The organism is Bacteroidales bacterium, assembly GCA_012519055.1.
In the GTDB taxonomy this organism is placed as follows: Bacteria; Bacteroidota; Bacteroidia; order Bacteroidales; family Salinivirgaceae; genus JAAYQU01.
The window spans coordinates 1-57671 of the sequence record JAAYQU010000006.1 but is presented as its reverse complement, the minus strand read 5'-3'; the positions used below and the strand labels follow the sequence as shown (position 1 = coordinate 57671).

The 57671-nt window shown below is 36.9% G+C and carries 57 protein-coding genes and 2 pseudogenes (1 of these 59 running past the window's edge); 38 read left to right on the top strand and 21 right to left on the bottom strand.

Going from position 1 to position 57671, the window contains the following annotated elements; all coding sequences use genetic code 11:
* The 3 genes in view from GX311_01415 to GX311_01405 are tightly spaced (at most 31 nt apart) and all read left to right on the top strand, a layout consistent with a single transcriptional unit that may run on beyond the window.
* Positions 1-263, top strand: the 3' end of a protein-coding gene (locus tag GX311_01415) for a patatin-like phospholipase family protein (protein NLK15037.1). 568 nt of this gene lie to the left of the window's left edge; the window shows 263 of its 831 coding nt (coding positions 569-831); its start codon lies off the left edge, out of view; the stop codon is at positions 261-263.
* 31 nt (positions 264-294) lie between these two features.
* Positions 295-2172 carry an ATP-dependent zinc metalloprotease FtsH gene (hflB, locus tag GX311_01410; GenBank protein NLK15036.1) on the top strand — a complete coding sequence of 626 codons (1878 nt, stop codon included), beginning with the start codon at positions 295-297 and terminating at the stop codon, positions 2170-2172.
* A 28-nt stretch (positions 2173-2200) separates the two neighbouring features.
* Positions 2201-2767, top strand: coding sequence for an HdeD family acid-resistance protein (locus GX311_01405; GenBank protein ID NLK15035.1), 567 nt, complete (start codon positions 2201-2203; stop codon positions 2765-2767).
* Positions 2768-2866: 99 nt separating this feature from the next.
* Here the strand turns inward: GX311_01405 and corA are convergent, their stop codons facing one another.
* Positions 2867-3967: a magnesium/cobalt transporter CorA gene (corA, locus tag GX311_01400; GenBank protein ID NLK15034.1), complete on the bottom strand. Its 1101-nt coding sequence runs from the start codon at positions 3965-3967 to the stop codon at positions 2867-2869.
* A gap of 240 nt (positions 3968-4207) precedes the next feature.
* On the opposite strand from corA, the gene GX311_01395 reads away from it, so the two are divergent.
* Together GX311_01395 and GX311_01390 are read left to right on the top strand one after the other, a co-directional pair.
* Positions 4208-4693: a hypothetical protein gene (locus GX311_01395; protein NLK15033.1), complete on the top strand. Its 486-nt coding sequence runs from the start codon at positions 4208-4210 to the stop codon at positions 4691-4693.
* The gene (locus GX311_01390; protein NLK15032.1) at positions 4683-4883 is read left to right on the top strand and encodes a helix-turn-helix transcriptional regulator; all 201 of its coding nucleotides are present in this window, start codon (positions 4683-4685) and stop codon (positions 4881-4883) included. The genes GX311_01395 and GX311_01390 overlap by 11 nt, the downstream gene beginning before the upstream one ends.
* A gap of 77 nt (positions 4884-4960) precedes the next feature.
* Here GX311_01390 and tpx read toward each other — a convergent pair whose 3' ends face one another.
* Positions 4961-5461: a thiol peroxidase gene (gene tpx, locus GX311_01385; GenBank protein NLK15031.1), complete on the bottom strand. Its 501-nt coding sequence runs from the start codon at positions 5459-5461 to the stop codon at positions 4961-4963.
* 203 nt (positions 5462-5664) lie between these two features.
* Between tpx and GX311_01380 the strand changes: the two genes are divergently transcribed.
* The 13 genes from GX311_01380 to GX311_01320 all read left to right on the top strand — a co-directional run bounded on the left by GX311_01380 (position 5665) and on the right by GX311_01320 (position 17655).
* On the top strand, positions 5665-6222 hold the full coding sequence (locus GX311_01380) for a sigma-70 family RNA polymerase sigma factor (protein NLK15030.1): 558 nt from the start codon (positions 5665-5667) through the stop codon (positions 6220-6222).
* A 54-nt stretch (positions 6223-6276) separates the two neighbouring features.
* Complete coding sequence (locus tag GX311_01375; GenBank protein ID NLK15029.1) at positions 6277-6576, top strand: hypothetical protein; 300 nt, start codon at positions 6277-6279, stop codon at positions 6574-6576.
* Positions 6566-7114: a hypothetical protein gene (locus GX311_01370; GenBank protein NLK15028.1), complete on the top strand. Its 549-nt coding sequence runs from the start codon at positions 6566-6568 to the stop codon at positions 7112-7114. The genes GX311_01375 and GX311_01370 overlap by 11 nt, the downstream gene beginning before the upstream one ends.
* 12 nt (positions 7115-7126) lie before the next feature.
* The gene (locus GX311_01365; GenBank protein ID NLK15027.1) at positions 7127-7546 is read left to right on the top strand and encodes a hypothetical protein; all 420 of its coding nucleotides are present in this window, start codon (positions 7127-7129) and stop codon (positions 7544-7546) included.
* Positions 7547-7653: 107 nt separating this feature from the next.
* A complete protein-coding gene (locus GX311_01360) occupies positions 7654-7959 on the top strand; it encodes a hypothetical protein (GenBank protein ID NLK15026.1) in 306 nt (101 codons plus the stop codon).
* 414 nt (positions 7960-8373) lie between these two features.
* Complete coding sequence (locus tag GX311_01355; GenBank protein ID NLK15025.1) at positions 8374-8967, top strand: hypothetical protein; 594 nt, start codon at positions 8374-8376, stop codon at positions 8965-8967.
* A gap of 58 nt (positions 8968-9025) precedes the next feature.
* The gene (locus GX311_01350) at positions 9026-9874 is read left to right on the top strand and encodes a DUF2764 family protein (GenBank protein ID NLK15024.1); all 849 of its coding nucleotides are present in this window, start codon (positions 9026-9028) and stop codon (positions 9872-9874) included.
* 35 nt (positions 9875-9909) lie between these two features.
* A complete protein-coding gene (locus GX311_01345) occupies positions 9910-11670 on the top strand; it encodes a V-type ATP synthase subunit A (GenBank protein ID NLK15023.1) in 1761 nt (586 codons plus the stop codon).
* Positions 11671-11721: 51 nt separating this feature from the next.
* Positions 11722-13041, top strand: coding sequence for a V-type ATP synthase subunit B (locus tag GX311_01340; GenBank protein NLK15022.1), 1320 nt, complete (start codon positions 11722-11724; stop codon positions 13039-13041).
* Positions 13042-13086: 45 nt separating this feature from the next.
* Positions 13087-13707, top strand: coding sequence for a V-type ATP synthase subunit D (locus GX311_01335; protein ID NLK15021.1), 621 nt, complete (start codon positions 13087-13089; stop codon positions 13705-13707).
* The gene (locus tag GX311_01330; GenBank protein NLK15020.1) at positions 13701-15515 is read left to right on the top strand and encodes a V-type ATP synthase subunit I; all 1815 of its coding nucleotides are present in this window, start codon (positions 13701-13703) and stop codon (positions 15513-15515) included. Before GX311_01335 ends, GX311_01330 begins: the two co-directional genes overlap by 7 nt.
* Positions 15516-15556: 41 nt before the next feature.
* The gene (locus GX311_01325; GenBank protein NLK15019.1) at positions 15557-16018 is read left to right on the top strand and encodes a V-type ATP synthase subunit K; all 462 of its coding nucleotides are present in this window, start codon (positions 15557-15559) and stop codon (positions 16016-16018) included.
* 308 nt (positions 16019-16326) lie between these two features.
* Positions 16327-17655 carry a sodium:proton antiporter gene (locus tag GX311_01320; protein ID NLK15018.1) on the top strand — a complete coding sequence of 443 codons (1329 nt, stop codon included), beginning with the start codon at positions 16327-16329 and terminating at the stop codon, positions 17653-17655.
* A 128-nt stretch (positions 17656-17783) separates the two neighbouring features.
* Here GX311_01320 and GX311_01315 read toward each other — a convergent pair whose 3' ends face one another.
* Positions 17784-19346, bottom strand: coding sequence for an acyltransferase (locus GX311_01315; protein ID NLK15017.1), 1563 nt, complete (start codon positions 19344-19346; stop codon positions 17784-17786).
* 242 nt (positions 19347-19588) lie between these two features.
* Between GX311_01315 and GX311_01310 the strand changes: the two genes are divergently transcribed.
* The 10 genes and pseudogenes from GX311_01310 to GX311_01265 all read left to right on the top strand — a co-directional run bounded on the left by GX311_01310 (position 19589) and on the right by GX311_01265 (position 29241).
* Positions 19589-20167: a rubrerythrin family protein gene (locus tag GX311_01310; protein ID NLK15016.1), complete on the top strand. Its 579-nt coding sequence runs from the start codon at positions 19589-19591 to the stop codon at positions 20165-20167.
* A 304-nt stretch (positions 20168-20471) separates the two neighbouring features.
* A pseudogene (locus GX311_01305) lies at positions 20472-21424 on the top strand (WYL domain-containing protein).
* 4 nt (positions 21425-21428) lie between these two features.
* Complete coding sequence (locus GX311_01300; GenBank protein NLK15015.1) at positions 21429-21911, top strand: RNA methyltransferase; 483 nt, start codon at positions 21429-21431, stop codon at positions 21909-21911.
* Positions 21912-21972: 61 nt separating this feature from the next.
* On the top strand, positions 21973-23178 hold the full coding sequence (locus GX311_01295) for a glycosyltransferase family 1 protein (GenBank protein NLK15014.1): 1206 nt from the start codon (positions 21973-21975) through the stop codon (positions 23176-23178).
* A gap of 89 nt (positions 23179-23267) precedes the next feature.
* On the top strand, positions 23268-23963 hold the full coding sequence (locus tag GX311_01290; GenBank protein NLK15013.1) for a hypothetical protein: 696 nt from the start codon (positions 23268-23270) through the stop codon (positions 23961-23963).
* A gap of 102 nt (positions 23964-24065) precedes the next feature.
* Positions 24066-25082, top strand: coding sequence for a hypothetical protein (locus GX311_01285; GenBank protein NLK15012.1), 1017 nt, complete (start codon positions 24066-24068; stop codon positions 25080-25082).
* 27 nt (positions 25083-25109) lie between these two features.
* Positions 25110-26282, top strand: coding sequence for a hypothetical protein (locus GX311_01280; GenBank protein ID NLK15011.1), 1173 nt, complete (start codon positions 25110-25112; stop codon positions 26280-26282).
* Positions 26283-26445: 163 nt separating this feature from the next.
* Positions 26446-27393, top strand: a complete 948-nt coding sequence (locus tag GX311_01275) for a hypothetical protein (GenBank protein NLK15010.1) — start codon at positions 26446-26448, stop codon at positions 27391-27393.
* Positions 27394-27639: 246 nt separating this feature from the next.
* Positions 27640-28329 (top strand): trimeric intracellular cation channel family protein, encoded by a 690-nt coding sequence (locus GX311_01270; GenBank protein NLK15009.1) that lies wholly within the window; start codon positions 27640-27642, stop codon positions 28327-28329.
* A gap of 6 nt (positions 28330-28335) precedes the next feature.
* Positions 28336-29241: an urea transporter gene (locus tag GX311_01265; GenBank protein NLK15008.1), complete on the top strand. Its 906-nt coding sequence runs from the start codon at positions 28336-28338 to the stop codon at positions 29239-29241.
* Between the two features lie 49 nt (positions 29242-29290).
* Here GX311_01265 and GX311_01260 read toward each other — a convergent pair whose 3' ends face one another.
* The 13 genes from GX311_01260 to GX311_01200 form a co-directional block, all read right to left on the bottom strand.
* On the bottom strand, positions 29291-29893 hold the full coding sequence (locus GX311_01260) for a SagB/ThcOx family dehydrogenase (GenBank protein NLK15007.1): 603 nt from the start codon (positions 29891-29893) through the stop codon (positions 29291-29293).
* Positions 29894-30088: 195 nt separating this feature from the next.
* The gene (locus GX311_01255; protein ID NLK15006.1) at positions 30089-31036 is read right to left on the bottom strand and encodes a putative sulfate exporter family transporter; all 948 of its coding nucleotides are present in this window, start codon (positions 31034-31036) and stop codon (positions 30089-30091) included.
* A gap of 125 nt (positions 31037-31161) precedes the next feature.
* On the bottom strand, positions 31162-32043 hold the full coding sequence (locus tag GX311_01250; GenBank protein ID NLK15005.1) for a LysR family transcriptional regulator: 882 nt from the start codon (positions 32041-32043) through the stop codon (positions 31162-31164).
* 64 nt (positions 32044-32107) lie between these two features.
* Positions 32108-32680, bottom strand: coding sequence for a thymidylate synthase (locus GX311_01245; GenBank protein ID NLK15004.1), 573 nt, complete (start codon positions 32678-32680; stop codon positions 32108-32110).
* Positions 32681-32753: 73 nt separating this feature from the next.
* Positions 32754-32918: a hypothetical protein gene (locus GX311_01240; GenBank protein ID NLK15003.1), complete on the bottom strand. Its 165-nt coding sequence runs from the start codon at positions 32916-32918 to the stop codon at positions 32754-32756.
* Positions 32919-32949: 31 nt separating this feature from the next.
* On the bottom strand, positions 32950-33510 hold the full coding sequence (locus tag GX311_01235; protein ID NLK15002.1) for a hypothetical protein: 561 nt from the start codon (positions 33508-33510) through the stop codon (positions 32950-32952).
* Between the two features lie 293 nt (positions 33511-33803).
* On the bottom strand, positions 33804-36080 hold the full coding sequence (locus GX311_01230; protein NLK15001.1) for a S9 family peptidase: 2277 nt from the start codon (positions 36078-36080) through the stop codon (positions 33804-33806).
* Positions 36081-36183: 103 nt separating this feature from the next.
* Positions 36184-36765, bottom strand: a complete 582-nt coding sequence (locus GX311_01225) for a DUF2812 domain-containing protein (protein ID NLK15000.1) — start codon at positions 36763-36765, stop codon at positions 36184-36186.
* A gap of 82 nt (positions 36766-36847) precedes the next feature.
* On the bottom strand, positions 36848-37165 hold the full coding sequence (locus GX311_01220) for a PadR family transcriptional regulator (protein NLK14999.1): 318 nt from the start codon (positions 37163-37165) through the stop codon (positions 36848-36850).
* A 248-nt stretch (positions 37166-37413) separates the two neighbouring features.
* Complete coding sequence (locus tag GX311_01215) at positions 37414-38874, bottom strand: MFS transporter (GenBank protein NLK14998.1); 1461 nt, start codon at positions 38872-38874, stop codon at positions 37414-37416.
* A gap of 103 nt (positions 38875-38977) precedes the next feature.
* A complete protein-coding gene (locus tag GX311_01210) occupies positions 38978-40423 on the bottom strand; it encodes an MFS transporter (GenBank protein NLK14997.1) in 1446 nt (481 codons plus the stop codon).
* 12 nt (positions 40424-40435) lie between these two features.
* On the bottom strand, positions 40436-41212 hold the full coding sequence (locus GX311_01205; GenBank protein ID NLK14996.1) for a hypothetical protein: 777 nt from the start codon (positions 41210-41212) through the stop codon (positions 40436-40438).
* Between the two features lie 312 nt (positions 41213-41524).
* Positions 41525-41890 carry a DMT family protein gene (locus GX311_01200; protein NLK14995.1) on the bottom strand — a complete coding sequence of 122 codons (366 nt, stop codon included), beginning with the start codon at positions 41888-41890 and terminating at the stop codon, positions 41525-41527.
* A gap of 481 nt (positions 41891-42371) precedes the next feature.
* Here GX311_01200 and GX311_01195 point away from each other — a divergent pair, with 481 nt between their 5' ends.
* The 7 genes from GX311_01195 to GX311_01165 all read left to right on the top strand — a co-directional run bounded on the left by GX311_01195 (position 42372) and on the right by GX311_01165 (position 48848).
* Positions 42372-43511, top strand: a complete 1140-nt coding sequence (locus tag GX311_01195) for an acyl-CoA dehydrogenase (GenBank protein NLK14994.1) — start codon at positions 42372-42374, stop codon at positions 43509-43511.
* 18 nt (positions 43512-43529) lie between these two features.
* The gene (locus GX311_01190) at positions 43530-44312 is read left to right on the top strand and encodes an electron transfer flavoprotein subunit beta/FixA family protein (protein ID NLK14993.1); all 783 of its coding nucleotides are present in this window, start codon (positions 43530-43532) and stop codon (positions 44310-44312) included.
* A 30-nt stretch (positions 44313-44342) separates the two neighbouring features.
* On the top strand, positions 44343-45350 hold the full coding sequence (locus GX311_01185) for an electron transfer flavoprotein subunit alpha/FixB family protein (GenBank protein NLK14992.1): 1008 nt from the start codon (positions 44343-44345) through the stop codon (positions 45348-45350).
* A gap of 471 nt (positions 45351-45821) precedes the next feature.
* Positions 45822-45995: a hypothetical protein gene (locus GX311_01180; protein NLK14991.1), complete on the top strand. Its 174-nt coding sequence runs from the start codon at positions 45822-45824 to the stop codon at positions 45993-45995.
* A gap of 150 nt (positions 45996-46145) precedes the next feature.
* The gene (locus GX311_01175; GenBank protein ID NLK14990.1) at positions 46146-46688 is read left to right on the top strand and encodes an HXXEE domain-containing protein; all 543 of its coding nucleotides are present in this window, start codon (positions 46146-46148) and stop codon (positions 46686-46688) included.
* Positions 46689-47023: 335 nt separating this feature from the next.
* Positions 47024-48184 carry an amidohydrolase gene (locus GX311_01170; protein NLK14989.1) on the top strand — a complete coding sequence of 387 codons (1161 nt, stop codon included), beginning with the start codon at positions 47024-47026 and terminating at the stop codon, positions 48182-48184.
* A 148-nt stretch (positions 48185-48332) separates the two neighbouring features.
* Entirely contained in the window at positions 48333-48848 is a 516-nt protein-coding gene (locus GX311_01165) for a cob(I)yrinic acid a,c-diamide adenosyltransferase (protein ID NLK14988.1), read from the top strand.
* Between the two features lie 44 nt (positions 48849-48892).
* Here GX311_01165 and GX311_01160 read toward each other — a convergent pair whose 3' ends face one another.
* The 4 genes from GX311_01160 to GX311_01145 form a co-directional block, all read right to left on the bottom strand.
* Positions 48893-50788, bottom strand: coding sequence for a ComEC family competence protein (locus GX311_01160; GenBank protein NLK14987.1), 1896 nt, complete (start codon positions 50786-50788; stop codon positions 48893-48895).
* A gap of 23 nt (positions 50789-50811) precedes the next feature.
* Positions 50812-52266: an oligosaccharide flippase family protein gene (locus GX311_01155; GenBank protein ID NLK14986.1), complete on the bottom strand. Its 1455-nt coding sequence runs from the start codon at positions 52264-52266 to the stop codon at positions 50812-50814.
* A gap of 205 nt (positions 52267-52471) precedes the next feature.
* Positions 52472-53122: an O-methyltransferase gene (locus tag GX311_01150; protein ID NLK14985.1), complete on the bottom strand. Its 651-nt coding sequence runs from the start codon at positions 53120-53122 to the stop codon at positions 52472-52474.
* A gap of 4 nt (positions 53123-53126) precedes the next feature.
* Positions 53127-54386, bottom strand: a complete 1260-nt coding sequence (locus tag GX311_01145; protein NLK14984.1) for an insulinase family protein — start codon at positions 54384-54386, stop codon at positions 53127-53129.
* A 226-nt stretch (positions 54387-54612) separates the two neighbouring features.
* Between GX311_01145 and GX311_01140 the strand changes: the two genes are divergently transcribed.
* The 3 genes and pseudogenes from GX311_01140 (at position 54613) to miaA (ending at position 56882) form a co-directional block, all read left to right on the top strand.
* Positions 54613-55428, top strand: coding sequence for a hypothetical protein (locus GX311_01140; GenBank protein ID NLK14983.1), 816 nt, complete (start codon positions 54613-54615; stop codon positions 55426-55428).
* Positions 55429-55463: 35 nt separating this feature from the next.
* Positions 55464-55937: pseudogene (locus tag GX311_01135) on the top strand (virulence RhuM family protein).
* 21 nt (positions 55938-55958) lie between these two features.
* Positions 55959-56882 (top strand): tRNA (adenosine(37)-N6)-dimethylallyltransferase MiaA, encoded by a 924-nt coding sequence (gene miaA / locus GX311_01130; protein NLK14982.1) that lies wholly within the window; start codon positions 55959-55961, stop codon positions 56880-56882.
* A 46-nt stretch (positions 56883-56928) separates the two neighbouring features.
* Here the strand turns inward: miaA and GX311_01125 are convergent.
* Positions 56929-57671, bottom strand: a 743-nt coding sequence (locus GX311_01125; protein ID NLK14981.1) for an elongation factor Ts, incomplete at its 5' end; no start/stop codon positions are given.

Genomic DNA, 57671 nt, shown 5'->3' with positions numbered 1-57671 from the left:
TTCCTGAGCCATTGACTATGAGGTCAATAGTTGAACATACTTTCAAAATGATGTCTAACGCTAATGTGCTGGAAGATAGTAAATTGTGCGATATTCTTATTGAAGTTCACGGATTGAAACATACGAAAATGTTTGATTTAGACAACAAGGATAGATTGGTGGAAATAGGTAAAGATGCTGCAACAATAAAATTAAATGAAAAAGATGCAAAAAAAATTCTGTCAAATTGCATAAAATATGACAAACTAATGAGCAATAATTAATAAAACTAAATAACAATTTAATTTAAACAAAATGGACAAAAATAACGTAACCGATAACTCTTCACGAAAGCCCAATATCAACTGGAGAAGCTTCTTATGGACAATGGCATTATTGCTGATACTTAACTCTTTAGTATTTCCTTACCTCTTCAAACCTAAAATTATCCCGACAACATACAGCGCTTTTCTCAACAAAGTTGATTCAGGGTTAGTCAAACAGGTAAACATTGACGGGAACAAAGTCTTTTTTACCACAGCCAACGGCGGAGTTGACAGAAAAGGCGACCCACAAGATATCGTTTTTCAAACAGGCAGAATGAGCGATGACAATTTAGTTGACCGACTTTTGCTGGCAGAGAGTCCTAACGAAAACGGGAAAATAGAATTTAGCGAAACCATTCCTCGCGAAAACTCCCCAATTTTAAACTTCCTGCTTTTCTGGGTATTGCCCGGAGTAATTTTCTACTTTATATGGCGAAACGCAATGAGGTCTATGGGTGGGAAACTCGGCGGAAACTATATGAGCTTTGGACAAAACAAAGAAAAGATTTATGCCGAAGATGAGATAAAAACCACATTCGCCGACGTTGCGGGACAGGAAGAAGCCAAAGAGTCACTGAGCGAAATTGTTGACTTTCTGCATAATCCAAAAAAATACGCTGATATAGGAGCCACACTGCCTAAAGGTGTTTTATTAGTTGGTCCTCCAGGAACAGGTAAAACGCTTATAGCGAGAGCGGTTGCGGGTGAAACAAAAGTACCTTTCTTTGCCCTTTCCGGCTCCGAATTTGTTCAAATGTTCGTTGGAATGGGTGCTGCCAAAGTGCGCGACCTGTTTAGTCAGGCAAACAAAAAAGCTCCCTGTATTATTTTCATTGACGAGATTGACGCCATTGGCAAAAGACGCGATGGAATGACCACCAACGATGAGCGTGAACAAACTCTAAACCAGCTACTTACAGAAATGGACGGTTTCAATGGGCAAAAGGGAGTTGTTATTTTGGCAGCAACCAACCGCCCCGAAAGTTTAGACAAAGCTCTGCTTCGCCCTGGAAGGTTCGACCGCCGAGTACAAATGGAACTTCCCGATTTAGAGGGACGAAAAGCCATATTGCAAGTCCACCTGAAAAAAGTTAAGCACGACGAAATTGATTTGAATTTAATCGCACGAGCAACATCGGGCGCATCGGGCGCCGAAATAGCAAATATTGTGAATGAAGCTGCTCTTAGAGCCGTTAGAAATAATCGTAACAGCTTAACAACAAACGACTTGGAAGAGAGTATCGAAACCGTTATCGCAGGGGCACAACGCAAAGGCAAAGTAATTTCCGACGAAGAGAAACGTATTATAGCTTATCACGAAATAGGACACGCTTTGGTTGCTGCAATGCAGACACACTCAGCGCCTGTGCATAAAATTACAATTATCCCTCGCACATCGGGAGCACTCGGCTATACCATGCAGATTGACGAAAACGAACGTAACCTATACAGCAAAGAGGATTTAGAGAATAGAATAGCCACACTTACCGGAGGACGCGCCGCCGAAGAGGTTGTTTTCAACAAAGTTACAACAGGAGCGTCCAACGATATTGAACAAGCCACAAAACTTGCTCGTGCCATGGTTACTCGCTACGGGATGAGCGAGGAGTTTGATATGGTGGCATTGGAAACTGTAAACAATCCATATTTAAGTAGCGATACGTCATTGAGTTGCTCTCCTGAAACAGCTGCCAGAATTGATGATGTTGTCCTTTCAATTGTGAAAAATGCTCACGAAAAGGCAAAAAATATCATTCGCGAAAATGAGACCAAAATGCATGAACTATCCGAATATCTTCTTAAAAAAGAGACTATTACGGGAGAAGAATTTATGAATATATTAGATGATAAAAACATAACAACATAGTTACAAAACCTTATAAATTTATATACATATGAAACAGACATTTAAGAAAATTGAAAAAGCCATTAAACGATGGTATTTGATGCTCATTGTAGGAGTAGTGTTTATTGTATTAGGAATTTGGACATTTGCTACGCCTGCAGATGCTTATGCTGCCTTGTCCTTTGTGTTTGCTTTTGGATTTCTCATTAACGGAATTACCGAAGTGATTTTTGCCTTTGATAACAGACATCAAAATTGGGGCTGGTCATTGGCGTTAGGTATATTAAGTGCAATAGTGGGTATTCTCTTGTTGCTCAATCCTGCTACAACAATGGTTACTTTACCCTATTACATAGGATTTACCTTACTTTTCCGCTCCATATCGGGCATGGTCACAGCTTACGATATGAAACAATACGGCATTTTAGATTGGGGTACACTAATGGTAACCGCCGTATTGGGCTTAATTTTTTCATTTATTTTACTGTGGAATCCAATGTTTGCAGGTGTAAGCGTAGTTATTTGGACAGCGTTAGCATTTATATTGTTAGGATGTTACAGCATCTATTTCTCCTTTAAATTGCGAAAACTAAACAAAATGATGAAAGAGGAATAATAAACATTTTCGTTTACTTAACAATAAAAACAGTTACTATCTTATTTGGGTGGTAACTGTTTTTTGTTTTCCTTTAATAATAAGGATATTATATCCAACTTAAAACCATTTCTTTCGACGAAAATATATAATCATACCAAAGAAAACACAAATAATAACTAACCATATCCCCAAGTAACCGTACTTCCATTCAAGTTCAGGCATATTTGAAAAATTCATACCATAAATTCCTGCAATAAAGGTTAATGGAATAAATATAGTAGCAACAATTGTAAGAGTTTTCATCACTTGGTTCATTCTATGCCCTTGCACAGAAAAAAACAAATTTGTTTCACTTTCAAGTGATGAGAGAATCATATCGCAGCTATCTATCAGCGTTAAACATAAATCTTTAATTTCAGCAAAATATTTCAAGTGCTTCTCTTCGATAAATTGAGATTCGCCACGTTCAACTATCAAAGTAAACTCTTTTATCGGTAGGATAGACTTTTTGATAAAATGAACTAACTTTTTATGATTTTCGATGACTTCAAGCGCATTTGGTAAGGGGTCTTTTTTAGTATCCGTAAAATTAAAATTTTCAATCTCTTCATCTAACTTTGTGAGAGTTTTAAAGTAGTTATCGAGAATTGACTCAAGCATTGTATAAAGCAGATAATCGGCAGTACTCTCTCTTAAAATACCTTTATTTTCTCTTAACCTAACCCTCAGATGTTCAAAGAAGTCCGCTTTTCGCTCTTGAAAAGAGATTAGATAGTTTGAACTAAAAACAAAACTTATCTGCTCCGCCAATACTTCATTTTCTGACGGAAGTATTGATTTTAAAGTCAGAAACGAAAAGTTCTCATACTCCTGAAATTTAGGTCTTTGACTAACATCAAGAATATCTTGAATTACTAAACTATGAATACCCAACTTTTCACATATTGAGACTAAAGTTTCCGTTTCGCTTAATCCATTAATATTTAACCAGTAGCTGTTTTCGTTTTTTTCAAACGCACTGATGTTTTCAGGTGAAATACTTTTTATTTCATTACACTTCTCCTTTCTATACTCAAATAGCTGAATATCTATTTTATTAACCTTTAAATTCCCGGTAAAAGTAAATTCTTTAGGGTCACTCTTTTTTCGATTAAGAATTGATATAAAGTGCGATAGATTGATAAATTCCTTTGTTTTATTTTGCTTGATTTGTCTCATATTATACAGTCATTTTTTCTACTTTCAACAATCGAAATTACAACTATTCGACTCAGCTTTTATTTACAAATTTACAAAAAATTTATCTACGAGTTTACAAACCTTTTTACCAGTGACTTAGTTTATTAATGTTTCGGTTTAAGAACATATTTGTAAAGTTTTTTTTACAAAATATCAATTTTATTTGTCATATTGTAAAACAAGTATTACATTTGTGGCTCACCAATAAATCATAAATATATGAACACACGAAATTTACTTCCACACAGCTGGCGCAAGGTCGGCTGGATTTTTTTAACAATTGGCTTAGTATTAGGCTTGCTCTTTTTGTTCGAAAGTAGCATTCTAGACGCTATTGATGTGCATTGTAAAATGCCCGCTTTAATGACAGATGACGTTTTCACAGACATTGAATTTTTCACTCTCAGCAAGAAAGACAGCATTCTTGACGAGATTATAGTTGTGCTACTCACTGTTGGGCTTGTTTTAGTTGGCTTCACGCGCGAGCGACACGAAGACGAGTATATTGCTCAATTGCGCTTAGAGTCATTAGTTTGGGCTACCTATGTAAACTTGGCACTGATAGTTTGCTCTACCCTTTTTGTTTACGGTGCGATATACCTTACGGTGATGGTTGTTTTGCTCTATTTTACTCAAATGTCGCTGTTTATCATTAAATTTAGAGTGGCAATGTACCGATTAAATCGCAGTCGAAATGAAGAATAGGATTAGAGTAGAACGTGCCGAACTTGGACTCACGCAAGAGCAAGTTGCAGAGAAAATTGGCGTTAGCAGACAGACGATAAATGCCATAGAAAAGGGCAAGTACGCACCTTCTGTAGTGCTTGCATTGAAGTTAGCACGACTTTTTGGCAAACGAGTTGATGATATTTTTGAATTGGAGGCGGAAGATTAGGCTATTTGCACACAAAAAGCAAGAAGCCCACGAATCACTTCGCAGGCTTCTCATTATTAACACAATTCTTACTAAAACTATACTATCGAATTGATAGCTGAATCGTAATTAGGCTCCTGTGCAATCTCAGGAACTAACTCCGTGTAAATTACTTTTCCTTCAGGATTTACAACTACTATTGCGCGTGCTAATAGCCCTTTGAGTGGACCATCAGTCATCATAACGCCATATTTTTCGGCAAAAGAGTGGTCGCGGAATATTGAAAGCGTAACAACATTATCCAACCCCTCTGTGGAGCAAAAACGCCCCGAAGCGAACGGCAAATCTGCTGAAATACAAAGAACTACGCTATTCTTAATGGTAGATGCTATTTTGTTAAATCTCCTAACAGAGGTAGCGCACACTGCAGTGTCTAAACTCGGAAAGATGTTCAGTATCACATTTTTACCTTTATAATCTGAAAGTCTGGCTTCTGACAAATCACCTTTAACTAATGAAAAATCAGGTGCTTGTGTTCCCACTTTGGGCAAGTTGCCACTAATGCTGGCAGGATTGCCCTTGAATGTAATTTTTGTCATATTCTTTTTGATTTTATTAATTTTTACTTCTATTTTCAATTTTCAAATCTTAAACAATGTAAATGAATAAAAGTTCGTTTTTTATCGATTTTAATAACATATCGTGGTATGATCATTGTCATTTAGATTAAAATGAACTTTTTTATCTAAACGTAGGAAAAATTCCGTTTCCATGTCTAAAATATAAAACCGAATTTAAACTGATGTCCGAAGAACAATTAATAGAAAAGATACTTTCTGGTGATAAAGAGGCGTTTCGCTTGTTGATGGAGAAGTACCAACAGCAGGTGTTTCGCGTGGCAATCGGTTTTGTTCATTCACGGCAAGATGCTGAAGATATTACACAAGAGGTTTTTATTCGGGTGTATCGTTCGTTAAATTCATTTAAAGAGAAGTCGCTTTTTTCCACTTGGCTATATCGCATTACAATAAACACTTCCATTAACTATATCAATAAAAATAAAAGACGAAATTTACTTACCAATGCGGGTAATAACCTAATGAGCTTATTGAACAAAAGTAACGAGGAGAGAGACGCTCATCAGCAACTTGAAGCCACAGAAATAGAAAAAAGCATACAAAAAGCTATTGACGGGCTTCCTGAAAAACAACGTAAAGCCTTTATATTGAGCAAATACGAAGATTTATCGCAACGAGAAATTGCCGAAATAATGCAAACCTCCGAAGGGGCAGTGGAGCAACTTTTAGTGCGCGCAAAAAAAAGTTTGCAAAAAAAATTAGCTTATCTCGTAGGAAAATAAAAAAATAATTGTCTAATGATATAAAAGACGAAAGTTGAAAAAATTAATAAGAAAATGAAAATCGATAATTACATAGATGATTTTATTCGCAAAGAGAAAGAGAAGCAAGTTAACCCATATCTTGCAACACGCGTTTTAGCAAAGTTAGAGAAAAACGATGAAGCCGTAGTTTTTGGAACAGTCGCTCCGATATGGAAAAAATTAGCAGTTGCCGCCAGCTTTGCTTTAGTAATTGCAGTAGGTTTTGGATTGGGAAGTATGGTAAAAGGCGATAAAGAATACATATCTATAAATATTAACGACGCACAACTTGAAAACCTAAACCTTTATACATTGATTGACTATGACGAATAAAAACAAAGTATTAATTAGGATTATCGTCTTACTTGCGATACTAAACTTGACGACAATCATCTCCATCCTACATCATAGATATAAAGATAGGCAGGCTGCTGAAACTGTGATTGTCACAGGAGAAGGACAAAATCCACTTAGCGGAAGGTTCTTTATGCAAGAAGTAGGATTTGACAATGAGCAAATGGAACAGTTCAGACAAATAAACCGAAATTTTAAGCCGAAATCTAATCAAATAATATGGCAGATGGATAGTCTTAAAATGTTGATATTCGAAGAGTTAAACAAACAGAGTGTCGATACAGTAAGGCTACAGCAATTAAACACAAGATTTGGAGAATTGCATGCGGAGTTGAAAGATGAAACCAACATGTATTACTTAAAACTAAAAGAGATTTCAAACGCAGAGCAAACTGAAAAACTAAAGAGTGTTTTTGAACCACTATTTTATCAAAAGGGCAGCACTAGAGGCAGACATGGAATAGGCGGACAAAGGCAACATTATAAAAGGGAAATTCAAAATAAAAATAATAATTAAAAAAAGACAACTATGAAAACAACAGTAATTACAATTGCACTTGCAATGATGACAGTAGTAGCTTTCGGTAAAGAAGAGAAACCAGCAAAAGCTAACGAGAAAGCTCAGACAGAAAAGGTAGTCCAAACAGAGAATAAAGCTCAAACTCAAAGAGGTCCAAACTTCGTTGATAAAAACAACAATGGAATATGTGACAATTTTGAAGATGGAACTCGTCCCGGGCGTGGTCAGGGAAGAAATGCCAAAGGAGGAAATACTAAGGGAAGATTCTTTGTGGATAAAGATAACGACGGCATCTGCGACAACTACCAAAGTGGAAACCGCCAAGGAAGAGGCAAACGATTTGGCAGAAGAGGTCAGGGACAAGGACAAGGTCCGAACTTTATAGATAAAAACAACAACGGTGTCTGTGATCATCGAGAAAACAAGTAACAGCCTTTCAAATAGAGTACATTAGGGGGCATTTCGCCCCCTAATTTTATATAAACAACTTAAAAAAAAGTAAACGCTCTTTCTTAAAAGCAGGTCTAATAACCTTATTGTCAATTAATTCCATTACAGGATTTTCGCAAAACAGCATTAAACTTACTGCTTCTGAAAAAGAGGGAATTCTAATGATGCGCGAGGAAGAGAAACTGGCTTACGATGTATATAGTTTTTTCGCCGAAACTATTTTCGATTTGGTGATAAGCTTATATCCTTTTGACTACTATTCCAATCTGATGGCAGGCTGGACAAAATATTTTTTAGATAAGAAAAGTGAGGCTAAAATCCTGTTTAACACCGTTTTAATAATATCCCCAATCGACAGCTCGGCTAAAGAGGGTTTAAATCTGATAAAGTAGTGGCTTATAGCAAGTTGCATTTTTAAACGCAACTAAATGAAAAATCTCTGATTTCAGCAATGCGCTTGGTCACAGAGCGTAATCGGAGTATCGATTTCGCATTTGATATACTTTTTTATTTTAAAAATCAAAGTTCAGGCAAATTCCCTCTCCAATTTTCTACGCATTAGTAGTTGCAAATACAATATGTTTAAAAACAGTAAAAGTAAAAAACATCAAAATATACCAAAATAAAAACTATTGATGTAACTTACTAACAGTAATTTGCGTTGTACAACGGGCATTACAGATATTTTGTCACTCAAAAAATATTTTATTTTATGACAAAATACATTTTTATTCTTTTCATTTATTTATACATTTGTCAGTATAATGCAATACAGAATATTAATACAAAAAATATAACCCGGTGCTATGCAAAACAAACTTCAAGAAATAACCGACAAAATCTATCGTGAAGGTTTAGAGAAAGGGCAGAGTGAAGCCGATAAAATCGTATCAGATGCCAAAGCGCAAAGTAATCAGATAATTAGCGACGCAAAAAGAGAGGCTGAACATATTATCTCTTCGGCAAAAAAAGAGACCGAGGAGATGAAAAGCAATATCGAGTCGGAACTGAAACTATTTGCTACACAGGCTTCAGAGGCGTTAAAAACCGAAATTGTTAATTTGGTTACGGACAAATTAGCCACATCAAACGTAAAGGCTGCCACCGAAGATAAAGAGTTTATGCAAAAGTTGATTATCGACTTGGTTCAAAACTGGGCTAAAAACGAGGCTCTAACAGTTGGCGTGGCAAATCCCGAAGAGTTAAAAAAGCAGATTACAGCCAATGCTAAACACCTGTTAGACAAAGGGTTAAAAATTGAATCGGTTAACGGATTAAAAACAGGATTTGTTTTGTCGCCCGAAGATGGTTCGTACAAAGTGAAATTTGGAGAGGCTGAATTTATCGAGTATTTCCGTGAATTTTTACGTCCCCAAATCCAAAAGTTACTTTTTGATTGATATTCAATAGAAACTTGCGTTTATCTAAGAACAACCGAGTGTAAAATCTACCGAATATATGCTTTTTAAAAACCAATATTACTATTTCATTGCAGGATTGCCCGATTTCGATTTCGACAGCATGAAACTTCCGTTTACTGTGGAGGAGTTCAAGGTTATGTTAGAAGATGAAATTAAGGCGAAAGATATGCGGTTGCTCGATAAATATTTCTTAAAATACGACAACGACAATCTTCTCTCTTTCTTGAAAAACAAGGAGAGCGAGCAAAATCCAATGGGAAATATCTCCCGAGAGGAGTTGGAGGAGACCCTAAGCCAGATTAAAGAGGATTTACCACTGAAAAACAGCAAGATACCCGCCTATTACGAGGTGTTTATGCGAACGTGGTTAGACGAGGAGGCTCACAACGAGAACAAACAGTGGGAAGACCTGCTTTCGTCTCTCTATATGGATTACGGTATTGAGGTAAAAAACTCGCTAATGTCGCGTTGGTACGAGCTGAATTTGAATATTGGCAACCTTTTATCGGCGATTTTTGCAAGAAAATATAGTTTAGACGTTTCGCAGGTGGTTGTGGGCAATAATCACGTTGCAAAAATCATTCGGGAAAATTCTAATATGCGTGATTTTGGATTAAGTCAGGAGTTAGAAATATATGATACCGTTGTTCGTCTCTCTGAAGAGGAGGAGGTATATGAACGCGAGCGTAAAATAGATAAATTTCGTTGGGATTGGTTAGAGGAGAATACTGTGTTCGATTATTTCAATATCGAATATATTTTCGCCTATTTGTGTAAACTTCAGATTTTGGAACGTTGGGTAAAACTCAATGCCGAAGAGGGCGAACGTATTTTCCGCGAATTAATCGACAATTTAAAGAGCGATGTAACAATCCCCGAAGAGTAATTAATTGATATAAAAACAATTGGCACAATAAATATATTATGACAAAAGGAAAAGTAAAGGGAATTATCTCTAACCTTGTAATCGTGGAAGTTGATGCTCCCGTTGCCCAGAACGAAATAGCTTATATAGACTTAGATGGCGTTAAGCTGATGGCGGAAGTAATCAAAGTTGATGGTAAAAACGTTTACATTCAGGTTTTTGAAAGCACTCGTGGGCTGAAAGTGGGTATGGAGGTAGATTTTCAAGGACATATGCTTGAAGCGATGCTCGGACCTGGACTATTGGAGAAAAAGTTGGACGGACTTTCGCACGACCTCGACAAAATGGACGGTGTTTTCCTAAAACGTGGACAATACACGCCTTCACTCGACGAAAAAAGATTGTGGAAGTTTAAGCCCATAGCCAAAGCTGGCGATAAGGTTTCCGCCGCATCGTGGTTGGGCGAGGTTGACGAGAACTATCAACCGCACAAAATAATGGTGCCATTTACAATGACCGAAGAGTACATCGTTAAAAGTGTTGTTTCTGAGGGAGAATATACTGTTTATCAGACAATTGCCATAATCGTTGATAAAAACGGAAAAGAGTACGAAATAAATATGGTTCAAAAGTGGCCCGTGAAAGTCCCGATGACGTTGTATAAAGAGAAGCCACGCCCATACAGATTGTTAGAAACAGGTGTTCGTTCAATCGACACGTTGAACCCGATTGTTGAGGGCGGAACAGGATTTATCCCTGGTGCTTTCGGAACAGGAAAAACAGTTCTGCAACACGCTATCTCGAAACAGGCTGAGGCTGATATAGTTATTATCGCGGCTTGTGGCGAGCGTGCCAATGAGGTTGTGGAGATTTTTACCGAATTCCCCGAATTGGACGACCCGCACACAGGAAGAAAATTGATGGAGCGTACTATTATTATAGCAAACACCTCGAATATGCCCGTTGCAGCGCGCGAAGCATCTGTTTATACGGCTATGACAATTGGGGAATATTATCGTGCCATGGGATTGAAAGTGCTGTTGATGGCTGACTCGACATCGCGCTGGGCGCAAGCATTACGCGAGATGAGTAACCGTTTGGAAGAACTTCCCGGACCTGACGCTTTCCCGATGGATATTTCGGCAATTATTTCAAACTTCTACGGACGCGCAGGACATGTTAAGTTGAACAACGGACACGAGGGTTCAATTACCTTTATCGGAACTGTTTCGCCTGCGGGAGGTAACCTGAAAGAGCCTGTAACAGAGAACACTAAAAAGGTTGCACGCTGTTTCTACGCCCTCGAACAAGACAGAGCCGACAGAAAACGCTATCCTGCTATCAACCCAATTGAATCTTATTCAAAATACCTTGAATATCCTGAGTTTGAGGAGTTTATATCAAAAGAAATTTCTAATGATTGGACTTCAAAAGTGAACGATATAAAAACCCGTTTGCTACGAGGTAAAGAGATTGCAGAGCAGATCAACATCTTGGGAGATGACGGCGTGTTAACCGAGTATCACGTTACTTTCTGGAAATCAGAATTAATTGATTTCGTGATTTTGCAACAAGATGCTTTTGACGATATCGATGCGGTAACACCAATAGAACGTCAAAAATATATTTTAGATATGGTAATAGATATTTGTCGTACCGATTTTGAATTCGACAATTTCGTTGAGGTTGCTGATTACTTCAAAGAGGTAATAAACATCTGTCGTCAAATGAATTACTCTGAGTTTATGTCGGATAAATTCAATGAATATCGCACTGAATTGGATAAATTAATCAAAACCAAACAACAGGAAAATTAAAAACTTAACCTCGGCTGTCTGCTTTATCAGCTAACAGCCAATAATTAAAAAATTATGGCTAAAGCATTTCAGAAAATATATACTAAAATTACCCAAATCACAAAGGCTACGTGTTCAGTAAAAGCTACGAATGTGGGCTACGACGAGTTGGCAACCGTGCAAGGACGTTTAGCGCAAGTAGTTAAAATTATTGACGATGAGGTTACGTTGCAGATTTTTGAAGGAACCGAAGGTATCCCCACCAATGCTGAGGTGATTTTCCTCGGCAAAGCCCCATCGTTGAAAGTTAGCGACCAACTTGCAGGACGTTTTTTCAACGCTTATGGCGACCCGATTGACGGCGGACCTGTTCCCGAAGGAGAGGAGCGACAAATCGGCGGACCATCAGTAAATCCTGTTCGCAGGAAACAGCCGTCAGAGCTTATTGCCACAGGTATTGCAGGTATCGACCTGAACAACACGTTGGTATCAGGACAAAAAATCCCTTTCTTTGCTGACCCCGACCAACCCTTCAATCAGGTTATGGCAACGGTTGCGTTACGCGCCAAAGCCGATAAGATTATCCTCGGCGGAATGGGAATGACCAACGACGACTACCTCTATTATAAAAACGTGTTTAGTAATGCTGGTGCGCTCGACCGTATCATTATCTTTATGAACACCACCGAAGACCCTGCCGTGGAGCGATTGCTCGTTCCCGATATGGCGTTAACGGCTGCCGAATATTTTGCAGTGGATAAAAATGAAAACGTGTTGGTACTTCTGTCCGATATGACTTCATACTCCGATGCGTTGGCGATTGTTTCAAACCGTATGGATCAAATTCCCTCGAAAGATTCAATGCCCGGTTCGTTATATTCCGATTTGGCGAAAATTTACGAGAAAGCTGCTCAATTCCCAGATGGTGGCTCGATTACCATTATCGCAGTAACAACGCTTTCGGGTGGAGATATTACACACGCAGTGCCCGACAACACGGGCTATATCACTGAGGGACAGCTATTCTTGCGACAAGATACCACAATCGGCAAAGTGATTGTTGACCCATTCCGTTCGCTATCGCGTTTGAAACAGTTGGTTCAAGGTAAGAAAACGCGTGAAGACCACCCACAAGTGATGAACGCAGCTGTCCGCCTATATGCCGATGCTGCAAATGCGCGAACAAAACTAGAAAACGGTTTCGACCTTACCGACTATGACCAAAGAGCGTTGGATTTTGCGAAAGATTATTCGGAATATCTTCTTGCAATTGACGTAAACTTAGATACAGTAGAGATGTTAGACACAACATGGGGACTATTCTCTAAGCATTTCAGACCGCAGGAGGTTAACATGAGAATGGAACTGGTAGAACGATACTGGAAAAAGTAAAACTATTTTGATAACCAACAGTAAATCAATTTACTGACAAGATATATGGCGATAAAATTTCAATATAATAAAACTTCACGTCAGCAGTTGGAAAAACAGCTGAAGATACGTGAGCGTGCGCTTCCCACGCTACAAAGCAAAGAAACGGCGTTGCGTGTTGAAGTTAAAAAAGCGCGAAACGAAATAGAGGTGTTGGACAAAGAGTTAGAGAAACAGATTCAATCATACGACAAAATGATGGGAATGTGGGTAGAGTTCGACCCCACCTTGCTTCGCGTAAAAGACGTGCAACTTTCAAAAAAGAAAATCGCCGGAGTAGTAATCCCAATGCTTGACAGAGTTGATTTTGAACTGAAACCTTTTAGCGTGTTCAATCAACCAAAATGGTATTTAGATGGTGTAAAAACCCTTGAGACTCTTGCCGAAGCAGGAATAAGAAGAGATTTCCATGCCTTGAAAGTGGAGCGACTCGACTATGCGAGAAAAAAAACTACTCAAAAAGTTAACCTTTTCGAGAAAGTGCAAATCCCTGGTTATAAGGATGCTATATTGAAAATTAAGCGATACTTAGAAGATGAGGAGAACCTCTCTAAAGCTTCGCAAAAAATTATGCGTGCCAGATTAGAGAAAAAGAGAGAAAAAGAAGAGGAGGAGAGTGTATGTTAGCAAAAATGAAAAAGTTCACTTTTCTCGCCTATCACAAAGATTATGAGGTGTTTCTTCAAGATTTGCGTGAACTTGGATTAATTCACGTTGACGGAGCCGACAAGGTGATTGAAGACGATGAATTAAATCAATACTTCTTGACATTAAAGCAGTTACGCGAATCAAAAAAGATACTTCAAAAGCAGTTAGATAAAAAAGAGGAGATAGCTTACAATGTAGCCGACTTGGAATTGGGAAAAACTATTCCCGAAAAGATTGACGCTATCCAAACACAAATATCAACTTACACTCAACAACTGCAAGTAAGCACTAAAGAGCGTGACGCTCTAAAACCTTGGGGTAATTTTGAGCCTGAAGGTGTAGATCGGTTGGAAAAAGCTGGATATAATATTAGTTTCTTTATTGTTCCTGATAATCAATACAATCCTAAATGGGAAACGCTGTATGACGCTATCATAATTAATAGAGAAACTTCAAGAACCTATTTTATAACGGTTACTAGAGAGAGCAATATTGCCTGCAAAATAAATTTAGAGACAATCAAAATGCCCGACGTTTCGCTAACTAAGCTCAATCAGCTAATCCAAGAGCTTCGTGGAAAAGTTGAGGAGCAAGGCGCAAAACTAAAGGAGTTGGCGAAAGATATCCCATCGTTAGACGCTGTAGTAGCCGATTTGGAGCAAAAGATAAAATATACCAAAGTTAAACGCACAACCACTTCATTAGCAGATGATAAGCTAATGATGTTGCAGGGTTGGGCACCTGAAGATAATGAGAAAGAGATAACCGATTATTTAGAATCAAAAGCGGTATACTACCAAGTTTCCAAGCCGTTGCCAGAAGACGATGTCCCCATTAAGTTCAAAAACAACAAGTTCGCACGGCTTTTCGAGCCGATAGCCGAGCTGTATATGCTACCAAAATATACCGAAATAGATTTAACACCATATTTTGCACCGTTTTATATGCTCTTCTTCGGATTGTCGTTGGGCGATATAGGATACGGGCTATTTCTTGTGATAGTTGCAGGTTTGGCTAAAATTTTTATGAAAGACAAGTTAAGTATGTCTCTGAAAGGTATTTTGTCTTTGGTGCAAGTTTTAGGAGCCTCTACCATGGTAGCAGGTATGTTAACCGGAGGGTTTTTCGGTTTCTCAATATATGAACTCGATTGGTCTATTGCGCAGACATTAAGAGATAAAGTTTTTTTCAACAATAACCAAATGTTTATTCTCTCGCTTGTGTTAGGGGTAATTCAAATTCTCTTTGGTATGGTTATGAAAGTTGCCAATCGTATTAAGCAACAAGGATTTGTGTACTCGCTTTCCACAATTGGTTGGCTTGTCTTTTTGTTAAGTTGCATTTTTGGTGCACTTTATCCAGACGTAATGCCATTGTTTGGCTTGGTTCATATTATAATTATTATCCCCGCTCTTGTACTTATTTTCTTCTTTAATTCTCCGGGTAAAAATCCGTTCTTGAATTTGGGGCTTGGATTGTGGGATACTTATAATATGGCAACCGGTTTGTTGGGCGATGTACTGTCGTATGTTCGCTTGTTTGCGCTCGGTCTTTCTGGAGGAATCCTTGCAAGTGTCTTTAACAGCTTGGCGGCTGGAATGAGCCCCGATAATGCGATACTAAAACCCATTGTTTATGTTTTGATATTCCTTATTGGACACGCTATCAATATATTTATGAACGTATTGGGAGCAATTGTGCACCCTGTTCGTCTAACATTTGTTGAGTTTTATAATAACGCAGAGTTTCAAGGAGGAGGGAAAAAATATAACCCGTTTAGAAATTAATTAAATGAAAATCAATAACACTATAATTTTAAGAACAATTTATGGAAACTAATTTATTTATTGCCTATATTGGCATTGCAATTATGCTGGCACTCACGGGAATTGGAAGTGCTTACGGGGTTACGATTGTAGGGAATGCGGCTATTGGTGCTGCAAAGAAAGTGGAAGGAAAGTTTGGTAACTTTTTGGTTCTAACTGCACTTCCTGGTACTCAAGGATTGTACGGTTTTGCTGGATACTTTATGTTCCAAAACATTTTTAACGTGCTTACACCTGAAATCACTTTCTTTCAAGCGATGGCTACTCTCGCAGCTGGTTTAACATTAGGATTTATCGGTTTGCTATCAGCTATCCGTCAAGGACAAGTGTGTGCTAATGGTGTTGTCTCTATCGGACAAGGACACGACGCTTTCGGTAATACTCTTATCTTGGCGGTATTCCCCGAGCTTTACGCTATCGTGGCACTTGCAGCTACTTTCCTAATCGGAAGTGCTATTGCTTAATTGTAACAACGCATTTTATCATAAAAGGCTGTTCTTCTTTTCAGAAAAGAAGGATAGCCTTTTATGTTGTCTGTAAAAATGCTTTTAAACACAGATATAATACCGATTGGACAGCTACTATAGTCCAAACTTCACTATCGTTCGTTTGAACTATGTATCTGTAACATCGGCATTTACAATTGTAAAATTTTAAAAAAACAGGACTATTTTAAAATTACAATTGGTATAAAATGTTAATGTTTTGCTTTTAAATACTGTAATTTAAAAAACATAACTATTTTTGTGATTATTTTAATTCCAAATTGATTATGTTATTATCAGCAACAACTAATGATGTAGTAAATATGCCTCTTTGGGCTATTATTCCCTTTGTGTTAATGTTACTGTGCATTGCACTAGGTCCTCTATTCTTTGAACACTGGTGGGAGAAAAACAAAAACAAATTGATTGTCTCTTTAATACTGGGCATTCCCGTTGCAGGATATCTGATAGCGCAAAAGTTACCAGGACTTTTAGCGCATCAAATATTATTTGACTATATTCCATTTATAATTTTATTAGGTGCTTTATTTGTAATAACCGGCGGCATCCACTTAAAAGGTGATATTGAAGCAAAACCATGGATAAACACAACTTTTTTGGGAATTGGTGCCATTTTAGCCTCTTTTATGGGGACAACAGGTGCTGCAATGCTTTTAATTCGTCCGGTAATTAAAACAAACAGTCAAAGAAAATTTAAAGTTCACACAATTTTATTTTTTATAGCAATTGTTGCAAATGCCGGCGGACTACTTACTCCACTTGGCGATCCACCACTTTTCTTGTTATATCTAAGGGGTGCTGAATTTTCCTGGTTTTTCCATATGGTACCGGAATGGGCTTTTGTAAATGCCTTGCTACTGTTGATTTACTTTATTGCTGATTCATATTATTACAAAAAAGAACCTATAGAAAACATCAAATTCGACAGAGCCAATATTGTACCCTTAAGTTTACAGGGAAATATTAACTTTCTTTTCTTAGCAGGTGTTGTTGCATCTGTTGCATTTCTAAACGAGCAATATTTGCCTGTTATGAAAGAAAATGCCTGGGCAGGATTTATTAGAGAGGGAGCTATTGTTGCTATGGTTATTTTGTCTTTACTGTTCACAAAAAAACCAATACGAGAAGCAAACAAATTTTCGTGGGGACCAATTTTAGAAGTAGCTTTCTTATTCTTAGGGATTTTCATTACAATGATACCCGCTTTGCAATATTTAAAAGCACATGCTCATGACTTAGGAATAAGTTCAAACGCTCAATATTTTTACGCAACAGGAAGTTTAAGTGCTTTCTTAGACAATGCACCTACTGCTGTCTCTTTTTATAACTTAGCTATCGGAATGAATGATGGAGGAGTAGCTATTCCTGGTCCCGGCTATGTTGCAGGTATTGGTGAGATGGTTTTAACTGCAATTTGTCTGGGTGCGGTACTTTTTGGCGCCATGACTTATATTGGAAACGGTCCGAACTTTATGGTTAAAGCTATTGCCGAAGAGAATAAAATTGAAATGCCAAGTTTCTTTGGCTATATGATTAAATTCTCTTTAATAGTTTTACTACCTATTTTTATTCTTGTTCAACTTATTTTCTTATAGAACAGGAAACTTATATAAAAAAGAGGCTGTCTTTTATTTTGAGACAGCCTCTTTTTATTCAATATAATGGAATCTTTAAAGAAAAAAATTGAAATTACGGATTAGGGAGTTGAATTATAAGAATGTCGTTAATTTGTGGTTACAAAAGAAACATTTACATTTTTATATTCCCCTGAGGTTTTGTTTCTTGGCCAGAAAAAAGCTTTTACTTCTTTATTATTAATGCGTAAGAAAAAGGGCTTGTAGTAGGTATGAGTAAACTCATGGTGGGTAAATTCATTTTCTTTAACTTGAGATAGGTGGAAGTTTTTCCATAAAGCATTAGATATGTCATACACAACACTTGGAATTTCCCCCTCGTTGTGTTTGTAGTCGAACGAGATTTTTACAGTAATACCATGGGGATTATTGGTAAAAGTATGTATAGCCAAATTTTTATATGTATCTTCATATGTTATAATGTTCCCGGGTGTTATGTGCGAAGAGGTTATTTGTTGTTTGTTTTTAGGTATAAGGTAAATAACAATATATATAGACAAAAGTACTAGCATTGTTTGTACAATACGTTCTACAGGTTTAAAAAAGGCAGATTTTTCAGGCGAGGGTATTTTATTGAAAAGATAGCCAATGCCTGAATGTACAGGTTTTAAGGCTATAGCCAATATAATTATAAAAACGAAAAACAGAATTGCTAGAACGAGATGCCCCACAGCTCCCAAATTATTTTTTCCATAAGTTGAAATTATAGGGTCGCGTATTACAGCATTTATAACAAAAAGTATCATTGAGAGTTTACCGAGAAACAAAAAGAAAGTTTGCAGCAGTCGAGGTTTTTTGCCAGCCAACTGTTTTATTTTTGGATAACAAAAGATAAAAATAAGGCAAACGCTGAGAAACGTTAATGGGAAAAAGCTTTGAAAAAAGTTTCCAAGACTAAAAACAATAATTGCCAATACCAAAAAAACGGGCGAAATCTCTCGGTTTTTGTTGTGAGCAAACCAAATACCAAGACAAAATTCAGCTACATGTCCTGGAGAATTTGCTAAAAGATACAGATGTTGTCGGTATATACCGAATTCGTATTGCGAAATGTAAATCCATATATACGAAAGCAAACAAATTATAAGAAAACCTTTGATGTTGAATTTTTTTATTAAATAATTAAGAAGAGGAAATAGTAAATAGAGTTGAAAAATAAGTCCAAAAAACCACCATGGACCCGATACATTTAAACATTCATAAGGAGTAATAGTGTGAATAAACAGGAATTTATATCCAATAGCCCTCCATGTTTCAATTGAAAGAAATTTGTTGTAAACAACTAATGTAGTTAGAAATAGAACAAGTGTACCGATAATTAGAAGTGGATATAGTTTTTTTAGTCGTTCTATCATAAAAGTAAGCCAGGAACGATCGCGATTGATAAAAGAAACAGCAAGTCCGTAGCCACTAATAAATATGAAAAGCTGAACTCCAAAATGCCCGAAGTAACTAAAAAGAATATTGATTATCTCTCCGGTATAATCTTTAAGAGTATTGAACAAATTATATACATACGAAGGGTTGAATTCAAATTCATTTTCGCCAGTGAAAGGAGAAAGGTGGTGAAAAAAATTATGAAAAACTATTCCAAAAATAGCTAACCCTTTAATTAAGGTAGTGTCATTTTTGCTTAAGGAATAAACCTTCATCTGTTTTCGTTATTTTTTTGTAAATATAACATGTTTCTTAAAACTTTAAGAAAAGTTGAAGAGAATGCTTAGCTTATATAATATTATAATTTTCAACTAATTGATTATTATTTGCAATTTGCAAATCACTTTCTTTTATAAAGAACGAATTCAAATTACTAAACGAGCTTATTTTATGTCTCTAAATATATATCTTTACAGCCAAATCCATTATTAATCACAATTATAAAAAACATTGACGTATGAAAAGTATAAAAGGAACTCAAACAGAAAAAAATCTGATGAAATCGTTTGCCGGAGAGTCTCAGGCAAGAATGCGCTATACCTATTTTGCAAGAGAGGCTGATAAAGAGGGCTTCAAACAAATTGCAGCTATTTTTATGGAAACCGCCGAGCAAGAAAAAGAACACGCAAAACGCATGTTTAAATATTTAGAAGGCGGAATGCTTGAAATTACATCAACTTTCCCGGCAGGAGTTATCGGAACAACAGCCGAAAACTTAAAAGCTGCTGCTGAAGGAGAAAATGAAGAGTGGACAGAACTATATCCTCATTTTGCAGATGTTGCTGAAGAAGAAGGATTTAAAGAGATAGCCACAATGTACCGAATGATAGCTAAAGCCGAAGCTATTCACGAAGAACGCTACTTGAAACTATTGCAACGTGTAAAAGACGGTACTGTTTTCTCACGCGACGAAGAGATTGAGTGGCAATGCAGCAACTGCGGATATGTTCACAAAGGTAAAAAAGCCCTTCAAACTTGCCCCGCATGCTTACACTCACAAGCATACTTCGAGCCTAAAAACGACAAGTACTATTAGTCGAAAGTAGAGACAGCGCATGAGCTGTCTGTTCAGAAAGTTAAAAATATTTATACGGTCGCTGAGTTCATCGAAGCGACCGTTTTGTTATTATACTATACAAGGTAAAAGTTTCCGTGCCTTAAAAGGCATTGCTATTAATATAAACTGATATTCAATTAATTACCACCTTGTGCTTGACTGTACACAACACGCACTTTCTACTTTCACCTTTTAACTTTTACCTACTTTGCTTTCGCTTGTGCTTCAATTTGGCATACCATTGTTGTATATTTGCAATATCATAAATTAAAATAACAAAATTATGTCAAGTAAAAAAAGCAATAAAGTCGCCACACTGCTTAAGCGTTATATTTGGTTAGTAGAAACTATCCAACAAGCAGGAAAAATTACGTATGAAGAGATTAATATAAAGTGGACTAACTCAGATGATCTAAACGAACTAAAAGAAGATATCCCACTGCGCACTTTTCATAATCACAGAATTGCAATTGAGGAGTTGTTCAATATCAATATAGAGTGCGACAGACAAAATGGTTATCGCTATTACATTGAAAAAGATGAAGATGAAGATAAAAACAAAAATAGTAAAAATGGTGCACTCACTTGGATGTTAAATGCCTTTGCAATCAGTAATTTGCTTAACGAAAGCAAGGGCATTCGAGATAGGATTTTGTTTGAAAATATTCCATCGGGGCACCAATATCTCACTAAGTTTATAGGAGCCATTAAAGAGAATTTAAAGGTTGAGATGACCTATCAAAGTTTTGAAAGGAAAGAGCCAAACACTTATGAGATAGAGCCTTACTGTCTGAAAGTCTTTAGACAACGATGGTATGTTTTGGCTCGAAGTCCATATTACGACCAGCTACGAATTTACTCTTTAGACCGAATACAGGAGTTGAAGATTACAAATTCGAGGTTCGATTATCCTGCCGATTTCTCACCCGAGGGCTTTTTTACTACAGTTTTGGAATTATAGCCAGTTCTAATCAAGACCTCGAAACCGTAAAAGTGAAAGTATATAACAATCAGCGGAAATATTTTGAAACACTTCCATTGCACCATTCGCAAACGTTGATTGAGGAAAACAGCGAATACGCAATGTTTCAATATACCATTTGCCCAACATACGATTTCGTTCAAGAGCTGTTTATGCACGCCGAAAACGTAGAGGTAATAAAACCCGAATGGCTAAGAAAAGAATTTGCAAACAAAGTGCAACAGATGAGTGAAATATATAATCGTAAAATCTGATATTATGTCAAAAGAGTATCCAAATATAATTGTTCCTAAAGAGGTTAGAGGATATTGCGGAATTGGCGTAGAGGCAATTTGTAGCAGACGAAATCTCGGCACCTTGTGGCGTTCTGCGCAGATATTGAAAGCCGATTTTATTTTCTTGATAAATATTAGATACGATACAATGAGAACAGATACAATGAAATCGTGGAAACATATCCCGTTGTTTGAGTTTTCCGATTTTGACCACTTCTACGATGCTTTACCAAAAGCCTCTTCGCTTGTCGGTGTAGAGTTAGATAAGCGAAGCGTTCCGTTGATGTCTTATAAACATCCACAAAGAGCGGTTTATCTGTTGGGTGCCGAAGATAAAGGACTTTCAGATAAAGCACTATCAAAATGCGATGAAATTATTCAAATCCCCGGCGAGTTTTCGCTAAATGTTTCGGTAGCTGGCACAATAGTTCTGTATGATAGGCTTACGAAGAATGGGGCATTATAATGTATTGATATTTAACAAATAACAAATAAAATCTAACAACGATCTAACAAAAGAGTAGGTTATGAAAAAGATTGCCATGTTTACAATGGGTACAAGAGGTGATATTCAGCCATATATATTTTTATCCAAAGAACTTATTCTAAACGGATATGATGTAACACTCGGCTCGCATCCCTGTTGGAGAAACTTAGTAGAGGATTCCGATATTCGCTTTGAGCCGATTGGTCCGGATATCAACATAGAAAAAGAGGCAGCAATTATTAGGGGGAAAAATTCAAATCCTGCATTAAGTATGCTTAGGATGATGAGTTTTGTTTTTAAAATTATTCAAAAATCAACACATGAGATTTTTGAAATATGTAAGGGCAAAGATTTAATTATTGTAAGCCATAGTCAAATGGGTGCAACAGAGGCTGAAGCGTTAGGAATTCCTACGGTTAACGTGACATTGCAGAAAGAGATGATTGCCGAAAAACTAAAGCCTCAGACCTTTTGGAATAAACTGATTGGTAATATTATAGGAAAACAGGTTGCAAAACCATATAACAAAATTAGAAAAGTATATGGATTAAAACCGATTAAATCTTCTGACGAGATTATTTCTCGTAAGTTGAATTTAATACCAATTAGTAAACATGTATTAGAGAGAAATCCATATTGGGAAGATCAGCATATTTTGACCGGTTATTGGTATGATAAAGAGGAAAATTATATACCTGACGAAAAGTTGGCTAATTTTCTTGCAAGTGGAGAAAAACCAATAATTCTTTCTCTCGGAGCAATGTCATTCGAAGAAAAATCTGAAAAAGAAAAATTGGATATGTTTGTAAGTGCTTTTAGCAAATCGGGGTATCGAGCTATTATCCAAGGATTTCAGAAGACACTTCAGAATTATGAACTGCCAAAAACAATGATTTCATGCGGTAGTATTCCGCATAGCTTTCTTTTTAAGCAATGTTTATTTGCTATTCATCACTGTGGATTTGGAACTTCAGCAGCCACAATGATTTATGGTATTCCATCTATTCCGGTACCACATGTTTTAGATCAAATGGGATTTGCAATGCAACTGTACAATATTAATGTTGCAACAAAGCCTCTAAAGTCTAAGAACTTGAGTGAAAATTCAATATACGAAGCAATATTAGATATGAAAAGCACCTACGAGGAAAAGAAAAAGAACGTAGAGTTACTTTCCGCCAAGATCAAAGAGGAAAGGGGTTTAGAGGAGGCTGTGAGATTAATTGAAAAGGTGATGAATGTATAAATTACGTTTTGTTCTCGGCATCGCCTTAGACTGTGGCACAGTAGGACAAAGAAAACGGAGAAAACGAAAATATATAATTTGTATCAATTATGAGAAACATAGAAGAATTACAACAAGATTATCAGAAATATTTGACGTATCTACACTGTGGCAGATACGGTTTTACTTACGATGAGTTAGATCAACACTCTGTAGAAGAGTTGGAAACAATGGCAAATTTTGGCTGGAGCGACGATATTAGCGAAGAGCTGTACGAAATTTTTATGTTACGCCGAAAAAGGAAGCTTAATCAACAGTTTGTTTTCAATCAGGAAACTATACAAGAAATTGTTGAACTTGATAAAAAACTCACAAACTATTGTCGTGAACTAAAAAAGGAAACCGAAGAGTTGTATAACCAAATGCAAGAACAGAATAGATATTACTTCACTATCAACGGAGAAGTAGTGGTGCAGGGCTGTAGCCCATTTATTGATTGTGCTCTTACATCTATAAATGAAAATTTGTTGTCATTTAGTATCTCCTCTCTCGACGGAATAGAGCATTTAAACCTAATTTCTATTTTCAATTTTGAAAGAAATTATGCCGACAAAATTTTATCCTACAACACGCAAAAAGCTGTCAAAATATTTGACGAGGCAAGAATTTGTCATATTGGTTATCCGTTTTTTCTACTTTACCGTAAAAGCAGCTTAAGCTTGTATGATATTTTGGAAATTTGTGGCTTGCAGAAGGAGATAAATATTCGTTATTGTAGTGATTTTAAAAGAATTGAAAATAAATAGATTTCGAAATAATAAAACAGTTTGGTATCTTTGATAAATAAACAAAATATACGGGGAAACTGAAAACCGAATATAATATGTAGAATTTTAAATAAAGAATTTATGAAACCTAATATTTTTAAACTTGCAACTAAAGAACTGTCCCAAGACGGCTTTTTTACATGGCTTATACAATGGGCAGACAATACTTACATTCAGCATAACCAACAATTAAACGAAACTGCAAAAGACTTTGTAAGATTGCTACTTGATGAAACATCAGACTATCAAATTAAAAAGGTTGAAGCAGGCAGACAGTGGAATAACATTGACATATGGGCAGAAGTCAATGACGAGTACGCTATTATAATAGAAGACAAAACCAATACCGGCGAACATTCAGAACAATTAGAACGTTACAAACAAATTGCAAAAAACCACTATAAAAACAAAAAACATAAACTTGCTTTCGTGTATATCAAGACAGGAAATGAAAGTTCTTCAACACTTCAAGAGGTTAAAAAAAAGGGTTACTCAACAATTGATAGAAAAGCCATTTTAAATGTTTTTAATAAAAGAGAGGTTAGTAATGACATTTATAATGATTTCAAAGAATATATGACTGCTATTGAGGAACAAACAAATTCGTACACAAAATTTGAAAACATAATTTCTGATTGGAAAGCAGGAGAAGGTTTTTTTATGAAATTGCAAGAGCTAATATCTGAATCAACAGATTGGGGATATGTTTCAAACCCAACAGGCGGATTTTTAGGATTTTGGTATCATTGGAATGGAATAGAGGAATGTAGCATTTATATACAGATTGAAAACTCATTTGATTACGGAATAAAATTAATGTTAAAAGTAAGCGATTGGGAGCCAAGTACCGATTTACTCTATGAAATTTTAGAAGAAATAGAGCCTTTCGCAAAGAAAAACGGAATTTCAATAACAAAGCCTGACAGGTATAGAGCGGGGGCGACATCAACTTTGGCAATTGTTGAAAATGCTTTTACAGTTGACAATGAAGGAAATTTAGAACTTGAAAAATTTATTAGGACATTAAAAGCACTTGAAAAAACTGTTGATGAATATTGTGACGAAATAAATACATCACGTAACAAAAGTAGTATGTAAAATTACTAGCATTTTAAAAAATAAAACATGGAAAACATTCGAAAAACACTAAGTGAAATAGAAGTAATTCGTGTTCGTAACGAAGCTATACTCGATGCTACAGGCGGTCGATTTAATATGTTTCGTGTTGTAGGAGTTAATCATTACGAGAACACTCATTCAGGAATTATAGCGGAGTTCTTAAATCCAAATGGCTCACATGGACTTAAGGATAAGTTTCTTCGCGAATTTATTAACCAAACTATTCCTAAAGATTTCTCTTTCGACTGCAATAAAGCTCTCGTTAATACAGAACTGACATTAAATGATTTAGGCAGAGCAGATATTGTTATTGAGCAAAAGGATAAGCAGAAAGCAATAATCATAGAAAACAAAATATACGCAGGCGACCAAAGTGAACAGCTAAAAAGGTATGATAAATATGCTTACGGCAAATATGGGAAAGGAAATTATTTAATACTTTACTTAACACTCGATGGAGTAAATGCTTCCGATGATAGCGGCTCTGGTGTTGATTATACAAATATTTCTTACGCAAGTGACATGGTAAAATGGTTGGAGGAGTGCACAAAAATTAGCTTACACTTTCCAATGGTTAGAGAAACTATCAATCAGTATATAAATCATTTAAAACAATTAACAAATCAAGATATGGATGCAAAAAGCCAAAAAGAAATAGTAGATATTCTTTCTAAAAAAGAAAATATTCCAAATGTTGCTAAAATATTAGAAAATCAAGAGGCTTGGAAACAAGAAATTATCATTAAATATTTAAAACCATCGTTAGAAAAACTTGCAAACGACAGAAATTTAAAATTTGATGGTAGCGACCTAGATAAACTATCTGAAAAAAATAAGTATTTTTCATTTTATCGCGAAGAGTGGGGTAGATTTAGAATTTATTTTGCTTCTGAAACAACTGGGTATACAAACTTTTTTGTAGGAATAAGTCACTCAGAAGGAGATGCAACAAAAAATGTACAAAAACAATTTAATTGTTTTAAGCATGAGTCAAATGCGTGGTGGCCCTATGGTCATATTTATTTAGACAATCGTTTTTGGAATAACGACACTTTTGTTGATATATCCAAAGGAGATGATAGCGAACTTATCAAGGAAATAGCATCTTTGTTAGACGCAATTCTTAGTGAGATTAAAGAAAAAGAAATTGATTTTAAAGATTGTGATAAAACTGAATAAAACTCTTGAATAAAGTAACTCTATTGTTTTAAGCAGGATTGATTGAAAATCAGCCCTGCTTTTTTAAATTAAAAATTTGTTTTCTGTGTGCAAGCCTTTGGCACAGCTCGCCCATATCTTTGTAATATATTCAAAATAAGTTCAATTTAATATATTACAAATCATGAAAGTAAAAACATTTAACTCAGACAAATTCAAGGTTGTCCGTAAAGATGACAAACTGAATGTATTCTTAGATGACCACCTGGTTTCCGCCCAGGCTCTGTCAGACCTTTCTAACCATTACAAAGTACCAAGTACTACACTTTACAATTTCCAGGAACGTTCCCCTGTCACGTTTTTAGAGCCTGTTTTAAGAACTCTTCCATCAATTACTGCAGTTTTAAGCGACGACGAAACTAACGTCGAAGCTATCGTCCATCCCAAAAAAAAGTTTGTAACAGACGAGCAGTTACAACAAGCTACCGACATCTTGTCAAGGATTGATACTGAGGAGTTTCAAATTCTCGGTATAGACCACTGGCGATATAAAGCCAATGTTGAACGTCCCTTGCAAGGAGGTCTAATTCTCAATGTAGGTCTTCTCAGATTAGCTTGCATGAACGGAGCCACTGTTTCACACTCAGATTATAAGAAATCATTCAACGCAATGCCTGCAATTGCTGAAATACAGTCATTCAGACCAATATCGCCTTATGAGTTTCTAAACAAAGTTTTTGACCATGACCGTCTCGCCTCAGTTGCAGATTTAGAGGCAATGGCTAAAGCATCAGAAGTTACTAATCCATCAGATTTTTTTCCTATTGAAAAAGTCTATAAGCACTATTTGCAAACTGGCAATCTCAATTTGAAAAAAACCTCAAAAGGTCTCAAAAAATACCTCTCATCGGGTCTGTTATATTTCGACTGTTTCAACATTCTTAGCTATGTAACAACCCACTTTGCAAAACCCAGTTTCGAACTTAATCGCAATGTTGGTTCATTCTTGTCAGTCTCCTCTCTCAGAGAGAATGAGATTAGGAAGCTTTCACAATCACAAATCACAGCACCGGTATTTGATTCTGATACTTTAGAAATTCTCAGAGGAGACAAAGTTGCTGAAACATTGTGACTTAATCCTAAACCCTAATTTTTAGGTAATAGATATTTGAAATTAAAAGGCAAAAGGAGCAAGGTACAAGGTAAAAGTGTGGAACCGCTCCATAGGCTTGCGCCTATGGTTAACCATATATCGTCCTACGGAAATAAAGTCTATAACCCTCTATGGAATAAAATATTGGATTTTATAAAATAGCAATTGTTAAAACTTGCTCTCTTTTTCCTATTTTTGCAAAGTTGATAATAAAATCACAGGTGTATGTTTGAAATGCTAATTGGAATATCGCTAATAGATTATATTAAAGCGAATTATGTCTTACTGTTAGACCACGCAGGTACATTTGCATTTGCTTTAAGTGGAATTCGACTGGCGGGCGAAAAAAAATTCGATTGGTTTGGAGCCTATGTTGTGGGATTAGTTACTGCAATTGGAGGTGGAACTACTCGCGACCTGTTGTTAGGTGTAACTCCATTTTGGATGTTAAATAGCTCATATTTAATTGTTACGGCGGTAGCTCTGCTCTCATTTGTTTCTCTTAAAAGATTTATTTTCAGATTAAATAAAGCTCTGTTCTTGTTTGACACCATCGGTCTCGGACTATTTACAGTGGTTGGAATAGAAAAAACCTTAGCAGCAGGTTACCCATTTTGGGTTGCCATTATTATGGGTATGATTACAGGCTCGGTTGGAGGTTTAATCAGAGATGTTTTAATTAACGAAGTACCTCTTATATTGCGTAGAGATATATACGCAATGGCTTGTATTGTCGGAGGTCTCGTTTTTGCATTGTGTTACTGGCTCGAAGTGGAACGCGCTTTAATAAACCTTATTGCAGCATTTACCGTGATACTGATAAGATTTATTGCTGTTAAGTATAAAATTCAACTTCCAACAGTAAAACAGGGTGATATAAAGGTTAATAAGAAAATGTTCAGATTAAAAAAATAGGACAAGATGAGTTCGAAACTCAACTTCAAAAACAGTCTGCTTAGCAAATCCGCAACTGTTATCTCCATGATACTCAAAGGACTCGGGCAGATAATGCTTCAAGAAAACAGCATTACAGGCTTGCTATTCCTTGTCGGTATTTTCTATGGCTCGCTAACAATGGGCTTTGCTGCGCTTTTGGCAACCGTGTGTGGAACGGCTACCGCTTATCTGCTTAAATACGACAAAACGGAAATCAATAAAGGGCTTTACGGATTTAGTGCCGCATTGGTCGGCGTGGCGGTAATGCTATTTTTAAAACCTACGCTTTGGGCTTGGGCTATTGTGGTTGTTGGCTCGGCACTGGCGGCAATGTTGCAGCACTTTTTTATAAAACGGAAAATCCCTGCATTCACGTTTCCGTTTGTTTTGGTTACTTGGATAATACTCTTTATCAGCAACAACTTTTTCAGCGATTTATTGGCAACACCTATACCTGCTATTGCTCATTTAAGCGACTCACTGTCAGACGGTTTCAAGAGTTTCGGGCAAGTGATTTTTCAAAACAAATTAGTTTCGGGATTGCTCTTTTTTGTTGCTGTATTTATCAGCTCGCCCATCGCGGCTCTCTACGGACTTGCAGGGGCAATTGTATCCGCTATTATTGCTTTCGAGTTTTCGGCACCAATAGACGATATCAACCTTGGGCTTTACGGTTTTAACGCTGTTTTGTGTGCGATAGTTTTTGCCGGAAATCAAGTCAGAGATGGCATTTGGGTTTTGCTCTCGGTAGTGCTCTCCCTTGGCGTTAGCCTGTTGATGATAAAGTTCGGTTTTGTACAGCTTACATTTCCGTTTGTCTCGGCAACCTGGATTACCCTGTTTTTGAAAAGCAGACTGCAAAAAACAACAAAGCCAACCGATTCACAATAAATCAGTTGACTTTGTTTTGTTTGTTAGTATAACTTAAACTCCGTAATCACTATTTCGCGAAACCTACAGTTTGCGCTAACAGAACCTCTTGAGATTTAGACAGTTGCAACAGTTCGTGAACCTCTTCATTTTTGAAAGCTCCTCGTGCAACCGTTGCCAATCCCTCTGAAGCGCAATAGAGATATATGTTTTGCGAAATATACCCACAGTTTGTGTATGAGTATTGTTGACTTGCCGCTTTGTTCGTATCGCTAACAATCAGAATATTTAGCGGTGCATCATATACATAATCTTGTATCCCTGCGCTTTTTCTGTAATCGCCGGCTTTTACTAACGTAAGTTTATGCTCCTTCGCATTGTAAGAATAGACACCCTTTTTTGATATCACATAAAGCTCTAACTCCTGACGATTCATAGCCGTGGGAGCTGTTCGTTTGTCTTCTCTATTGAAGCCGTTGGCAGCCCACAGTAAATTAGATAATTGCTGATCAGAGAGATCTTTTTCTGAAAACGAGCGTGTTGATTTTCGTTCATTTAATGATTTCATCAAAGGTTGTCCGCCACTCCTGTCGGGGGCTGGTAATTTAATTTCTTGTGCGTTCATACCGTATCCTAAACAGATTAATAAAATGGTTAATAATGTTGTTCTCATATTAGTTGAGTTAAAAGTTAGTTAAGGTAGAGACAGGGCACGCCCTGTCTCTACAGAAAAATAGATAGCATATAATATGAACTAAATATAAGAATTTTATTTGAGAAATAAAAATGGTGTTAAAAGCAATGGCATTATAAAACTGAGTAACAGATGATTATATTATTAATTTTAAAAAACTTCGAAATATGAAACCTATCTCGTCAAGAAAAACAGCGAACCCACAGAAATTATTATCCACAGCGCGATACCGAGTATGAAACTACGCGGTCCCGATTTTTTGATTTCAGCAATGGTTATATTTGAGCCTATAAGGAAAAGTGCTACCACCATACCTCGGCGACCAAGCCAGCTGAAATGCTCGTAACTGCTTTGCATATCGGGAAATAGATAGGCAAAAATAATGGCTGCCACAAAAAACAGAATAAACCACGGAAAATTGATTGATTTTTTGCCACCAGACTTGTTCGCAAAAGCTATTATGAGCGACAACGGGACTATCCACAGGGCGCGGATTAATTTTACTGTTGTAGCTACTTGCAGGGCTTTATCGCCGTAAATGGCTCCTGCTCCCACCACCGAACTGGTGTCGTGAATGGCTATGGCAGCCCAATTACCAAATGCCTCTTGACTCAATCCTAATTGACTTCCTATTAATGGAAAAATAAAAAGTGCAACAGCGTTCAACACAAAAACGACAATCAGAGCGAATGAGGTTTGATAACTCTTACTCTTGATAATAGGCGCAACGGCAGCAATGGCACTTCCCCCGCATATTGCTGTACCAGAGGCAATAAGCAACGAGGTGTTTTTCTCTACCTTCAGGAGTTTCCCAAGTGCTATACCTAAAAACATCACTACGGTTACGGAGATTATGGTCTCAACAAATCCTGTTTTTGATGATGCAATAACATCGCTTAGGCTCATGCCAAATCCCATAAAAACAATTGATGCTTGCAGAGTTAATGATGTGTATTTATGCAGACTATCGTGCCTAATACCGATTAAAGAAAATACCAAACCGATAAATAGTGCAACGGCAGGCGAAATAAACGGCATAAAACATAGTGCAATTACTATGTAATAGAGCCACTGGCTATTTTTTAGAGTGTTCCAAATATTGAGGGAATTTGTATTTTTCATTCTGTACTTTTTTATTTTACAAAAGTACAGCCGCTCTATAATATAAGCAAATACAGAATTATTATTGCTAATAACTATATGTTATAGCGATTGAACATAGGCATTAACCATTATAAAAATTGGTATTAATACTGAAATAGAAAATTTTCAAATAGTTCCACTTGTCGGCTTTTGTGTCCATGCTTATAAGCAATACGGAACTTTCTGGAGATAGAAAACCCCGACACGTTAAGCCTTACGAGCGTTTTCATATAAAGTTCATTGCGGACGGCTTTCTCTGAGACGATAGCTAATCCGTCAAAATCTTGAAGAAAGTTTTTAATTGCCTCTGTGCTACCTAAATGGATATGTGTGTTTATATTTTCAAAGCCGATTTTTTGTCGTGCAAGCATCTCTTTTATAACTTCTAATGTGCCGGAGCCTTGCTCTCGTAGTACAATTGGAGTTTGTAGCAAATCCTCTTTCGAGATATTTTCGCGTTTGGCGTAAACGCTGTTTTTGCCTGTGACGACAATAAGCTCATCGTCCATAAAATCCTTGTAGCGAATGCCCGATTGAGAGGAGTGATTCTCGACCAAAGCCATATCTATTTTGTTGTCTAATAGCATCCTTTCCATCTCGAACGAGTTGCCGTTTATCAGATAGATTTTTATTTTTGGATACCGCTTATGAAACGATGCAATTACCTGTGGAATAACGTATTGCGAAATGGTTGAGCTTGCTCCAATAATAAATTCTCCCGAAACGCTGTTGTGCAGCTGCCCGATTTCAAAATCGAGATTGCGGTAGAGTTGGGCTATCTCTTTGTATGCGTTATAGACTTTTTTGCCCACTTCTGTAAGATAAACCTTATTCCCTTTCCGCTCGAAAAGATTGGTTTTATAACGCTCCTCTAACTCCTTAATATGCCGAGTAACAGCAGGTTGACTAATATTAAACTGATTTGCCGCCTTAGAAAAGCTAAGGTTCTCGGCTACCGACATAAAAACTTTATCTCTGTAATCCATAAAATAAAAAAGTAACAGTTTACTACAAATGTACTTAGCTAACAAGTATTTAGTTTCTCAAAATCTAATAATCCAACAATCTCCCATAATCACTCCAATTGCCGTACATCTTACCTTGCCTCGTTTTCTCGATAAAGTTTTTCAGCATCCTTTCGTAAGAAGTTGGATAATGTTGTTTATAGAATGCGAGATTTGACGCTCGTATTCTTTGATATAAAGGATGAAACGATTTGAACTTCGACCATACTCGTTCCTTTTTCAAAACAGTTTCCACATCTTTGTCAATTCTGAAACTTCGTACATCCATTTCCGGAAGTACTGCCCGACCGCTGTCCGTCATCAATCCCAACTTTTCAAGTCTTCGTACACGCTCTTTATTTAATTCTGTCCAATTACTATTCTTGCTTCTCGGCGAAAAACGTTGCATCTTTTTTCCATTAATTAATCTAATCGTGCTATCTATCCATCCGAAACACAAAGCCTCTTCAACTGCATCCAAATACCAAAAACGTGCATCATCAACAGTACGTCCTCTTTTAACAGAAACATAGCATTCACTTTCTGAAGATGAATTTTTCTCCAACCATTCTCTAAAATCTTGTTTGGTTGTAATTGTCAAGATGTTTTTATGTTTCATGAAATTGGTTTATGCGTACAAAGTCTTTAGCCGTTGACCTGTTTCCATTTTGGAAATAATCGGGCTTTCACTATTATTTCCTAAACTTCCTTTCCGCCAATTGACCAATATAGTAAAACACCAAAATAGGTATAAACATAAATTTTGCAGATTTTTCTAATAAGCCAAATTGATTAAGTGCTAGTAATAAAACAGCGATTACTAATATCACAATAATGTCAAATGTTCTTTTTTTCATATTTCTTGTTTTTATTATAAATACGTGTAATTCATTGTTGTTTCTCAATCTTTTTCATCAACTGTTCAGCCTTCTTTCTTGTTGCGTTTCTCTCCGATTTGGTCGCATTTTCTATAAACGTCATAACTGATTTGTTATTTTTTATGTCAGCAACAAACGGTTTGACTGCTTCCAAAACCTTCCCTGTCGCAATATTTTTACACTCATCAGTTTCAAAATTGTCTTTTGTGATTGATATTAATTCTTCAAGAATTTTTTCTCTAAAGTTGGGTTTGTTTTGGTAAATTAGTCCAAGAGCAAAAATAGAGTGATTGCAAGTGATAAGTATGCCTCCGTGAAGATGTTTAAGCAAGTCTGGGATTAAACTGTCTATTCTGTTGTCTTTATCTACTGCCGAAAGGTGTCCAATCAGATCAATTGCTGTCCATTTTAAAATATTGTTATCACTTGTCATCAGTTCAGCCCAATAATCAAGGTGTTCATAGAGGTGTTCGGGGTTTTTTGAACCGATTTTTATTAATTCTTTTGCAAATCCATATTTTATTTTTGGGTCTTTTGAATTTAGCTTGTCAAGGTCTGCTTTTGTGATCATTTTTACCTACTCTAATATTAATTTTGACTCTTTGGGTTTATTCACAATAGTAAAAGTACTACTTTTTTCTATAATACCGATTGGCATCTACTATAGTTCAAACTTCGCTACCGCTCTTTTGGACTATGTATCTGTAGCATCGGTATTTACAATTGTAAAATTTAAAAAAAATTGGACTATTTTTAAATTACAATTGGTATAAAATATTCAAATAAAAACCGAGAGTATCAATTCAATTGACACCCCCGGTTCTTGTTAACTTACTTTGTCTGAAGTAACTCTTCCGACTTTTACTACTTCAAATACTTTGCTAAAAATCCCATCATGGCTTTGTAGAAATCAATGCTATTTTCTTCGTGTGCAAAGCCGTGACCTTCGTTATATTTTACCATATAAGGAACATCTACACCTTTGGCACGAAGTTTCTCCACTATTTGGTCACTTTCGTTGATATTTACGCGTGGGTCATTGGCTCCTTGCACCACAAAGAGCGGCGATTTGATTTTATCAATCTGATACACAGGCGAAGCTTCTCTTGCAATGGCAGCTTCTTCTTCATTATCAACATCGTACCAGATTTCTTTTAGCATATCCAAATAGGGTTTCCAATATTCCGGGATGGATTTCAAAAAGGTAAAGATATTTGAAACGCCTACATAATCTACACCACAAGCATATAGGTCAGGAGTTTTCACTAATCCCATCAGTGTAGCATATCCACCGTGGCTGCCGCCGTAGATAGCAATTTTGTCCTTATCTACCCAGCCCTGTTCAATCACGTAGTTTACACCATCTTCCACATCATCCATAACTTTTCTTCCCACTTGCTTGAAGCCTGCCTTTAGGAACTCTTTACCATAACCGCCTGATATACGGAAGTTTACTTGAAGCGTTGCATATCCACGACTTGCAAAAAGCTGTGTTTCAGGATTGAAGCCCCAACTATCACGAATTCCTTGTGGACCTCCATGCGGATTTACTACCAACGGCACTTTCTTACCGTCCAATGCTTCTTTGGGTAAAGTAATGTAACCATGAATAGTCAGTCCATCGCGACTTGTGAACTTAATCGGACGCATCTCTGCCATATCAGCTTCTTTTAACTGTGGCATTAAGTCATAAAGCAGTGAGAATTTTTTGGTTTTATTATCGTATTGATAGTATGTGCCGTACAGTTTATCGCTTTGAACAACTATCAGGAACGTGTTTTCATCGTCATCCGAATCAACAACATAAAACTCTTTTCCGGCAAACTCCTTCTCCATTTGTTTTGTGAAACTTTTGAAGAATTTGCTGACAGGCGTGATAACATACTTTTCTCCATTGTATGCAAAATAGTCAATTTCATAATTACGTTTACGACTGCGGCTCATACCTGACACATCATAATCAGGATTAGAGAAAATTTCCTTTACAATGGCATTTTTCTTGAAATCATACAGAACAATACGAGCTTTGTCCGAATCAAGATTGGTAACCACATAAGCTTCATCTGGGTTTTTGCCGGCATAGTTAAAGCCTACAATACCAAAAGAGTCATACCATTTCATCTGTTTTACAAGTTTAAACTCTCCAGATGCCAAATCTTTGTACCACTGTTCAGACTCCACACCATTTACCAAGCGAGTATAACCGCGAAGGTTGCCATCCTTGTCAAAGTCGTAGCCTTGAATCGGGTTAGCAATGTCCTTATTTTCATAAAGTTGCTCAATCTCTCCAGTAATGATATTCAATTTGTAAGGTTCAAAAACTTGCTTGTTATTCTTGTTCATCATAACAATAACGTAATCTTTTTGATCTTTTAAAATGCTGATAATACCGGCTTGAACTCCTTCATAGGGTGTTAAATCAACGTTGTTTGAACCATCGACATTAACCGCATGAATGTGATATTGTTCGTTTCCGCCTTGATCCATCATATAAAGAAGACGTTCGTTGTTTTTCCAAAAATAACCGCGTATCAACTCCTCTTTTTCTTCCAAAATACGAGTGATTTTTCCGGTGGAAACCTCCTTAACATATACGTGCTGTTTAGTGCTTCCATCTTCCTTCTCACGGTAAGACATATATTTACCATCGGGTGAGAGTTGGAATGAACTTGCTTTCGGACGCGAAAAATAGTCTTCCACTTTGTACTTGTAATTACCTGCGTCATAAGCTACAAGTTTCTGCAATTCCTCTTCAGATGACACCAATTCGGGATTTCCGGGCAGTTTGCTTTCAAACTTATTCAAAGTCAACGGAAACTCTTGTCCCATCTGCTTGAAGGTTCCTTCAATGCTTTTGGCATTCATAGTTCCTTCATACGTAGCTTGCAAGGCTGCCATATTAAGGATTAATTTGCTACCATCTACTTCAGTTTTTTCAACCGGAATTCCTACTGCACCTTGCATCGGAATATCCAATGTTGTAGCATAAGTGCCATTATCTTCCGTAATATGGAAGATAAATTCTAATTCCATTCCTTGAACAGAAATAGCTCCTTTCCAATCACCAGCAAACTGCTGTGCATTTACCATCATAGTTGCTGAAATTAATGTGGCTAACAAGCCGATTCTCTTGATTTTCATGTTCTTAATTAATAAATAGTTTTACAATATGTTTAGTTATTTATATTTATCTTGGATTTAACGACATGTTTATTTATAACCACTTATCTTTATTAATTGTATTTTATACCCCTTCAATTATATATAATTCACGAATGTGTTTTTTTATTTTTTTAAAATTATTTCGCATAATTGGCATTAAGATTAAAGAAAGAACAGCAGCCGAAGCACCAATTCCTGTGAAAAAACCATTAAAAAAACTCACTATAGCAGATTCTGGTAGGTGACCGGTAATCAAAGATCCTATAAACGCAATTGACAGTAACAAGATAATTGTATTTCTGCTTGTGTGATAAATTTCTTCTACACGCAAAGAATGATTGATGTGACTTAAAGTTTTGTTGTCTGACGAAAATCCACCGTCAGCCGTTTTCTTTCGCAAAAAAATCCAATTTTTGCATTTCCCTACATTTTCAATATTAGCTTCTTTTAGGAAGTCAATGTAGTTTTTACTTTTGGGAGAATCGGGCTCTTCTTCAAGCAATTCTAATTTATAATCATATTCATTAGGCTCTCCCTTTTCAAAAAGATACTTGAAAGAACTACCTTTTATCAGCTGCCAGCCCTTTGCGGACATCTTATTCAGCCATTTTTCTTCTTTTTCATATTCCCAAACGAAGAATATTTTGTAAACTTTCTTTTTCATGTTTTTAATTTTTTAAGAACACATGAAACTTGCCATCAATTTGCAATTGAGAATTATCTCTAAATGGCTGTTTCATGAATAATTATTGTTTAATAATACTATTACCATTTCTTACTAATTCTTCCAAACGAGTAAGCTCTATCTTTGCCACTTCTTTGCCAAGCGAGGTAATCTCATATTCTTTTCTGCGACTACCCTCTTCTATAGGCAATTCGACAATCCATTTTTTTTCAAGTAAAGATGACAAAGCACCGTAAAGAGTTCCTGCGGAAAGTTTTAACCTACCTTCACTCATAATTTCAGTTTCCTGCATAATCCCATAACCATGCAGAGGTTTGTGCAGGACGAGCAGAATATAAAATACTGCTTCAGTTAATACAATATTTGTTTCATTTGTCATTATCGTTATGCGTTATATTGTTATTCGTTATATCGGTTAACGATACAAAGATAAACGATATATTTTAAAAAACAATAGTTTTAATGTAAAAAAATTAATTTTTATTATTTTTTAATTACAATTAGTATATTATAAGGCATGTAATTGTCAGGTTTTAAGCATTTTTTGTGTTTAATGTTGCTTATTAAAAAAAAGTGCCTTGACAGTATTTCACCACCAAGGCACGCAATTATTTATTTTATGATTTATTATTTATCTTTCTTAAGTTTTCCTCCGGATTTAGGAATAGTAATCATAATACTTACAATTGCCATTATAATCATCATCAAGTTTACACCTAATGCAATGGTTGCAGCTTGACGGATTGCCACGTTATCTTGTCTGCCAACAAAAGTAAGCACACCGTCCATCCAAGTGATATTATCTCCCACGTTTAGTGTTGCAAAGACCCCGGCTGAAATAGCTACACCAAATGCCGCTCCAAGCGATGATGCCATTTTATAAATTCCCGAGCCTGAACCAGCTTGTGATTCTGGCAAGTTAGAGAGTGCCGCATCTGTTGAAGGTGTTGCGTAAAATGCTAATCCTATACCGAAAAGTGTATAAGATATAATAGCTAAAATCTTGTACGTATCAGTCATCACGTTGGTAAACATCAACAGAATAATGGCAACGCCCACTATAAGCGACCCCCAAATCATCGGTTTGCGAGCTCCAAAACGTTGCAACAACTTTTCTCCCACGCGGATAAAGAGCACAATAGAGATTGCATAACCGAGAGTAAGAAGTCCTGCTGTTTTTGCCGTAAGATTTCCTCCCACTTGTAACAATGCAAGCGAAACAATTAACATTCCCGCAGTTCCGTTAAGCATAAAGTTAGATATTGTAGCACCTGTGAAAGTTAAGTTGTTAAAGAGCTTGAAGTCGATAAACGCACCATCTTTCCCTTTTTCAATTTTGAAGAACAGAAGCGCAAACACCACCGTTACCACGATAAGAGTCAGTCCTAATGGACTTGTCCAGCCAAACTCCGAACCTTTGCTTATCAGAAGTTGCAAGCCAATCATCGATAACATAAAGGTAATAATTCCACCAAAGTCGGTTTTTTTATTGTCTGTTACTTCTGCTTTGCTTTCGGGTGTATCTTTTATCATCAACAATCCTATAAGCGATATAGCTGCCGCAGCAAAGAAAATATAGCGCCATCCTATACCTACCATCAATCCACCGAAAAGTGCAGCGAAACCCGAACCTCCCCACGAACCCATTGACCAGAGACTAATTGCACGTTGGCGTTCAGCTCCCTCCCAATAGGCTTTTACGAGAGCCAAACTTGCAGGCATAATTGCTGCTCCGGAGAGTCCTTGAAAAATACGTCCTAATATCAATACTGCACTTGCAGCACCGCCTACAGGCGTAAATCCAACCAACAGCGATCCGATAATGCTAAAGTAAAATCCGTACTTTACCATCTTTACGCGACCGATTTTATCAGCCAAGCCACCAAACACCACAATAAAAATTCCCGAAAACAGCGATGTTATCGACACTGCAATATTCATCATCGATGATTCCATGCCTAGGTCTTTCGCCATATCCACATTGATATTGAGCGTTGTTTGGGCAAAAAGCCAGAAGGCTAACACTCCCAAAATAATACCAAACAAAAGTTTATCATTCCCTTTGTATTGAACCGATTTTGTTGTCATAATATGTAAAAATTATTTTGCCTAACCCTCTTGAAATCAAGGGGATTAGGCAAGGTTAATAAATTAAACTGTTTTTAGCGAACAAAAAGCTTTATTTCACACTTTATGCCTTCTTCTTGTCAGGTATGGTTGCAACAACCGATACAATTACCAAAATTGCCAAAAGCAGACAGAAAGCTAATCCTAACATTGCTCCTTGTCGAACAAGCACGTTATCTTGTCTGCCTATAAAATTAATGATTTTGCCCAACCAAGCAATTGGTTCAGTTCTGGAGACCACTGCCGTATAAATTCCTGCTGCTATAGCAACTCCAAAGCTTGTTCCAAGCGATGAGGCCATTTTGAAAATACCAGCTCCACTACCTGCCTGACTATCGGGCAAATTAGACAGAGCGGCATCAGTGGCAGGAGTTGCAAAGAAAGCTAAGCCCAATCCGAAAAGTGAATAGGCTATAACTGCCAATACAACGTATTGTCCAGTCATTATCTGTGTTTGCATAAGCAATATAATGGCTGCACAAATTATTAATGCACCCCAGATAATTGGTTTTTTTGCACCAAACTTTTGAAGAAGTTTTTCACCCACACGGATAAATAAAATTACGGTAATAGCAAAACCTAATGTTAGCAATCCCGCTTCCATAGCCGAGAATTGTGCCCCACGCTGCATCAATGTGAGAGAAACAATAAGCATACCTGAAGTTCCATTAATAAAAAAGTTTGCCAACGTAGCCCCAGTAAATATTTTATTTTTGAACAATCCAAAGTCAACAAAAGCATATGGTGATTTTTTTTCAACATAAACAAACAAGTAGCCAAATACTATTGTAATAGCAATTAAAACAATGGTTATCCAGTTAGTCCATCCAAGTTTGTTTCCGTTGGTTATGAAAATCTGCAACGCAATCATGGCAATCATAAATATTATGATTCCACCCCAATCAATTTTATATTTGCCAGCTCCTTCGCGCTTGTTTTCTGGCAGTTCTTTGGTCAAATATAGAGCAATAACAGCTACTATCACAGCGAAAAAGAAAATCCATCGCCAGCCAAGGCTTGAGGCAATAATTCCTCCTGTAAGTGAACTTAATCCCGAGCCACCAAATGTACCAATAGACCAAAGACTTATAGCACGTTGACGCTCTTTGCCTTCCCAGAAAATTTTAATCATACCTAAACTTGTTGGCATTACGAAAGCAGCGGAGAGTCCTTGCAAAGCACGTCCTATTAGAAGCATTGGTACGGCGAGGTCTCCTTTGGGAGATAATCCCACTAAGAGTGAACCTGCAATAGCCAAATATAACCCGACTTTAAAAGTTTTTACACGACCGATACTATCAGCTAATCCACCTATCACAACAATGAAAATCCCTGAAAACAGGGCAGCGAGTGATACGGCGATGTTCATTGTATTCGCATCCATGCCGAGCATTTCGGTCATCACGGGCGATACGTTCATCATTGAGTTGGCAAAAAGCCAAAATGTTAGAACAGCAAGAATAAAGCCTATAAGTACTTTATCTGTTCCTTTGTAAGTTGTTGTTTGCATTGTTTCAAGGTTTTATTTGAATGAATATGGAATTATTATGCTTGCACCAGCCTGAAATAGGAATACGTTAACAAGCGGATTGTAAGTGAATTTTGCAAATACGGGTAACGAAACTGGCTCGTAAAGTTTAAAGTCGTACTGTAACTTAAGTTCTAAGTTGTTAATGCCGGGTTTGGGTTCTTTACCATCTTTCATTACGGCCATTGTGTACAACCCTTTCGCGGGTGTCATACTTACACATCCCCAAATACTGAAAGCATTCCAACGATGCACGTAGGAAACTTCCCCGTATGAGGTGAAGTTTCTTTTTCCGTCAGCATTAGCATCCTTACCGGCTACAATTGTCGCCCACTTAAAAGTGAGAGGGAACCAAGGAAGCTGATAAGAGATTACCGCATCAACAAAGTGCTTTGATGTGGCAAGAGAGTAATCAAATGGATTGTGTGTCCACATAACCTTTCCGGGTGAATAGATGTCCCAAACGCCAACCCATAAGCCTTTTACTGGTGAGAACGATACCCACGGTATCACAGCCTTATAAACGTCATCAAAAGAGGCGGCAGTAAAGACACCCATGTTCCAGTTCTTATTAACAAACGCAACTGTTGGTTCAAAAGCAGGTGCACCGCCGAACAACCCCCCCTTGCCAATTCCACGCCAATGGTGTTGGGTAACGTATTGAGCGTTGCCTATCATTTTCCATGTTGAAGGCTTGACAGTATCTTCATCTGTTTGGGCAAAAGCCGTTGTACAAATAAGAGTAAAAAAGAGTAAAACATTTCTTTTCATATGTTCACGATTTTTAGTTTAATGTGATATGAAACTTACGCGCAATAATCACTTTATTTTGTATCAAGGTTTAATTGGCATATTCGTTTCATAGATGTAGTTGTCGATATGAATGAATATTTGTAATACTTTTCACAATATAGCTCTCTGTTTTTATTGTGAAAGTAGTTTTATTTTAACTGTTCTTGAATTTGTTTTTCAACACGAACATTTTCGCAATAAATGTATAGTTTTTTTCTTTAAGATGTGATTCTCGAAGCAATTTTTTTAACTTTAATTTATTGTTTGAACTTATATTTTCTTTAAATAACTCTATCCTTTAAAGATAAAATAGACCGCCAACACCAACAGCACAAAGCCTATGATGTGGTTGGGTTTTATTTGCGACTGAAAAGCCACATAAGAAAAAACCATAAACACTACAAGTGTAATAACTTCTTGTAACACCTTTAGTTGTACCAAAGAGAACGGTCCGCCATTATTAACAAAACCAATTCTGTTTGCCGGAACCTGAAAGCAGTACTCGAAAAAAGCAATGCCCCAGCTAAAAACAATAATTCCAAACAACGACAATTTGCTAAACCACGAATATTCAGAGAGTTTCAAATGTCCGTACCATGCAAAAGTCATAAAAATATTAGAGCAAATAAGCAATCCAATAGTAAGAAAAGCTTTCATACAGTTTTTAGTTAAAAGTTTGTGATTAAAAACAGACACAAAAGTAGTAAGTTTATGAAACCAGACAAGCTGGAATCATTCTGTTTACTATCTTTAATATGTGTTGTTTTACCTATAGAACATATAAATTATAACAACTAAGTAAATATCAGCATCTTCAAAAAAAAGAATTTTAAGTTTTTAGTTATAATGACTGATGTTGGTTATTAATTTTATTTATTTTGGTTTTGCCGTTTCTCATTATTTTCATGGTTTTCATGATTTAAAATTGTAATTTTGAAGTCAACTTTTGGCATGGAGATTGGTTATTACCTAATCTGATTTTCGTCAGAAAATGTTGCACAATGTCACTTCGCATATTTACTATTGAAGTGCGCTATTTTTTTGTGCAATCGCCAAACACTCAAATGTCTAAACGACTGAAAAAGAGACACTTAAAAACAATGATAGTTTTATATATTTATAAATTACAATTTACGCTATGGACTTTAATTTAACAAAAACAGAAGAACTTTTTCTGAAAATGATTCATGAGTTTTCAGAAAAAGAAGTTAAGCCATTAGCCGCCGAAATTGATGAGCAGGAAAGATTTCCCGCGGAGACGGCAAAAAAAATGGCGGACATAGGTTTAATGGGCATTACCGTGCCAAAAGAGTATGGCGGTTCGGGCGGTTCAAATGTAATCTATTCAATGGCTGTTGAAGAGATTTCACGCGCCTGTGCAACAACGGGAGTGCTACTTTCGGCTCATATTTCACTGTGCGTTGCACCAATTTTTGAGAACGGCACCGAAGAGCAAAAACAAAAATATTTGCCAAAGCTATGTAATGGCGAATGGATTGGAGCTTTTGGATTAACCGAGCCAAATGCCGGTACAGATGCATCAGCACAACAAACAACAGCTGTTGAAGATGGCGACGAGTATGTGTTAAATGGAAGCAAAATCTTCATAACCAATGCAGGACATGCTCACGTTTTTGTCATTTTTGCGATGACCGACAAATCACAAGGAACGAGAGGCATTTCAGCTTTTATTGTTGAGGCTGGAACAGAGGGCTTTACAGTTGGTCGCGAGGAACACAAATTGGGTATTAGAGGTTCTTCAACTTGTGAACTTATATTTGATAATTGCAGAATTCCAAAAAGCAATCTGTTAGGCAAGTTAAACAGAGGTTTTAGTATTGCAATGAAAACGTTAGACGGCGGACGAATTGGTATTGCCTCACAAGCTCTTGGCATTGCTCAAGGTGCTATTGATGAGACAGTTAAATACACAAAAGAGAGAAAGCAGTTTGGACGTAGCATCTCTGCTTTCCAAAACACTCAGTTTCAAATGGCTGACCTTTATACAAAAGTTCAGGCATCAAGATTACTTGTTCGTTCTGCTGCGTTTAAGAAAGATACCAAAGTGCCATACACTGTTGATGCTGCAATGGCTAAGCTCTTTGCTGCCGAAACAGCAATGGAAGTTACTACCAAAGCCGTGCAATTCCACGGTGGATATGGATATACACGCGAATATCCTGTTGAGAGAATGATGCGTGATGCGAAGATTACCGAGATTTACGAAGGAACATCAGAGGTTCAACGTATGGTTATCGCTGCTAACCTTTTTAAATAATTTTTATACTTTGTTACCATGAATATAGTTGTTTGCATAAAACAGGTGCCTAACACCAACGAAATCAAGATAAATCCTGAAACAGGGACACTTATCAGAGAGGGTGTTCCAAGTATTATGAACCCCGACGACAAAAGCGGTTTGGAGCTTGCACTACAGTTGAAAGACAGACACGGTGCTCACGTAACCGTTATCACAATGGGACCTCCCCAAGCCGATGTTATGTTGCGCGAAGCCCTTGCAATGGGTGCAGACCGTGCTATCTTGCTAACGGACAGAAAATTTGCCGGAGCTGATACTTTAGCAACATCAAACGCATTGGCTGGCGCACTTAGAAAATTGAAATTTGACCTTGTAGTCGCTGGTCGTCAGGCAATTGACGGCGATACAGCACAAGTTGGTCCGCAGATTGCCGAACATTTAGATTTGCCACAAGTATCGTATGTTGCAAGTTGTACACTCAACAACGACCGCTCGGTTAATATTAAAAAAGAGAATGAAACAGGTTATCAAATCCTAAAAGCACAACTGCCTTGCTTGCTTACGGTGCTTGCCACAGGATTTAAACCACGATACATGAGCGTAAGCCGAATAATGGAGGCATACGACAGGGAAGTTGAAATTTGGACTGCCGACCAAATTGACGTTGACGTAGAGAAACTCGGACTAAAAGGCTCGCCCACAAAGGTTGCAAAATCGTTTGCAAAAGGCGTTAAACAGGCTGGCGAACAGTTCGAAGTTGATGCTGAACAAGCAGTGGCAATCATCATTAGCCGACTGAAAGAGAAGTTTATTATTTAATCATCGGAGCACTTTTAAAATAATTGAAAAATGAATAATCAAGATAATCAAAATGTTTTTGTTTTTATAGAACAGCGAGGTGGGGAAATCTCGAAAGTTGCACTTGAGTTGCTTGGTAAAGCCACTCAACTTGCTGGCGCACTGAAACAAAAGGTTGTTGCTATGCTTGCAGGGCACAACGTAAAAAACAGTGCACAAAAATTGATTGAATATGGCGCAGATATCGTTCTAATTGCTGATCACCCTAACCTCGAACACTATCTAACTGAACAGTATACACAAGCAATAGGGCAAATGATTACCAAATACAAGCCCAACATTGTGTTGTTTGGCGCAACAACCATAGGTCGCGACCTTGCACCACGCCTGTCTGCACGCTTAGCGACTGGTCTTACAGCCGACTGTACAAAACTTGAGATTGACGAAGAGGGTAAATTTCTTATGACACGTCCTGCCTTTGGCGGAAACCTTATGGCAACGATTATTTGTCCCGACCATCATCCGCAGATGTCAACCGTTCGCCCTGGCGTAATGCAGAAAAATGTTGCCGACAAGTCACGCAAAGGCGAAGTAGTTGATTTTAAGGTTGAGTTCGACAACTCAAAATTTAAAGTTGAGATTGTTGAGAACGTTACCGAAACCAAAAATAAGATTGATATTGCAGACGCAAAAATTCTTGTCTCTGGTGGACGTGGTGTTGGTTGCCACGAGGGATACGAGAAACTCTACGAACTTGCAAAACTGTTGAAAGCCGAGAGGTCGGCATCTCGCGCCCTTGTTGACGCAGGTGTTGCAACCCAAGATCGACAAGTTGGTCAAACAGGTAAAACGGTTAGACCTGACCTCTACTTTGCTATCGGTATTTCCGGAGCAATTCAGCACCTTGCAGGAATGGAAGAGTCCGATTATATTATAGCTATCAACAAAGATAAGTTTGCACCAATTTTCGGCGTTGCCGATTTGGGTATTGTTGGCGACTTGTGCAAAATAGTTCCACTATTAACACAACGTCTTGCAGACGAATTGGCTGATAGATAATATTTAAGCTAGATAAAAATAAAAAGCCAACTAACTTAGAATAAGTCGGTTGGCTTTTTTGTTTGTCACCAAAACAAGCGGACTCGCAATTTGTTTGCAAACAAATATTTATGCATCCGTGTCGCCTATTTCACGCATGTTCAATCATTTCATTAAAAATTGTTGAGTATAAAACGTCTATAGTTGCAAGCAAGCCACTTCCCAATCCTTTTTGGGCAATATAAATTTCATCATCGTTTAATTTTCTGCTATTTTTTCCATTGCCTCAAATTGCACATCATCAACAGTAATAAAAAGGAGAATTTTGTTTGAATGTTCTGTATCCATTTGATTATAATTTTAACATTTGCGAATACGCTCTATGTTTCTGTAAAGTTAACAAAAATTAATCTACGTAAAAAACATCCTTACCCCTTGACAACTTTATGAAAAATTTGTAACTTGGTTATCTCATTATAAAAAACATTTTCCATGAAGAAACTAATTTTATCAATCACGACCATTTCGTTAATTTTTGCAAGTTGCAAGAAAAACAACGAACCAACACTGCAGTACGGTTGCGATTTTATAAACTTTAAATACTATGGCGGAACACAACACTATTTAGGCGAAATGCAAGAACAAACAAAAACTAATAACAATTAGGACTAACTTCTTTAAGCAAACTATTGTGCTGTTTTTAATGAACAGTTGTCAACAACAAACTTTGTGCAATATATTGTTAGAAACTCAGAAGCACTGAAACCAGTAAAGTGAAAGCATCAAAAATTACAAGAAAATAAAACAATAAAAGAGATGAATGAAACAAAGTTATTAATGGCACTTTTACCTGTGATTTTTATATTCCACGACTTTGAAGAAATCATAATGTTCAAACCATGGCTTGCAAAAAACAAATCAGAAATTGAAAAACGTTTTCCTAAACTGAATGACTTATTGAACAAAAAACAAATATACTCGCTTTCAACCTCTGCTTTTGCTGTTGCAGTGTTACATGAATTTATACTGATTTCTATTGTTGCATATTTGTCACTTTGGTATGGTGCATACTACTTGTGGTTTGCCGCTTTTTCGGCTTACTTCATACACCTTTTAGTCCATATTGGGCAATGGATAATATGGCGTAAATATGTTCCCGTAATTATTTCATCTATAATTGCATTACCTTATTGTATTTATACACTCTACCTTTTTATTAAAAATGGACAAACGAGTTTTGAAGCCTTGCTATTATGGGCATTGATTGGTGTTATAATCACTTTGTTAAGTTTCCCTTCTGCTTTTTATTTCGCTTTGAAGTTTAACAAATGGAAAAGCAATTACTGTAATGACAAATGAAGCTAATTTTGTAAGAAGTGGTTTTTCATAAATAATATTAAGTTCTAAAACCCTTAAAGCATAATATCACAACACCTTAAATTATAATAAACTTTTAAAGGGTTCTTTAATGACCAAAAGTTTATAAAAAACAACCCCCTTATCTTGATATTTTATAAGAATAATTATACCTTTACGACAGAAAGTTATCTTGAGGTAACCGTGATAGATCTGTCAACTTGAGAAAAGCAGAGTGATTTTGTAAGAGAGCAAGAAAGTTACTATAACACATATAAAAATCACTGTTTACAAGCAATTGTGCAAATAAAATAACAAACCCATAAAATTTCAATATTATGAACAAAAAATTATTATCTGAAGTTGCAAAGCTTCAACCCGAAATGAAAGAGTGGATGGACTATATGCACCAAAATCCTGAACTAAACATGGATACTCCTAAAACAGCCAAATACATAGCCGATAAACTAAAATCGTGGGGCTACGATGTTGTTGAAGGCATTGGCGGAACAGGTGTTGTAGCATCTATGACCGTAGGTAACGGGAAAAAATCTATTGGTATGCGTGCCGATTTCGATGCACTACCCATTTTAGAAGATAACAATTTGCCGTACAAGAGCAAAGTAGAAGGCTGGTCGCACCTTTGCGGACACGACTCACACGCTACGATGTTACTCGGCGCGGGAAAATACTTGGCAACAACCAAAAACTTTAACGGAACCGTCCGTTTAATCTTCCAACCCGGCGAAGAGACCATGGAAGGAGCTCCAGCAATGGTTGCAGACGGTCTGTTCAAACGTTTCCCTGTTGACGCTGTTTATGGAATGCACAATATGCCCGGTTTACCTTTAGGAAAATTCCATTTCCGCGAGGGCGAAACAATGGCTGCCGTTGATAACTGGGAGATTGAGCTTACAGGTAAAGGCTCACACGGCTCAATGCCTGAGCTAAGTATCGACCCATTGGTATGCGGAGCTTCTCTTGTAATGGCACTACAAACTATCGTAAGCCGCAACGTATCGCCATGGAAAAACTCGGTGGTAAACGTGGGAGCATTTCAGTCAGGTATAGCAGGTAATGCTGTTCCACAGAAAGCTATCTTGCGTTTGAGTATCCGTAATATGGAGCCTGACCTTCGCATTATGGTTCTTGATAAAATCCGCAAAATTACAAAAGCGCAAGCCGAAGCGTTTAACTGTCAATATGAAATCCGCGAGGGCGTTGCAGGAGCAGTATTAATCAACACTCCCGAAAACACCAAGTGGGCAGCAAACGTAGCAAAAGCTACCTTTGGCGAAGATCAAGTTGTGGAAAACATGCACCCCTATATGGGTAGCGAGGACTTTGCCTTTATGCTAAAAGAAAAAGCCGGAACATACTGCATGATTGGCAACGGCGACACCTTTATGGTGCATCACCCCAAATATGTTTTCAACCAAGATATGCTTAGCCGCGGCGCAACCTACTGGGTAGCTCTGACGGAAGATTATTTGAAATAAAAAGTTTACGGGGGATTTTTTCATCCCCCGTTTTTGTTTAATTTGTTAAGCTTCATCAACTTCAAATTAATCGACTAATTTTCCATTATAGTGTTATAGCTACATCCATACATTTTCAACAATATCACATTGTATAAAACTCATTATTATGAAGGGATATATACATATTTATACCGGCAACGGCAAAGGAAAAACAACCGCAGCATTAGGATTATCATTAAGAGCAGTTGGCGCAGAGAAAAAGGTTTTTTTCGCTCAATTTGTGAAAGGTGAAGCCTATTCGGAAGTTAAAGCGATACAAAAATATTTACCCGACATCACAATAAAGCAGTATGGGCTAAAATGTTTTATCTACGAAAAGCCCTCACAAGCTGATATAGATACAGCTCGCGAGGGACTTAAAGAGGTTTCCGAAATAATTTTATTAGGCAAGTACGATGTGATTGTATTAGATGAGGCAAACATCGCTATCTACTACAACCTCTTTACTGACGACGAGCTTATAAATATTATTAAGCAGAAACCCGACGAGACTGAAATTATTATTACAGGTCGCTATGCAACAGACAAGCTAATTGAATTTGCCGATTTAGTTACCGAGATGAAAGAGATTAAGCATTACTATAATCAAGGTGTACTGGCAAGGAAAGGCATAGAGAGCTAAAAAGATTCAATGTAAAGTATTATTCATTAAGCAATTAACAGATTCTAATTTTTAAACTTCCTAACAGGCTTACTTCTCACAACAACATCAACCTTTTCAAAAATCGTAGTATCAATACTTGAAAGGATATTCTCGGGAGCAATCAGAATCTTCCCAGCAGGATGCTCCCAAACCGAAACCCGACCCTGAACCTCGTTGTAACTTGCGTGATTTAGTCTTGCACCATAAAAGTTAGAGAGTTGCGCTATATGACGCTCAACCGGCACTGTCGAATCTGCAACAATTGAGTGTACGTTTTTGGATTCCACAATATAAATCGGGCTGTTTGCTGTTTTAAAGACGTGTATTTCGTTACTGTTACCTAGAATATGGCTTTTTGTTGCCGAATATATCAAAAGTGAACATAATAGCGTCGATAATCCGACTAAAGTTCTGGGACTGTGCGACTTAAAATAAGAGTGCGCTATCAGGAAAAGTGCGTAAAGGGCAATAACCATAACCACATCAATATAAATTCCTGTAATCTGGCTATAGGGAAGCTTTGCAATCAACTCGGTAGTTCCTGTCATAAACTTTAGCATTAGGTTAACGCACCACGCAACTATTTTAGCCAAAGGCGCATAAAAACTAAGTGCCATAAATAAAATTGCCCCTTGAATAATAACTCCCACCAACGGAACAATTACAATATTCCCCAACAGAAAATATAACGGAAACTGATTGAAATAGAGTAAACTTATGGGCGTTGTAGCAAGTTGAGCTGATATCGACAATGCGCTAAGACTCCATATTTTATCAAGCAGTTTGTTTTTAAAACAGAAAAGGTTATATATGGGTTTATGAAATTGAAAAATACCGAATACCGCTAAATACGACAACTGGAACCCTAATTCGAATATTATGTTTGGATTAAAAATCATAAGAAAAAATGCCGAAGCAAACAGCGAATTTTGTCCTGAATACTTTCTGCCGGAAGCCTCGCCTACAACTAAAAACGAAAACATTAACACAGCTCGTTTTACAGATGGAGCCATTCCTGTAAAAAAGGCATACAGCCAAAGTGCAGTAATTACTATAACGATTCTTAAAATCCTACCTTGACGGAAAAATGTTAGCGGTTTAACTATCCAGCTAAGAACCAAATAGATAATACCCACGTGCAACCCACTGACAGCTAGCACATGCATTAATCCAGCCGTTGTAAATGCACTTTTCAATTCGGGGTCAAGACTTGCCTTGTCACCTGTCGTTAGGGCTATAAGCACGGCATTTTGATTGCCGGTAATTCCAAACTTTGTAAAACATTGCTCAATCCAAATCCTAATGCTTGAAATCCACTGTTTGATTTGTGTTGGCTCGTCATAGCCTACAATTGTACATTTGCCTTTGGGAACGAACGAACTGTAATAAATCTGCTTGCGGTTTGCCCATGTTTTGTAATCAAATTCGCCGGGATCACCGCGGTTTTCTATTTTTTGAAGTCTTCCGATACAAAAAACAATATCCCCCTCTTTTATTTCGGTTTCAGTCGTATCGGCAAGTAGTCTTACTTTTACTGTTTTATCGAGAAATTTATGATTATCAGTAAAGTACAATCGTCCAAGATATCTATTCCTATTGTTTATCCTGCCCTCGTTTTGTTCAATTATAATGGTAAATCCGCTATTGCTTTCAAAGTCAGGCAAATCGTTAAGAGGCTTTGCATTTTGCGCCAATATAAAACCGACTAAAAAACAGAGAGCGTTAAATCCAAATCCCCAAAAAATATCAATTTTTATGTTTTTTATTAATCCGTAAACAACAAGCAAAACAGTCCAAAACACAAGAGCTACAGACAATAACCATGTACTTTCAATTTCGAAGTATTGAGCCGTAATAATCCCCGAAATCGTAAATAAAAAAAGACGAAAGAAAGGCGACTGCTTGATAAATAGTGCCATTATGTGAATGATACGTTAAATTTTTAGGTATTGTATCTGATAATCTCGTATAGTCCTTTAAACGAAAACAGTTTGAGCAATACCGACAACAATAATCCAACAGATATATATATTGCTAAATAATAGTACCAACTGAATGAAAAATGTTGTCGTAAAACAGTAACAAGGAAACCTAACATCACAATCGCAACTAAAAAAAGAAAAAACTTAACCGCATATTGCTGTCGCACTTTAAATCCAAAAACTTTTACCGCAATAAAAACTTGAGCAGAAGCGGCAAATGTTTGTGTAACAAGACTTGAAATAGCTGCGCCAGTTGCCTGATAACGAGGAACTAAAATCAGGTTAAGAATAATATTTAAAGCCATTGAAATTGATGCCATTGTATTTAGTTGTTTCATCGACCCGTTTGCTGTGAGCAGAGTGCCGAAAATATAGGTTGTTGCAATGGGCACAAAGCCAAGAATAAGTATTCCAAACACATTTACACCATATGCATTTCTGTGATGGTAAAGCAACTGTATAATATCGTATCTAAAGAAAAGACACCCAAAGGCTAATAACAGAGCGGGAACAATTAACAACATTAGTGCAAGTTTTACAATTTGTGCCACATCTTCCTTGTTTTTAATCATATACGAAAATATTGGAAGTAAAAGCCCCGCAAACAGATATCCAATCATTGTTGCTGCATCTAACACTCTAAAACCTTGAGCATAAATACCAGCATCTGCTGCACCTTCGGGCAATAACCGCTCAATCATTACAGAATCAATTCTGTTGTAAAACGCCATAAGCAATATAAGCAAGGCATACGGGAAACTCTGTTTTAGCATTACGCGGTTAAAAGCTAAATCGAAATGGATTTTAAATTTATCAACTTTACTGATTACGATAAGGAGTGCAATTAAAGCGGTAATTGAGTATGATAAGGTTTGTGCATAAATAAACCATTCGATTTTAAACGGTGTTCCTGTGGCTCTTCCCCAAAGCAAATAGGAACATATAATAATCATAAGCGTTCGGTCAACAACAGACATTACGCTGTCTGTCTTGAACAACTGCAATGCCGAGATGTTACTACGCAGATATAGAATAAAAGAGGACAAAAACTGATTAAACATCAGCAATAAAAGCATATTAAGCTGATAACCACGATATCCGACAATAAGGGCGGCTGATAACGTTATCACGGCATAAAAAATTGCCAGCAAGCCCTTGAGTGCCACGAGGTTAGAAAAGTGCTTTGAAAGCAAAAACTGATGTTGTGCAATATTGCGATTGTTGTAATTTGTTATACCAACATCCAACAAAATATTTAGAAGCAGCGAAAAATTAAAAAGGGCAAAGTACATTCCGTAAGCACTTTCCCCAACGGCAAGTTGTACACTTCTATCTATTCCAAACACCCAAAAAGGCTTAACCAAAAGGTTAAGGAAAATTAAAAGGATAAGGCTGGAGACAAAAGTTCGTTTCAAGTTGGCTGTTTTTTATTAATACGCAAATATAAATATCATAAAGCAATTAGCAATTAACAATTTTGTTTTACTAATTTCTTTCAACTTTTAACACCATTGCTTTTGAACCATTAAGAAATTAAGGAATATTAAGAGGAGACGGAGCATGCTCCGTCTCTACATTTCCCTGACACTCAATTAATTGCTCATTGTTAATTGCACATCACTAATTGCCGATGGTGTATTCGGCTATCATCAATCCATCGCGCAACGGTAAAATGATATTCTGAAAATGTTTGTCGCTGTTTATCATTGCATTAAATTCAGCCAACGCCTTGGTCGAAGGGTCGTTATGGGCAGACAAATCTAGAACCTTTTCGTACCACAACACGTTGTCGGCAACGATAAATGCATTTTTGTTTAGTAAAGGAATTATCAATTGCAAATATTGAGGGTATTCAGTTTTATCGGCATCTATAAAGACCAAATCGAATTTTCCGTCCAATTGGGGCAGTATTTCTAAAGCCTCTCCTATCATCAGCTTTAAAGCCTCTGGACGGCTATATTTTGCAAAATTGTTTAAAATTAGCTCTTCTAATTCGTCGTTACTCTCGATGGTTATTAGCTCGCCATCATCGGCAAGCCCCTCGGCTAAGCAGAGTGCCGAATAGCCTGTAAATGTACCTAATTCGAGTATCCGTTTAGGCTTTTTCATTCTGCTTAACATTGACAGGAAACGACCTTGAACGTGCCCCGAAATCATGTGTGGTTGTAAGACTTTCAAATGTGTTTGTCGGTTTACCTCTTGTAACAACTGCGACTCTGGCGATGTGTGAGCCGAAATATACTCGTGCAGTTCGGTTTTGGACGCTGGCATAACTTTAATAAAATAAGAGTGTTGATAATTGGCGATTTTCAAACAGACGATTTGCCGTCTCTAACAACAGGGAGTCTGTCACAGAATCAACGTCTGACAGAATCTCTTCGATAGTCCAAATTTTGTCAAACATAAGTACCGATTTTGCTGTCGATAACATTAAGCTTGAGTGATTTTCAGAGCCAAGTATTATTTGTCCTTTGACTTGACGTTTTGCATTGTGTAACTGCATGGTTCCCAACTTGCAATCCGCAAGTTTAGATATCTCTTTATAAACCAACTCTTTACATCTGTCAACACTGTTGGAATCGGTGCCAAAATAGACTCCAAAATTTCCACTATCAGAAAACGGATAGTAGTAGGCATCAACCTGATAGACCAATCCATATTTCTCGCGTAAAGAGAGGTTTAGGCGTGAATTCATTCCCGGTCCGCCGAGTAAGTTTGTAAGAATTTTAAGAGGAACACGATATTTGCTTTTAACGTCAAAAGCCGACGTTCCCATAATACAGTGGGCTTGATGTGTGTTTTTCTTTACAGATTTTGCAAATATCGGAGCGGTTTCAGGCTTTTCCCGCTTTACAGGAGACGATATATTTTTGAAATCGCAAAAGCTCTTCTCAACCAACGCAACCACCTTTTTAAAAGGGATGTCGCCAGCCGAACAAACAATTGTGTTTAGGGGAATAACCTGTCTTGCCCAGAAATTTTTAAGGCTCGTTTCGTCGAATTTACTTATTGATTCCGGCGTGCCGAGAATATTTTTACCCATTGGATGATCGCCATATAGCAGGCTATCAAAAACATCATATATGAACTCAGACGGAGAGTCTTTATACATATTAATTTCCTCGAACACAACCTCTTTCTCTTTCTGAATCTCCTTTGCGGGGAAAGTCGAGTTGAACGTAATATCTGAAACCAACTCAACGGCACGACTAAAATATTGTTTGGGAAAACTCGATGCGATGACAATCATCTCTTTAGTTGTGTAGGCATCTATCTCTCCGCCAACGTCTTCCATACGACTAAGAATATGATAAGGCTTACGATTTGTCGTACCTTTAAAAAGCATATGTTCTATAAAATGGGCTATGCCATGTTCCTTTGGCAACTCGTCACGCGAGCCTGTACCAAAAACAACACCAAAATGTGCAACCATACTTTTATCGGAAACATGAACCAAACGCAAACCCGAAGGGAAAGTATATTGTTGAAAATCAATCATATCAGAAATATCTCTTTTTCTATGAATTGATTGCAAAGATAGTTTTTATTGCGCTTGCGACAAGGTGAATTTTTAGGGTATTTTTCAATCATTACTAAATTATTTAAAAGATTTTGCTAAGTTTGAAAACAAATGTTTTATAATATTATTGCAAATAAATTCGATTCAAAATACAATTCAAAACAGTTTTCAAAATCAAATCCCAATATTTGTTCATGCATGCTGTAGATGTAAATTAAACGCATATTTTTAAAACAAAGTAATGAGCATAGTTCACAATATAATCACAAAATCTCATTTTAATTTTAACGATTTGAATAGAGTCCTTTTATCTCATTCAGAAATCAAATTTGAAAATAGAGGAGAAAACATATTTTACTATTGGATAAATAAAAAATCTACTCGAGGGGTAAATTTATCAATTAATGAGGACTCAATTGAAATTAAAAATACCGTTTTGTCTAATAAACACGATTATCAATTAACAAACTTGTTGGTATCCAAAATACTGCCACTAACAAACGGAACCCTTATTAATGAAAATGAAGAACAAATATTAAGTTTTCCTCTTTTTAACGACGATAAAATTGCTGAAATAGAGATACAAGATTGTAAAATGATTTATTATTTTACAAAAGACAACAATATTACTATTTATGGACCAATTAGAAAAGTCCATTTTGGCAAACGATTACACGAACAGTTTAAAAAACTAAATGAAGAGCAATTAAAAAATAAAATGCTTGACTTAATAATTGAAGTGAACTATCGCATCCCGGATTATGACTATGGGGATATTATGAAAATGAAAAAATCAAAGAAAGACACAATGATTCTCAAACTCTTGACAAACAGAGTAAACTGCATAATTGACAGCTATGATTTCATTTTACTAAACACATCAAAAGAAGAGCCAATTGTGATAACAAATGATATTTTAAATGCTATTTTGCCATCTAAATGGGAGTTGATTGATGAGTATACAATAGTCGCTCCAATTCTCGAACAAAGAGAATGGGCTGAGTTATTAGATAATGCAAAAAAACATGACATGTTCAACGATTTTATGAGCAGTTAAGCATTAGTAACACAAAGCTTTATATAAAAACGGCTATGGAAGAAAATAATCAAATGCTCATTTATCAATCAGAGGACGGCAATATCAAAGTTGATGTGCTACTGACCGATGAAACAGTGTGGCTTACTCAAGCACAGATATGCACTTTATTCGGTAAAGCGAAATCAACTGTTAGCGAGCATATTGCCAACATTTTTGAAGAGGGTGAATTACAGGAAGAACTGGTTGTTCGGAAATTCCGAACAACCACTCAACATGGTGCAATAGCAGACAAAACACAAAGCCACGAAGTAAATTTCTACAACCTTGATGTCATTATCTCAGTTGGCTATAGAGTAAAATCGCTACAGGGCACACAATTTCGTATTTGGGCAACTCAACGACTTCGCGACTACATAATCAAGGGCTTCGCTCTGAACGATGAACGTTTCAAGTCTGGGTCATCGATGAACTATTTTAAAGAACTTCTTGAAAGAATCCGCAAGATACGATTGTCGGAACGTGTTTTTTTATCAACATAATCTTAGAGAATGAATTACGACCTAATTATAGTAACCGGTCCCACAGCCACAGGGAAAACAAAATTTGCAATCGATTTGGCAGACAGGCTTAACGCTGAAATAATCAGTGCCGACTCGCGACAGGTGTTTCGTGGAATGGATTTGGGAACAGGAAAAGATATTTCTGAATATTCCTCAAACGGGAAAGTTGTTCCCTACCACCTGATAGATATTTTAGATGCCGGACAAAAATATAGCGTTTACCAATTTCAAAAAGATTTCTTCGTAGCCTACAACAGCATAAAGAAACGAGGCAAAAACGTTGTCTTATGCGGTGGTACAGGGCTTTACGTCGAGTCGATAGTAAAAAACTATCAAATGCCTGATGTGCCAGAGAATCCAGAGCTAAGGAAATCTCTCGAAAACAAATCGTTAGAGGAGTTGGGAACTATTCTTTCGGAGATAAAAACAATGCACAACTCAACCGACATTGATACACGCAACCGCGCAATCAGAGCCATTGAAATAGCTACGTATGAAAAAGACAATCTGGGGAAATCTGATTATCCGAAACTTAACACTCTCATTTTCGGGGTACATTTCGAAAGAGCAGAAATACGCAAACGAATTACCGAACGGCTCAAGCAACGTATTGACGAAGGCATGATTGACGAAACACGAAAGCTAATAGAGTCGGGGGTCAGCCCCGATGTGCTTATATCTTATGGGTTGGAATACAAGTATATAACATGGCTATTGCAAGAAAAAATCAGCTACCAGCAGTTTTTCAGCGAGCTAAACACAGCCATTCATCAGTTTGCAAAACGCCAGATGACGTGGTTTCGCAGAATGGAGCGTAATAATATTAAAATTCACTGGATTGATGGCAGGCTACCTGCGGAGGAGAAAGTCGCAAAAGCTTTGGAAATTATTGACTTACAAGAAAAGTCATAAAAAAACGCCTGTCAAATATTTGACAGGCGTTTTCTTATTGTGTTTATCAGTCATTCAAACTGAAACGTTTCATACCTTTTACTTTTGCTGCAGGAGCGTTTTTGGCTAAATACTCACGAACAGTAATTTTGCCTTCTTTCACAAACTCTTGATTTAAAAGAGTGCTCTCTTGGAAGAATTTTTGCAAACGTCCTTGTGCAATTTTGTCAAGCATATTTTCAGGTCTTCCTTCTGCTTTAGCTTTTTCGCGTGCTATTTCAAGCTCTTTTTCAACAACATCAGCGGGAACATCATCTTTATCTATTCCAACTGGAGCCATTGCTGCTGTTTGCATTGCAACATCTTTAGCAGCTTCGTCACTTATTTCGCCTGTAAATGATAATAACGAAGCAAGTTTATTACCCGGGTGGATATATGCCACACAGCTATCTCCTTCGACAAATTGGAAGTACGATAAATCAATTTTCTCGCCTATAACACCAATTTGCTCAGTGATAACCTCTTTAATTGGTCGTCCATCGAGTTTTAATCCTTTTAATGCTTCTAAGTCAGAGGGTTTATTTGCTAATGCAATATCAAGTATTGATTGTGCAAATTGTACGAAATCGGCATTTTTAGCCACGAAATCGGTTTCACAGTTAAGGGTTACAATTGCACCATACTTTTTATTATCTGTAACTTTTGCCAAAACAACACCTTCGGTTGCGTCTCTGTCGGCACGTTTTGCAGCAACAAGTTTACCTTTTTCTCGGATAATTTCTACTGCACGTTCAAAGTCTCCATTAGCTT

Coding starts and splice junctions, on each gene's coding strand:
- GX311_01180 (NLK14991.1), top strand. CDS start 45,822: ATGAAGAAACTAATTTTATCAATCACGACCATTTCGTTAATTTTTGCA.
- GX311_01280 (NLK15011.1), top strand. CDS start 25,110: ATGGAAAACATTCGAAAAACACTAAGTGAAATAGAAGTAATTCGTGTT.
- GX311_01230 (NLK15001.1), bottom strand. CDS start 36,080: ATGAAAATCAAGAGAATCGGCTTGTTAGCCACATTAATTTCAGCAACT.
- GX311_01350 (NLK15024.1), top strand. CDS start 9,026: ATGCTTTTTAAAAACCAATATTACTATTTCATTGCAGGATTGCCCGAT.
- GX311_01215 (NLK14998.1), bottom strand. CDS start 38,874: ATGACAACAAAATCGGTTCAATACAAAGGGAATGATAAACTTTTGTTT.
- GX311_01200 (NLK14995.1), bottom strand. CDS start 41,890: ATGAAAGCTTTTCTTACTATTGGATTGCTTATTTGCTCTAATATTTTT.
- GX311_01370 (NLK15028.1), top strand. CDS start 6,566: ATGACGAATAAAAACAAAGTATTAATTAGGATTATCGTCTTACTTGCG.
- GX311_01150 (NLK14985.1), bottom strand. CDS start 53,122: ATGCCAGCGTCCAAAACCGAACTGCACGAGTATATTTCGGCTCACACA.
- GX311_01235 (NLK15002.1), bottom strand. CDS start 33,510: ATGATCACAAAAGCAGACCTTGACAAGCTAAATTCAAAAGACCCAAAA.
- GX311_01245 (NLK15004.1), bottom strand. CDS start 32,680: ATGAAACATAAAAACATCTTGACAATTACAACCAAACAAGATTTTAGA.
- corA (NLK15034.1), bottom strand. CDS start 3,967: ATGAGACAAATCAAGCAAAATAAAACAAAGGAATTTATCAATCTATCG.
- tpx (NLK15031.1), bottom strand. CDS start 5,461: ATGACAAAAATTACATTCAAGGGCAATCCTGCCAGCATTAGTGGCAAC.
- GX311_01160 (NLK14987.1), bottom strand. CDS start 50,788: ATGGCACTATTTATCAAGCAGTCGCCTTTCTTTCGTCTTTTTTTATTT.
- GX311_01240 (NLK15003.1), bottom strand. CDS start 32,918: ATGAAAAAAAGAACATTTGACATTATTGTGATATTAGTAATCGCTGTT.
- GX311_01205 (NLK14996.1), bottom strand. CDS start 41,212: ATGAAAAGAAATGTTTTACTCTTTTTTACTCTTATTTGTACAACGGCT.
- GX311_01365 (NLK15027.1), top strand. CDS start 7,127: ATGAAAACAACAGTAATTACAATTGCACTTGCAATGATGACAGTAGTA.
- GX311_01190 (NLK14993.1), top strand. CDS start 43,530: ATGAATATAGTTGTTTGCATAAAACAGGTGCCTAACACCAACGAAATC.
- GX311_01210 (NLK14997.1), bottom strand. CDS start 40,423: ATGCAAACAACAACTTACAAAGGAACAGATAAAGTACTTATAGGCTTT.
- GX311_01255 (NLK15006.1), bottom strand. CDS start 31,036: ATGAAAAATACAAATTCCCTCAATATTTGGAACACTCTAAAAAATAGC.
- GX311_01325 (NLK15019.1), top strand. CDS start 15,557: ATGGAAACTAATTTATTTATTGCCTATATTGGCATTGCAATTATGCTG.
- GX311_01300 (NLK15015.1), top strand. CDS start 21,429: ATGTCAAAAGAGTATCCAAATATAATTGTTCCTAAAGAGGTTAGAGGA.
- GX311_01295 (NLK15014.1), top strand. CDS start 21,973: ATGAAAAAGATTGCCATGTTTACAATGGGTACAAGAGGTGATATTCAG.
- GX311_01375 (NLK15029.1), top strand. CDS start 6,277: ATGAAAATCGATAATTACATAGATGATTTTATTCGCAAAGAGAAAGAG.
- GX311_01260 (NLK15007.1), bottom strand. CDS start 29,893: ATGAGAACAACATTATTAACCATTTTATTAATCTGTTTAGGATACGGT.
- GX311_01285 (NLK15012.1), top strand. CDS start 24,066: ATGAAACCTAATATTTTTAAACTTGCAACTAAAGAACTGTCCCAAGAC.
- GX311_01380 (NLK15030.1), top strand. CDS start 5,665: ATGTCCGAAGAACAATTAATAGAAAAGATACTTTCTGGTGATAAAGAG.
- GX311_01225 (NLK15000.1), bottom strand. CDS start 36,765: ATGAAAAAGAAAGTTTACAAAATATTCTTCGTTTGGGAATATGAAAAA.
- GX311_01185 (NLK14992.1), top strand. CDS start 44,343: ATGAATAATCAAGATAATCAAAATGTTTTTGTTTTTATAGAACAGCGA.
- GX311_01315 (NLK15017.1), bottom strand. CDS start 19,346: ATGAAGGTTTATTCCTTAAGCAAAAATGACACTACCTTAATTAAAGGG.
- GX311_01405 (NLK15035.1), top strand. CDS start 2,201: ATGAAACAGACATTTAAGAAAATTGAAAAAGCCATTAAACGATGGTAT.
- miaA (NLK14982.1), top strand. CDS start 55,959: ATGAATTACGACCTAATTATAGTAACCGGTCCCACAGCCACAGGGAAA.
- GX311_01335 (NLK15021.1), top strand. CDS start 13,087: ATGGCGATAAAATTTCAATATAATAAAACTTCACGTCAGCAGTTGGAA.
- GX311_01195 (NLK14994.1), top strand. CDS start 42,372: ATGGACTTTAATTTAACAAAAACAGAAGAACTTTTTCTGAAAATGATT.
- GX311_01310 (NLK15016.1), top strand. CDS start 19,589: ATGAAAAGTATAAAAGGAACTCAAACAGAAAAAAATCTGATGAAATCG.
- hflB (NLK15036.1), top strand. CDS start 295: ATGGACAAAAATAACGTAACCGATAACTCTTCACGAAAGCCCAATATC.
- GX311_01165 (NLK14988.1), top strand. CDS start 48,333: ATGAAGGGATATATACATATTTATACCGGCAACGGCAAAGGAAAAACA.
- GX311_01330 (NLK15020.1), top strand. CDS start 13,701: ATGTTAGCAAAAATGAAAAAGTTCACTTTTCTCGCCTATCACAAAGAT.
- GX311_01390 (NLK15032.1), top strand. CDS start 4,683: ATGAAGAATAGGATTAGAGTAGAACGTGCCGAACTTGGACTCACGCAA.
- GX311_01175 (NLK14990.1), top strand. CDS start 46,146: ATGAATGAAACAAAGTTATTAATGGCACTTTTACCTGTGATTTTTATA.
- GX311_01275 (NLK15010.1), top strand. CDS start 26,446: ATGAAAGTAAAAACATTTAACTCAGACAAATTCAAGGTTGTCCGTAAA.
- GX311_01170 (NLK14989.1), top strand. CDS start 47,024: ATGAACAAAAAATTATTATCTGAAGTTGCAAAGCTTCAACCCGAAATG.
- GX311_01220 (NLK14999.1), bottom strand. CDS start 37,165: ATGACAAATGAAACAAATATTGTATTAACTGAAGCAGTATTTTATATT.
- GX311_01270 (NLK15009.1), top strand. CDS start 27,640: ATGTTTGAAATGCTAATTGGAATATCGCTAATAGATTATATTAAAGCG.
- GX311_01250 (NLK15005.1), bottom strand. CDS start 32,043: ATGGATTACAGAGATAAAGTTTTTATGTCGGTAGCCGAGAACCTTAGC.
- GX311_01290 (NLK15013.1), top strand. CDS start 23,268: ATGAGAAACATAGAAGAATTACAACAAGATTATCAGAAATATTTGACG.
- GX311_01395 (NLK15033.1), top strand. CDS start 4,208: ATGAACACACGAAATTTACTTCCACACAGCTGGCGCAAGGTCGGCTGG.
- GX311_01355 (NLK15025.1), top strand. CDS start 8,374: ATGCAAAACAAACTTCAAGAAATAACCGACAAAATCTATCGTGAAGGT.
- GX311_01265 (NLK15008.1), top strand. CDS start 28,336: ATGAGTTCGAAACTCAACTTCAAAAACAGTCTGCTTAGCAAATCCGCA.
- GX311_01140 (NLK14983.1), top strand. CDS start 54,613: ATGAGCATAGTTCACAATATAATCACAAAATCTCATTTTAATTTTAAC.
- GX311_01320 (NLK15018.1), top strand. CDS start 16,327: ATGTTATTATCAGCAACAACTAATGATGTAGTAAATATGCCTCTTTGG.